Annotated in this window: 49 protein-coding genes and 1 other RNA gene (2 of these 50 only partly in view); 27 read left to right on the forward strand and 23 right to left on the reverse strand. The window is 69.0% G+C overall.

Annotated features, from left to right (window positions below; translation table 11 throughout):
* The 5 genes from ACQP2E_RS06865 to mctP form a co-directional block, all read left to right on the forward strand.
* Positions 1-489: the 3' portion of a zinc ribbon domain-containing protein gene (locus ACQP2E_RS06865; RefSeq protein WP_433829012.1), read on the forward strand. It extends 246 nt beyond the left edge of the window; the window shows 489 of its 735 coding nt (coding positions 247-735); its start codon lies beyond the left edge, outside the window; the stop codon is at positions 487-489.
* Positions 486-1598 (forward strand): bifunctional RNase H/acid phosphatase, encoded by a 1113-nt coding sequence (locus ACQP2E_RS06870; protein ID WP_433829013.1) that lies wholly within the window; start codon positions 486-488, stop codon positions 1596-1598. The genes ACQP2E_RS06865 and ACQP2E_RS06870 overlap by 4 nt, the downstream gene beginning before the upstream one ends.
* Before the next feature lie 80 nt (positions 1599-1678).
* The gene (locus ACQP2E_RS06875) at positions 1679-2968 is read left to right on the forward strand and encodes a glycoside hydrolase family 18 protein (RefSeq protein ID WP_433829014.1); all 1290 of its coding nucleotides are present in this window, start codon (positions 1679-1681) and stop codon (positions 2966-2968) included.
* A 123-nt stretch (positions 2969-3091) separates the two neighbouring features.
* Positions 3092-3307, forward strand: coding sequence for a DUF3311 domain-containing protein (locus ACQP2E_RS06880; protein ID WP_433829015.1), 216 nt, complete (start codon positions 3092-3094; stop codon positions 3305-3307).
* Positions 3304-4944: a monocarboxylate uptake permease MctP gene (gene mctP, locus ACQP2E_RS06885; RefSeq protein WP_433829016.1), complete on the forward strand. Its 1641-nt coding sequence runs from the start codon at positions 3304-3306 to the stop codon at positions 4942-4944. The genes ACQP2E_RS06880 and mctP overlap by 4 nt, the downstream gene beginning before the upstream one ends.
* On the opposite strand, the gene ACQP2E_RS06890 is transcribed toward mctP, so the two are convergent.
* On the reverse strand, positions 4941-5609 hold the full coding sequence (locus tag ACQP2E_RS06890) for a DUF6301 family protein (RefSeq protein ID WP_433829017.1): 669 nt from the start codon (positions 5607-5609) through the stop codon (positions 4941-4943). The genes mctP and ACQP2E_RS06890 overlap by 4 nt on opposite strands.
* 137 nt (positions 5610-5746) lie before the next feature.
* Between ACQP2E_RS06890 and ACQP2E_RS06895 the strand changes: the two genes are divergently transcribed.
* The gene (locus ACQP2E_RS06895) at positions 5747-6451 is read left to right on the forward strand and encodes a hypothetical protein (protein WP_433829018.1); all 705 of its coding nucleotides are present in this window, start codon (positions 5747-5749) and stop codon (positions 6449-6451) included.
* Between the two features lie 35 nt (positions 6452-6486).
* Here ACQP2E_RS06895 and rnpB read toward each other — a convergent pair.
* The 6 genes from rnpB to ACQP2E_RS06925 all read right to left on the reverse strand — a co-directional run bounded on the left by rnpB (position 6487) and on the right by ACQP2E_RS06925 (position 12121).
* Positions 6487-6893: RNase P RNA component class A (gene rnpB, locus ACQP2E_RS06900), an RNA gene on the reverse strand.
* Positions 6894-7658: 765 nt separating this feature from the next.
* Complete coding sequence (locus ACQP2E_RS06905) at positions 7659-8261, reverse strand: M15 family metallopeptidase (RefSeq protein WP_433829019.1); 603 nt, start codon at positions 8259-8261, stop codon at positions 7659-7661.
* 104 nt (positions 8262-8365) lie between these two features.
* Complete coding sequence (locus ACQP2E_RS06910; RefSeq protein WP_433829020.1) at positions 8366-8980, reverse strand: GTP cyclohydrolase II; 615 nt, start codon at positions 8978-8980, stop codon at positions 8366-8368.
* A 61-nt stretch (positions 8981-9041) separates the two neighbouring features.
* Complete coding sequence (locus ACQP2E_RS06915) at positions 9042-10112, reverse strand: hypothetical protein (RefSeq protein WP_433829021.1); 1071 nt, start codon at positions 10110-10112, stop codon at positions 9042-9044.
* A 31-nt stretch (positions 10113-10143) separates the two neighbouring features.
* Positions 10144-11052: a threonine/serine dehydratase gene (locus tag ACQP2E_RS06920; RefSeq protein ID WP_433829022.1), complete on the reverse strand. Its 909-nt coding sequence runs from the start codon at positions 11050-11052 to the stop codon at positions 10144-10146.
* A 10-nt stretch (positions 11053-11062) separates the two neighbouring features.
* Positions 11063-12121: a type I glyceraldehyde-3-phosphate dehydrogenase gene (locus ACQP2E_RS06925; RefSeq protein WP_433829023.1), complete on the reverse strand. Its 1059-nt coding sequence runs from the start codon at positions 12119-12121 to the stop codon at positions 11063-11065.
* A 204-nt stretch (positions 12122-12325) separates the two neighbouring features.
* On the opposite strand from ACQP2E_RS06925, the gene ACQP2E_RS06930 reads away from it, so the two are divergent.
* A complete protein-coding gene (locus tag ACQP2E_RS06930) occupies positions 12326-12685 on the forward strand; it encodes a toll/interleukin-1 receptor domain-containing protein (protein WP_433829024.1) in 360 nt (119 codons plus the stop codon).
* Between the two features lie 87 nt (positions 12686-12772).
* Here ACQP2E_RS06930 and ACQP2E_RS06935 read toward each other — a convergent pair whose 3' ends face one another.
* Positions 12773-13570, reverse strand: coding sequence for a class I SAM-dependent methyltransferase (locus ACQP2E_RS06935; RefSeq protein WP_433829025.1), 798 nt, complete (start codon positions 13568-13570; stop codon positions 12773-12775).
* Between the two features lie 102 nt (positions 13571-13672).
* On the opposite strand from ACQP2E_RS06935, the gene ACQP2E_RS06940 reads away from it, so the two are divergent.
* Complete coding sequence (locus ACQP2E_RS06940) at positions 13673-14698, forward strand: aspartate-semialdehyde dehydrogenase (protein ID WP_433829026.1); 1026 nt, start codon at positions 13673-13675, stop codon at positions 14696-14698.
* Between the two features lie 115 nt (positions 14699-14813).
* On the forward strand, positions 14814-15020 hold the full coding sequence (locus tag ACQP2E_RS06945) for a hypothetical protein (RefSeq protein ID WP_433829027.1): 207 nt from the start codon (positions 14814-14816) through the stop codon (positions 15018-15020).
* 34 nt (positions 15021-15054) lie between these two features.
* Here the strand turns inward: ACQP2E_RS06945 and ACQP2E_RS06950 are convergent, their stop codons facing one another.
* On the reverse strand, positions 15055-16170 hold the full coding sequence (locus ACQP2E_RS06950) for a hypothetical protein (protein ID WP_433829028.1): 1116 nt from the start codon (positions 16168-16170) through the stop codon (positions 15055-15057).
* On the opposite strand from ACQP2E_RS06950, the gene ACQP2E_RS06955 reads away from it, so the two are divergent.
* The gene (locus tag ACQP2E_RS06955; RefSeq protein WP_433829029.1) at positions 16133-18046 is read left to right on the forward strand and encodes a hypothetical protein; all 1914 of its coding nucleotides are present in this window, start codon (positions 16133-16135) and stop codon (positions 18044-18046) included. The two genes, ACQP2E_RS06950 and ACQP2E_RS06955, sit on opposite strands and share 38 nt — an antisense overlap.
* Before the next feature lie 73 nt (positions 18047-18119).
* Positions 18120-19550, forward strand: a complete 1431-nt coding sequence (locus tag ACQP2E_RS06960) for an RNB domain-containing ribonuclease (protein WP_433829030.1) — start codon at positions 18120-18122, stop codon at positions 19548-19550.
* Positions 19551-19565: 15 nt separating this feature from the next.
* On the opposite strand, the gene panB is transcribed toward ACQP2E_RS06960, so the two are convergent.
* Both panB and ACQP2E_RS06970 read right to left on the reverse strand, forming a co-directional pair.
* Positions 19566-20396 (reverse strand): 3-methyl-2-oxobutanoate hydroxymethyltransferase, encoded by an 831-nt coding sequence (gene panB / locus ACQP2E_RS06965; protein WP_433829031.1) that lies wholly within the window; start codon positions 20394-20396, stop codon positions 19566-19568.
* Between the two features lie 80 nt (positions 20397-20476).
* On the reverse strand, positions 20477-22270 hold the full coding sequence (locus tag ACQP2E_RS06970; RefSeq protein WP_433829032.1) for an NAD+ synthase: 1794 nt from the start codon (positions 22268-22270) through the stop codon (positions 20477-20479).
* A gap of 112 nt (positions 22271-22382) precedes the next feature.
* Between ACQP2E_RS06970 and glnA (ACQP2E_RS06975) the strand changes: the two genes are divergently transcribed.
* Positions 22383-23735, forward strand: a complete 1353-nt coding sequence (gene glnA, locus ACQP2E_RS06975; protein WP_433829033.1) for a type I glutamate--ammonia ligase — start codon at positions 22383-22385, stop codon at positions 23733-23735.
* Positions 23736-23901: 166 nt separating this feature from the next.
* Here the strand turns inward: glnA (ACQP2E_RS06975) and ACQP2E_RS06980 are convergent, their stop codons facing one another.
* Positions 23902-24582, reverse strand: coding sequence for a hypothetical protein (locus ACQP2E_RS06980; protein ID WP_433829035.1), 681 nt, complete (start codon positions 24580-24582; stop codon positions 23902-23904).
* A 23-nt stretch (positions 24583-24605) separates the two neighbouring features.
* A complete protein-coding gene (locus ACQP2E_RS06985) occupies positions 24606-25187 on the reverse strand; it encodes an RNA polymerase sigma factor (RefSeq protein WP_433829037.1) in 582 nt (193 codons plus the stop codon).
* A 189-nt stretch (positions 25188-25376) separates the two neighbouring features.
* Here ACQP2E_RS06985 and ACQP2E_RS06990 point away from each other — a divergent pair, with 189 nt between their 5' ends.
* Entirely contained in the window at positions 25377-25802 is a 426-nt protein-coding gene (locus ACQP2E_RS06990) for a DUF350 domain-containing protein (RefSeq protein ID WP_433829039.1), read from the forward strand.
* 93 nt (positions 25803-25895) lie between these two features.
* Here the strand turns inward: ACQP2E_RS06990 and ACQP2E_RS06995 are convergent, their stop codons facing one another.
* Both ACQP2E_RS06995 and ACQP2E_RS07000 read right to left on the reverse strand, forming a co-directional pair.
* Positions 25896-27059 (reverse strand): low temperature requirement protein A, encoded by a 1164-nt coding sequence (locus tag ACQP2E_RS06995; RefSeq protein WP_433829041.1) that lies wholly within the window; start codon positions 27057-27059, stop codon positions 25896-25898.
* Between the two features lie 888 nt (positions 27060-27947).
* A complete protein-coding gene (locus ACQP2E_RS07000) occupies positions 27948-28898 on the reverse strand; it encodes a quinone oxidoreductase family protein (RefSeq protein ID WP_433829043.1) in 951 nt (316 codons plus the stop codon).
* Positions 28899-28969: 71 nt separating this feature from the next.
* On the opposite strand from ACQP2E_RS07000, the gene ACQP2E_RS07005 reads away from it, so the two are divergent.
* From ACQP2E_RS07005 to ACQP2E_RS07015, 3 genes are read left to right on the forward strand one after another with little or no spacing between them, the layout of a single operon-like run.
* A complete protein-coding gene (locus tag ACQP2E_RS07005) occupies positions 28970-30055 on the forward strand; it encodes an acyltransferase family protein (protein ID WP_433829046.1) in 1086 nt (361 codons plus the stop codon).
* Entirely contained in the window at positions 30027-30854 is an 828-nt protein-coding gene (locus tag ACQP2E_RS07010) for a type 1 glutamine amidotransferase (protein WP_433829048.1), read from the forward strand. The genes ACQP2E_RS07005 and ACQP2E_RS07010 overlap by 29 nt, the downstream gene beginning before the upstream one ends.
* Positions 30854-33877, forward strand: a complete 3024-nt coding sequence (locus ACQP2E_RS07015; RefSeq protein ID WP_433829050.1) for a bifunctional [glutamine synthetase] adenylyltransferase/[glutamine synthetase]-adenylyl-L-tyrosine phosphorylase — start codon at positions 30854-30856, stop codon at positions 33875-33877. Before ACQP2E_RS07010 ends, ACQP2E_RS07015 begins: the two co-directional genes overlap by 1 nt.
* A gap of 6 nt (positions 33878-33883) precedes the next feature.
* Here ACQP2E_RS07015 and ACQP2E_RS07020 read toward each other — a convergent pair whose 3' ends face one another.
* Positions 33884-34387, reverse strand: a complete 504-nt coding sequence (locus ACQP2E_RS07020; protein ID WP_433829052.1) for a hypothetical protein — start codon at positions 34385-34387, stop codon at positions 33884-33886.
* Positions 34388-34787: 400 nt separating this feature from the next.
* On the opposite strand from ACQP2E_RS07020, the gene ACQP2E_RS07025 reads away from it, so the two are divergent.
* Entirely contained in the window at positions 34788-34937 is a 150-nt protein-coding gene (locus tag ACQP2E_RS07025) for a hypothetical protein (RefSeq protein WP_433829054.1), read from the forward strand.
* A gap of 97 nt (positions 34938-35034) precedes the next feature.
* On the opposite strand, the gene ACQP2E_RS07030 is transcribed toward ACQP2E_RS07025, so the two are convergent.
* Positions 35035-35421 carry a MarR family winged helix-turn-helix transcriptional regulator gene (locus ACQP2E_RS07030; RefSeq protein WP_433833802.1) on the reverse strand — a complete coding sequence of 129 codons (387 nt, stop codon included), beginning with the start codon at positions 35419-35421 and terminating at the stop codon, positions 35035-35037.
* Positions 35422-35527: 106 nt separating this feature from the next.
* Between ACQP2E_RS07030 and ACQP2E_RS07035 the strand changes: the two genes are divergently transcribed.
* Complete coding sequence (locus ACQP2E_RS07035; protein ID WP_433829056.1) at positions 35528-35761, forward strand: hypothetical protein; 234 nt, start codon at positions 35528-35530, stop codon at positions 35759-35761.
* Here ACQP2E_RS07035 and ACQP2E_RS07040 read toward each other — a convergent pair.
* Entirely contained in the window at positions 35758-37467 is a 1710-nt protein-coding gene (locus tag ACQP2E_RS07040) for a hypothetical protein (RefSeq protein ID WP_433829058.1), read from the reverse strand. The two genes, ACQP2E_RS07035 and ACQP2E_RS07040, sit on opposite strands and share 4 nt — an antisense overlap.
* A gap of 57 nt (positions 37468-37524) precedes the next feature.
* Between ACQP2E_RS07040 and mptB the strand changes: the two genes are divergently transcribed.
* The 4 genes from mptB to ACQP2E_RS07060 all read left to right on the forward strand — a co-directional run bounded on the left by mptB (position 37525) and on the right by ACQP2E_RS07060 (position 42866).
* Positions 37525-38934: a polyprenol phosphomannose-dependent alpha 1,6 mannosyltransferase MptB gene (gene mptB / locus ACQP2E_RS07045; protein WP_433829060.1), complete on the forward strand. Its 1410-nt coding sequence runs from the start codon at positions 37525-37527 to the stop codon at positions 38932-38934.
* The gene (locus ACQP2E_RS07050; protein ID WP_433829062.1) at positions 38861-39997 is read left to right on the forward strand and encodes a glycosyltransferase 87 family protein; all 1137 of its coding nucleotides are present in this window, start codon (positions 38861-38863) and stop codon (positions 39995-39997) included. The genes mptB and ACQP2E_RS07050 overlap by 74 nt, the downstream gene beginning before the upstream one ends.
* A gap of 9 nt (positions 39998-40006) precedes the next feature.
* Complete coding sequence (locus tag ACQP2E_RS07055; protein WP_433829064.1) at positions 40007-42154, forward strand: esterase-like activity of phytase family protein; 2148 nt, start codon at positions 40007-40009, stop codon at positions 42152-42154.
* A gap of 76 nt (positions 42155-42230) precedes the next feature.
* Positions 42231-42866: a YdcF family protein gene (locus ACQP2E_RS07060; protein WP_433829066.1), complete on the forward strand. Its 636-nt coding sequence runs from the start codon at positions 42231-42233 to the stop codon at positions 42864-42866.
* Positions 42867-43203: 337 nt separating this feature from the next.
* Here the strand turns inward: ACQP2E_RS07060 and glnA (ACQP2E_RS07065) are convergent, their stop codons facing one another.
* Positions 43204-44628: a type I glutamate--ammonia ligase gene (gene glnA / locus ACQP2E_RS07065; protein ID WP_111648905.1), complete on the reverse strand. Its 1425-nt coding sequence runs from the start codon at positions 44626-44628 to the stop codon at positions 43204-43206.
* A gap of 191 nt (positions 44629-44819) precedes the next feature.
* Between glnA (ACQP2E_RS07065) and ACQP2E_RS07070 the strand changes: the two genes are divergently transcribed.
* Entirely contained in the window at positions 44820-45215 is a 396-nt protein-coding gene (locus tag ACQP2E_RS07070; RefSeq protein ID WP_433829068.1) for an RDD family protein, read from the forward strand.
* 528 nt (positions 45216-45743) lie between these two features.
* Here ACQP2E_RS07070 and ACQP2E_RS07075 read toward each other — a convergent pair.
* Both ACQP2E_RS07075 and ACQP2E_RS07080 read right to left on the reverse strand, forming a co-directional pair.
* A complete protein-coding gene (locus ACQP2E_RS07075) occupies positions 45744-46379 on the reverse strand; it encodes a hypothetical protein (protein ID WP_433829070.1) in 636 nt (211 codons plus the stop codon).
* A 1579-nt stretch (positions 46380-47958) separates the two neighbouring features.
* Entirely contained in the window at positions 47959-48933 is a 975-nt protein-coding gene (locus ACQP2E_RS07080) for a hypothetical protein (RefSeq protein WP_433829072.1), read from the reverse strand.
* A gap of 154 nt (positions 48934-49087) precedes the next feature.
* On the opposite strand from ACQP2E_RS07080, the gene ACQP2E_RS07085 reads away from it, so the two are divergent.
* From ACQP2E_RS07085 to ACQP2E_RS07095, 3 genes are all read left to right on the forward strand, one after another.
* Positions 49088-49435 carry a WXG100 family type VII secretion target gene (locus ACQP2E_RS07085; RefSeq protein WP_111648900.1) on the forward strand — a complete coding sequence of 116 codons (348 nt, stop codon included), beginning with the start codon at positions 49088-49090 and terminating at the stop codon, positions 49433-49435.
* A 31-nt stretch (positions 49436-49466) separates the two neighbouring features.
* On the forward strand, positions 49467-49751 hold the full coding sequence (locus tag ACQP2E_RS07090) for a WXG100 family type VII secretion target (protein ID WP_111648899.1): 285 nt from the start codon (positions 49467-49469) through the stop codon (positions 49749-49751).
* Positions 49752-49909: 158 nt separating this feature from the next.
* On the forward strand, positions 49910-51262 hold the full coding sequence (locus ACQP2E_RS07095) for a S8 family serine peptidase (RefSeq protein WP_433829075.1): 1353 nt from the start codon (positions 49910-49912) through the stop codon (positions 51260-51262).
* A gap of 284 nt (positions 51263-51546) precedes the next feature.
* On the opposite strand, the gene eccB is transcribed toward ACQP2E_RS07095, so the two are convergent.
* Together eccB and eccD are read right to left on the reverse strand one after the other, a co-directional pair.
* Positions 51547-52911, reverse strand: a complete 1365-nt coding sequence (gene eccB, locus ACQP2E_RS07100; RefSeq protein ID WP_433829077.1) for a type VII secretion protein EccB — start codon at positions 52909-52911, stop codon at positions 51547-51549.
* A 4-nt stretch (positions 52912-52915) separates the two neighbouring features.
* A complete protein-coding gene (gene eccD / locus ACQP2E_RS07105) occupies positions 52916-54298 on the reverse strand; it encodes a type VII secretion integral membrane protein EccD (RefSeq protein WP_433829079.1) in 1383 nt (460 codons plus the stop codon).
* A 126-nt stretch (positions 54299-54424) separates the two neighbouring features.
* Between eccD and eccCa the strand changes: the two genes are divergently transcribed.
* Positions 54425-57466, forward strand: partial view of a type VII secretion protein EccCa gene (eccCa, locus tag ACQP2E_RS07110; protein ID WP_433829081.1) — the 5' portion only. The gene runs 897 nt beyond the window's last position; only the first 3042 of its 3939 coding nucleotides appear in the window; it begins with the start codon at positions 54425-54427; its stop codon lies off the right edge, out of view.

The following is a 57466-nucleotide window of genomic DNA, read 5'->3' on the forward strand; positions in this document are numbered from 1 at the left end:
AAGAAGCGGCTCGACGCCGGTGGCGCGCTGCGCGAGATCGAGGGTCTCCAGCACGAGCTGACCTCGCTGAACCGGCGCCAGTCCGAGCTTGAGGACGCCGAACTGGAGCTGATGGAACAGCGGGAGACCGCCGAGGCCACACTCACCGAGGTGCAGGGACGGATCTCGGCGGCGCTCGGCCGGCGTACCGAGGCTGAGCGCCGCCGCGACGAGGCCTTCGCGGAGATCACCAAGGAGCAGGAGTTCAAGACCGCCGCGCGGGTCCCTCTCGCCGCTGACCTCCCGGCCGACCTGGTCACCCTTTACGACAAGATTCGTACGGAATCCGGCCTGGGCGCGGCCCTGGTGTACGCGGGCCGCTGCGGCGGGTGCCGGATCGAGCTGTACGGCGCCGACCTGAACCGGGTGAAGACGGCCCCGGCCGACGAGGTGGTCCGCTGCGAGGAGTGCCGCCGGATCATGGTGCGGACGGCGGAGTCCGGCCTGTGACACTCCACGTCATCGTCGAGGCGGACGGCGGGTCCCGGGGCAATCCGGGGCCGGCCGGGTTCGGTGCCGTGGTCAAGGAAGCGGCGACCGGCGAGATCCTGCTGGAACGCTGGGACTCGGCCGGGATCACCACGAACAACGTGGCCGAGTACTCCGGGCTGATCGCGGGCCTGCGCGCCGCCGCCGAGCTGAACGCGACCCGGGTCGACGTGCGGATGGACTCCAAGCTGGTCGTCGAGCAGATGTCCGGCCGCTGGCAGATCAAGAACGCGGGTCTGCGCCCGCTCGCGGCCGAGGCGGCGACCCTGGTGAGCAAGTTCGCCGAGGTGACGTTCGACTGGATTCCGCGGGAGCGCAACAAGGACGCCGACGCCCTGGCGAACCGGGCCATGGACGAGGCGGCCGGCAAGACGCCCAAGACGCCGCAGCCGGTTGCCGCTGTTCCGGCCGCCGACACGACGCCGAAGTCCTGGGCGCCGCCGGCTTTGGAGAACGCCACCCGGATCGCGCTGGTCCGGCACGGCTCCACGCCGTTCACGTCGCAGGGCCGGTACTCCGGGCGCGGCGATGTGCCGCTCACCGACGAGGGTGAGGCGCAGGCGATGGCCGCGGCTGGTCGGGTGGCCGGGATCTACCGGGATGTGGCGGCTGTGCTCAGCTCGCCGTTGTCGCGGTGTGTGCGTACCGCTGAGTTGATCGCCGCCGAGGTTGGTGGTGTGCCGGTCACCGTGATGGAAGACCTGATCGAGTGCGACTTCGGCCTGTGGGAGGGCCGGACGTTCGCCGAGGTGCAGGAGCAGTGGCCGGCGGAGATGCAGGCGTGGCTCGGGTCGACAAGCGTTGCTCCGCCTGGTGGCGAGTCATTCCAGGCCGTCGCGAAACGGGTTCGTGGGGCGATGGCTACGGTGCTTTCCGCGTACCCAGGGAAAGCCATTGTGATCGTCTCGCATGTCTCACCGATCAAGCTGATTTTGAGGGACGCGCTCGCCGCAGGCGACGCGTTCCTGCATCGGCTCTTCCTGGACGCGGCTGGTGTGTCCACGATGGATGTCTGGCCGGATGGGAACATAGCGGTGCGAACCGTCAACGAGACTGCTCATCTTCGATAACTGGATATTGACCCTCCTGGGCGAGACGTTTAGCTTCCTCAATTAGGAAACTTTCTTCAACGTTTCGCCCTGGAGGGCTTATGCGCGGTTTATCCCGTCGCCTCGTTGCCGTGGCGGCCGTCGCCGCGTCCGTCGTGGCAGCGGCACCGTCCCCTGCACAGGCTCATTCTTCTTCCTCAAAACACGTCGCTGTCGCCTACTTCACCCAGTGGGGGATCTACGGCCGTGATTTCCAGCTCGCTGACGTCCAGACCTCCGGTGCGGCGGCGCGGCTGACCCATATCAACTACGCGTTCGGCCCGGTCACCGCCGATGGCGTCTGCGCGTCAGCCGACCCATGGGCGGACTGGCAGACGTCGTTCTCCGCCGAGAACAGCGTCGACGGCGTGGCCGACGTGGCCGGGCAGCCGATCGCCGGCAACCTGAACCAGCTTGCCGAGCTCAAGAAGAAGAACCCGAAGATCCGGCCGTTGATCTCGCTCGGTGGCTGGAGTGGCTCGGCCTATTTCTCGGACGCGGTGCTCACCGACGCGTCGCGGAAGAAGCTGGTCAGCTCCTGCATCGACCTGTGGATCAAGGGCAATCTGCCGGGGCTGGCACCGGGCGTCGCGGCCGGCATCTTCGACGGCATCGACCTGGACTGGGAGTGGCCCGCGTCATCGGGCAACGTCGGCAACGTGATCCGTCCCGAGGACAAGCAGAACTTCACGCTGTTGCTTGCGGAGTTCCGGTCCCAGTTGGACAAGCTGGGCCGCGCCAACCGCCGGCACTACGATCTGACGGCATTTGTCCCCGCCGCTCCGGCCAAGATCGACGCCGGGTTCGAGGTCAAGAAGATCTTCAAGTACCTCGACTTCGCGACCGTTCAGGGCTACGACTTCCACGGCACCTGGGAGCCGGTGACCAACCAGCAGTCGGCGCTGCGGGTGCCCGCGGGCGCCCCGGACAACCCCGACTTCTCGGTCGAGAACACGATCAACGCGTGGCTCGCCGGTGGGGCGCCGAAGAAGAAGCTGGTGCTCGGCGTGCCGTATTACGGCCAGGGCTGGACCGGGGTGACCGGTGGCGGCAACGGCCTCTTCAAGCCGGCCACCGGACCCGCGCCGAGCGTTTTCGGCGGTGGGACCGAGGACTGGAAGACCCTGAAGAACCTGCCGGCGCAGGGATACACCGTCCACCGTGACCTGCGGAACGGGCATGCCTGGCTGTTCGACGGTACGACGTTCTGGACGTACGACGACCCGGCTGTGCTGCTGCAGAAGTCGCTCTACATCCGGGCCAAGGGGCTTGGTGGAGCGATGATGTGGTCGCTCGACGGGGATGACTCGTCGGCGTCGCTGACGAAGGCCATCACCGCGGCCCTTCGTTGATCGTTTGAGGCGGTGTGTCCGTTGGGCGCACCGCCTCGCTCTTTCGGCGCATAGGGGATCGCCCGATCGTCCATTGTCTCGTTAGTGTGACCTCGCACACACCGTTGTAGACGGGAGATACACATGGCCGAGCCGGAACGTCCTCGTACCGATAAAAGCCCCTGGAACTGGCTGCTCCTGATCCCGATCGTGGTACCGCTGCTGACGGTTCTCTACAACCACGACGAGCCGCGCCTGGCCGGCTTCCCGATGTTCTACTGGCTCCAGTTCGCCTTCATCCTGCTCGGCGTCGGCACCACGACGCTGGTCTACCAGATGACCAAGCGGAGCAAGCGATGAGCGATCACATCACCGAGATCGTCATCTTCACGTTCCTGTTCCTGCTGGTCAGCGGGATGGGTTTCGTGGCGTCGAAGTGGCGCAGGCCGAAGGACATGGCACACCTCGACGAGTGGGGCCTGGGCGGCCGCAGCTTCGGCGGGTGGGTCACCTGGTTCCTGGTCGGCGGAGACCTCTACACCGCGTACACGTTCGTCGCGGTGCCCGCGCTGATTTTCGGGGCCGGCGCGGCCGGATTCTTCGCGGTGCCCTACACCGTGATCATCTACCCGCTCTTCTTTCTGATTCTGATCAGGCTCTGGTCGGTGTCGCACCGGCACGGTTTCGTCACGCCGGCCGACTTCGTGCGGAGCCGGTTCGAGTCGCCGACGCTGGCGCTGGTCATCGCGATCACCGGGATCGTGGCGACGATGCCGTACATCGCCCTGCAGTTGATCGGGATCGAAGCGGTGCTCAAGACGATGGGTGTGACCGGGGACAGCGTGATCGCCCGGCACCTGCCGATCATCATCGCGTTCGCGATTCTGGCGGCGTACACGTACCAGTCCGGGCTGCGGGCGCCGGCGCTCATCGCGTTCGTGAAGGACACGCTGATCTACATCGTCATCCTGGTTGCGGTGCTGTATCTGCCGTACAAATTGGGGGGTTGGGGTGCGATCTTCGACGCCGCCGACGCCAAGTTCCAGGCATCGCCGGCGCCGGGTGACGGGATCCTGCTGAACGCCAACAATCAGGTGCAGTACTTCACCCTGGCGCTCGGGTCGGCGCTCGCGCTCTTCCTGTACCCGCACAGCATCACGGGTGTGCTGGCCAGCAAGAACCGGGACGTCATCAAGCGGAACATGTCGGCGCTTCCGGCGTACAGTTTCCTGCTCGGTCTGATCGCCCTGCTGGGTTACATGGCCATCGCGGCAGGGGTGAAACCGCTGCCGGGCGCTCGCGAGGGCAGTCTCGACAACAACACCGTGGTGCCGCTGCTCTTCGACCAGCAGTTCCCGGCCTGGTTCACCGGCATCGCGTTCGCCGCGATCGGCATCGGCGCCCTGGTGCCCGCCGCGATCATGTCGATCGCCGCGGCCAATCTGTTCACCCGCAACATCTACAAGGAGTACCTGCGCAAGGACGCCACCCACGCGCAGGAGGCTTCGGTCGCCAAGATCACCTCGCTGGTCGTGAAGGTCGGCGCTGTTGCCTGCATCGTCTTCCTCGACCCGCAGTTCTCCATCGACCTGCAGCTCATCGGCGGTGTGATCATCCTGCAGACCGCGCCGGCCGTGGTTGTCGGCCTCTACACCCGCTGGCTGCACCGGGGCGCGTTGATCGCCGGATGGGCAGCCGGGATGGCGCTCGGTTTCTGGATGCTCTGGCAGATCCCGAACGCCGCGACCGGGCGGGCGCATTTCGGCGGGTCCGCGTTCCCGCTCTCCGAGTTCGGCTTCGACACCAAGAAGACGATCTACGTCGGGTTCGTGACCGTGCTGGTGAATCTGCTTGTCGCGGCGATCGTGACGCTGGTGCTGCGTGCCGCGAAGACGCCGGAGGGGGTGGATGCGACCTCGCCCGACGATTACCTGGCCGACGAGGGTGATCCGCGGGTCAGTCCCGTCTCGCCGGCGGACAAGATCTCGTCGACCTAGATCCGCTGGTAGGTGACGCCGGCCTCGTCGGGCAACCGCGCGACGAGGCCGGCCGCCAATTCCGCATAGTCCTTCCCGGTGGCCGGCCAGCCGATGATCGTCCGGTCGCCGGCCACGGTGATCGTGAGCCGGTCCGGTTCCTGCGTGAGCGTGATCTCCTGTCCGATCCTCATCACCGTGTCCACCGGCAGCGACGCGGCTGCGGCGGCCAGCGCCGCGCTGGTGATCGGGTTTCGCAACGGGCTGATCTGACGTGGCGCTGCTCGTCGGGGCGCGGGGCGCAGCCACACGTCCAGAGAGCCCGGCCGGTCCACCACATCGAGCACTCCGGCGGTCAGGTGCCATCCGACACTCGGGTCCGCTCCGGGCACCCTGCTCCGTGGCGCGCCCAGCGCCGTGGTCATCTCGGTGACGGCCGCGTGGAAGGCGTCGCGCCGGGCGAGGACGTCGGCATCGTCGTGCTCCACCAGGTTCTGGTAGACGGCGGTCACCTCGCCGCGGAACACAAAAGCCCCGGCGCTGCTGCCGAAGTCGCAGGTCACGGCACCCTCGGACGGCTCACGCCAGGTCCAGCCGGCGGCCTCGACCAGCCGCTCCAGCTCGTCGGCTGACCAGCCCCACTCGAACGTCGCGGCTGCCCGTGCCAACGAACTCTCCCTGCTCACGGCGGCCATTGTCGCTCACAATTGCTTCCGAATCGGAGTGCAGCTCACGTCCCTCCGGTAGCGTCTGTCCCAAGCGTCGCCTTTGGTCCTTATTTCTCGTATCGAGGCCTTATCTTTCGTTTCGAGGTCCTTACCCGATGATGACCCTGACCCAGGAGTTCGCCGCTGAGTACGCGAAGGGCGCCGTCCCCGGCATGCTCAGGGCCATCCGCACGATCAAGCGGGCCAACAACCTGATCCTGATAGGTGCCCTGGCCGCCAGTTACCTGCACCAGGCCCACTTCCTGGTCAGCCTCGGCGCCGGCATGTTCGCCTGGATCGTCCCGGCCGTCTTCGACCTGGCCATGCTCTCCATGCTCACGGTCAGCCAAACCGCAGGCATGGCCACCGACGCCAAACGCGCCGCCATGAAGATCCTCGCCGTGGTGGTGATCATCTCCGCGGCGGTGAACTTCGCCGCTCCCGGCCCACTGGGCCTGCGCGTAATCTTCGCCCTGGTGGTAGGCCTGGTAGCCGGCGTCGAATGGGTAGCCGCCAAGATCCGCCCCGACTTCGCCGCCATCGAGGCCCGCGAGGTGGAGGCAACACTCGACATGCGCCCCGCCCGCCGCCTTGATCCGGAGGTGGCGAAGGCACGCGCCGCGAAAGCCGCGGCCACTCGGCGCGCGAATCAGGCAGCGGCGGCCAAGGCCGCCAGGGTGGCAGAGGAAGGCGCAAGGTCCCGGGCGGCCAAGGCCGCAGAGAGAGCCCGGGTACGCACGGAGCAAACCGAGCTGGACCAGATGCTCAACCAGACAAGGGTGATGTACACCGAAGAGGTGGCAGCCCACCGAGCGTCCTGACGGGGGTTTCGTCGGGCCCTTCGGCTGTCAGGCGGCGGACGAGCCGACCTGTACGCCGGATTTTGTGGCCGGGATCGAGACCCCGGTGGCGGCCATCCATCTAGGCCTGCCGTTGCCGGCAGGCTCGAGCAGCCTACCCGCAGGCTCGGGCGAGCAGCCCTCGAACGCCTGCGCCGGTCGCCGCCTTGCGGCAGCGGCCTTGCTTGGCCTTGCTCCGGGTGGGGTTTACCGAGCCACCCCGGTCGCCCGGGGTGCTGGTGAGCTCTTACCTCACCGTTTCACCCTTACCGGCGCCGCACCTAGGTGCGTGCCGGCGGTCTGTTTTCTGTGGCACTTTCCCGCGGGTCGCCCCGGGTTGCCGTTAACAACCACCCTGCTCTGCGGAGTCCGGACGTTCCTCGGCGGTGCCCGAAGGCACCAACGCGACCGCCCAGCCGACTCGTCCGTCGCGCCCACCATGCTACGTGCCGTGACCCCCTGTCCCGCTCAACGGGGTGACCCAGCGAGCCCGGCCGGCCGCCACAGCTCTCTCAGCGCTGACCCTGCTGGCTAGGTCCGGCCGGCCCCTGCCGCAGATCGCAGGGTGGGTCACGTCGCACATAACGCCACCGTGTGCCCTGGTCCACGCCCTGGCCGTGATGAAGTCACACAGACCGTTACTGTGCGGCCTCACCTACGCCAAACCCAGCATCCGTGCGCTCCCATCCACACGCCATGTGGCTCTCCGAGCCCCGAAGTCCCGGCGGCGGCTTCCACGGGCACTGACGTCCGCAGCGGTGGCTGTCCGCGCTATCTGGCGAGGGGCGCCCAGGATGTATGCCACAAAAGCGATGAAACGGTCGGCGGAGCTACGCCAACGACTGGGTGGGCCCTGATCTTGTGAGTTTTGGGCCGGCCCGACGGCGCAACCTCACACTGTCGCCGAATCACTGAATTGACCATCAGGGGTAAGCGCCGTCAAAACGCGCACGAGACAGCAGTGACGGCCAGCCGAAGATGATCGCGAGCCCGGGGACCCTGAGCGACAACCCGCACAAACGGCGGCTGTACGGCGTGGTCGCCCTCGCGTGCAGCTGGCAGCCGTGAATGACAGCCGGCCTTTGGCTGTACCGGACGGTCGCCGTGCTGTGCAGCCGGGCGCCGTGCTGTGCAGCGGGTTGCCGCACTGGGCAGCGGGTCGCTGTGTTGTGCGGCCGGGGGTGGGGGCTCAGGCGGTTTTGGGGCGGAAGGCCCAGTGCCAGGACTCGCGGGGGACGTTTTCGGTGAAGCCGTAGTCCTTGGCGTGGGTGCGCATCCAGTTCAGGGCTTTGGCGTTCAGGTCCAGGTCGGTGGCCATGCCCCAGCCGTGCTCGCTGGTGCCGGGCTTGGCGGCCAGGCCGCCCTGTGAGTACAAACCCTTGCGGCGGGCCAGGTCCACCTGTTCCTCGAACGGGCGGTACGAGTCGGTGATGCCAATCTTCACGCCTTCGCGCTTGGCGTCCTCGATCATGCGGTTGAGGTTTTCGGCGGCTGGTGCCCACAGTTTGTGGCCGGTTTCGCCCACTTTGGTGAGGGCGTCGTCCGGGATCTTCCCGTTTCCGTACGCCACCAGCTCCTCGGGGACGCCCTTGCCGTTGAGTTTGTACGTCTTTTCCGCGGCGGCCGTGCCCTGCGTGGAAGCCACGGCCGACTGCAGCTGGCTGGCGAAGCTCGCGCCGCTGGCGTTCGACGTGGCCGACCGGGTTGCCGTGGTGGCGGCCTGCTGAGTTTGCATCGCGATCATCCGGCTCTGAATGTCGGCGATGCGCTGGTTCACTCCCTCGATACCCACGCCCTAACCGTTCGGCTCCCGGGCGGAAATCTGAGGCCTCCGCCCGGAAAAGCCAGAACCCGGAAAAGCCAGAACCCGGAAAAGCCAGAACCCGGAAACAGCGTCTAGGACGCGGGGGCCAGGTTCAGGTCGATCGTGTGCTGGGTGTGCGACACCTTCGCCTCCAGATAACGGACGTTCGCCGCCGAAGCGTGCACGCCGGTCGGGCGTACCGAACGGACCTCGACGCCGAGGTCGCGCAGCTGGCTGGATTTGTCGGGGTTGTTGGTGAGCAGGTCGATCGTCCGCGCACCGAGCGCGTCGAGCATCTGCGCCGCGGCCGTGTAGTCCCGCTCGTCGTCGCCGTGGCCGAGAGCCCGGTTCGCCTCGTAGGTGTCCATGCCGAGGTCCTGGAGGGCGTACGCGTCGAGCTTCGCGTAAAGGCCGATGCCGCGGCCCTCCTGGCGCAGGTAGAGCAGGTATCCGCCGGTCGTGGCGATCCGCTCGACGGCCTCGCGCAGCTGCGGGCCGCAGTCACAGCGCTGGGAGCCGAAGACATCACCGGTCATGCATTCCGAGTGCATCCGGACCAGCGGGACGTCCCCGGCAGCGCAGGAGCCGAGCGCGAGGGCGAGGTGCTCCTTGCCGTCGGCCAAACCGGTGAAGGTGATCACCTCGGCCGTGGTCTGGTAGCCATCGGCGAACTCGAGCGGAACGGTGACGCGCGTACGGACCGGCATGCTTTCTCCCCTGCACTTGATACTTCAAGTCAAGTACGGATCGACAGCGTGCTCCGGTTCATTAGGCTTTTTCGGACAGCCCTAGATCGATCTCGGAGGTACTGTCCCGCCGGTTCGGCAGGATGTTGGTGATCAGTACGACGAGACAGCCGATCACCGCGAACAGCGTGAGGACCAGCAGGTGGCTGCCGATCGGGGCATCCGGGAAATAGAGGTTGTCGCGGACGGCCTGTACACCGGCGCCGGTCGGCAGGTTCTCGCCGAGGCGGCGGCCGAACGTGGGCAGGAATTCCGGGAGGATGCTGGCCCCGGAGATCACCGTCCCGATCGTGAAGTAGAAGATGCCGACAAGCGCGCCGGCCGGACCGATCAGGGCCACCGCCCCGGCCGTCGACCCGGTGATCGCGAGCGAGATCAGCGAGAAGATCAGCAACATCTCCACCGCGTCGGCGCCCTCACCCACGTTGAACCAGCTCATCGACCAGAGCACCACGGCGGCTGAGCCGATCGCGTACAGGATCAGCAGGCCGAGGTGGGCGGCGCCGCGCTTCCACGACCGGCGGGCCTTCGGGATGAGCTGGCCGAGACCCATCGAGGCGATCGAGCCGCCCAGCGACAGGGCCTGGGTCAGGAAGCCGAGCGAGACGCCGTTCACGTCGTCGGCCGGCAGCGGAACCACATCGGTCACCGACGGGGGAGTGATCAGCACCTCGGCCTGGGCCACGGTGATCTCGGTGGAGTCCGCGGCTAGCGCGGTCAGCTGCTCCGCGGTCTGCTGCTGCATCACGCTGGTGTACGTGGTTCGCAGCAGGCTCGCGGCGGACGCTCCGGCGGCGCTCGCCAGGTAGAGCATCGGGGTGTCCTCGGTGAGGTCGACACCGCCGTACACCTCGCGCTCGCGGATCGCGGTGGTGAGCGCGTCCGCCGAGCCGAACTCGTTGACCTCGAACTTGTTCTCGGCCTCGAGCATCGTGGTGACCTGCTCGGCCTGCTCGCCGGTGGCGACCAGGCCGACCGGCAGGTGGTGCGGCGCGGCCTTGTGTCCCATGCCCAGGTAGTACGCGGTGAGCAGGAGCTGGACGAGCATTCCGATCACGCAGACCGCGAGCGCGAAGCGGCGAAAACTGGTCACGGGTCCGAGCTTTGCAGCTCAGCCGGACCTTTTAGACGAGATCGGACGGATTCGTGTTGGCTCCGCAGAGGAGCACGGCGACGTTCTCGCCCGGCGCCGGCTGATAAGAACCGGACAACAGGGCCGCCTGGGCCGCCGCGGTGCCGTGCTCGACGACGATCCGGTAGTCCTCCCAGAGCCGGCGGCGGGCCTCGACTATCGCGTCGTCGTCGACGAGTACCGACGTGATATTTGCGCTGATAGCCAGCTCGAACGCGATATTTCCGACTCGGCGCGCCCCGAGGGAGTCGGCCGCCACTCCGGAGACGGCGACGTCGACCGGTTCGCCTGCCTCCAGCGCCGCGTTCAGCGCCCGCGACGACGACGGCTCGACGGCCACGACGCGGACCTGATCACGCAGAGCGGCGATCACTCCGGCGATGAGCCCGCCGCCGCCCACCGCGACAAGCACTGTGTCGAGATTTTTCAGGTCATCAAGTAGTTCAAGCCCGATTGTCCCGTTACCTGCGACCATATTCGGATCGTCATAGGCATGGCAGAAGAGCGCGTCCGTGCGAGAAGTCGCCGCCGCATACGCCTCGGCGTACTCATTACCGACCTGGACCACCCGGGCGCCCAGTTTCCCGAGCTTCGCCACCTTCACCGCCGGGGCGGTGACCGGTACGAACACCTCGGCCGGAACGCCCAGCTCACGGGCCGCGTACGCGGCAGCAAGACCGGCATTGCCACCGGACGCCGCCACCACGCCGGCGGCGGGCAACGCGCCGCGCTCGGCACCGGCCAGGATCTGGTTGAACATGCCGCGGGTCTTGAACGACCCGGCATGCTGCAGGTGTTCGAGCTTGAACCACCGGTCCGGCCCGGCGTTGATCACCGGGGTGCGCCGGATCCGGCCGTCGATGCGCTTCGCTGCCGCTCGCACATCTTCCGAAGAGATCATGCCGACCACCCTAGGCGGCGCTCCAGCTCACATGACTCGACGGTACGGGTAACCGTTCGCCCACCAGCCGAGCCAGGTCGAGTAATCGGTTCGAGAAGCCCCACTCGTTGTCGAACCAGCCGCGTACCTTCACGCCGCCGTCCGCGGTGGTCTGCGTGCCGGAGGGGTCGAACAGGCACGAGGCCGGGTTGTTCTTCACGTCGATGGACACGGTCGGGTCCGGGTCGTACGCAAGGATCCCGCGCAGCGGCCCGGCGGCTGCCTCGGCCATCGCCCGGTTGACCTCCTCGGCCGAGACCGGCCGGTCGGTCATCCCGGAGACCTCGGCGAGCGATCCGATCGGCGTCGGCACGCAGTAGTAGCTGTAGCGCATCTCGCCGATCTCGGGCAGGGCCACGCGTACCAGGTCACCGACCACGTGGTTGTGCGGGATGATGCTGTCCGCGCTGGCCCGGCCGAGCCGGGGGTCGTCCCGGGACGTGCCGACGGACGCGTCCTGCACCCGCTGCCATCCCTGGGTCGCCAGCATGACCGACGTGTGCACCGATCGGAGGCCGAACCGGTCGAGGAGCACCTTCGCCATCACAGTGAGCGCGTTGACCCCGCAGGAGGCCGGTGAGACGACGTCGTGCACGGCGGGGTTGTAGCTGCCGTGGTTGGCGCCGAAGACCAGGAACGCGTCCGGGTCGTCGGCCGACGCGCTGATCACCACTTTGCGGACGCCGCCGTGGGTGATGTGCGAGCGTGCCGCGCCGCCGGCCCGGAAGCGGCCGGTGGCCTCGATGACGACGTCCACACCCTCCTCGGCCCACGGGATCCTCTCCGGACGCTCATGGTGAAAGGTCCTGATGAGGCGGTCGTTGACCACGAGGTATTCACCCCGGGCCGTCACCGTGCCGGGGAACGAGCCGCGGAGACTGTCCCGCCGTAGCCCGTACGCCAGCTTCTCGGTCGACGCGATGTCGTTCACCGCGGTGATCTCCACCCCGGTTTGTGGCATGGCGGCCACGATCCGGGTCAAGCTTCGCCCGATCCGTCCGAGCCCGTTGATCCCGATCGCGACAGTCATCGAGCGCTCCTCGATTGCGGATGCTTTGTCAGCATTTTTTCCGTGACCAGGTCGCCCTGTTCCTTCAAGGGTCCACCGCGCGTCACGACACCGACACTATGAGTGTGCAAGTTGCACGTCAACGGACGACATTCTCACACCACCCCAGCGACGGACATCAAAGCCAGGAAAGCAATGTGGACTCGCCTGCGTCATGCTGAGGACGTGCCTATCCTCGTCTCGTACGCAGTCGCTGACGGGCCATGGGCGCAGTGGATCACCCATGAACTACGGGCGGCAGGCTACGCCGTGGATGTGCACATCGCGCGCACCGATTTCGTGGAACGGCTACTCATCGCGCTCTCCGGCTCTGATCCGGTGCTCGTTCTGCTCTCCGCCGAGCACCCCGGCGCCGCCGCGGACTGGCAACGGATCACCGAGGCCGGCGGTGATCTCGTCCCGCTGTGTCTCGACGACTCGACACCCGCACTGACCTGCCGCAGTGTGCACGGCCTGGACGAGGAAGACGTTCTGGAACTGCTGCTCGGCCTGCTGGACCGGCCACGCCGTCAACCGATCAGGTAACGGTGTGCCCGGCGGCGGATCGCACCCCCGCCGCCGGGTCTGCTGCCGGTCTACCCGAGGGAGCCTGTGTGAAACAGGCCGTGACGCTCAGGCCCGGCAGATGATCTCGCCGTGCGGGATGGCGAAGAAACCGTCCGGGTCGTCCGCCCAGACGCGCCATCCGTCGGAGATCCGCCGCAGATCACTTTCGGTCGCGGCGCCCGTTCGCAGGGCGGTCTCCGCCATGTCCGACTTGAGGATGCGGTCCGCCCACATGCCGCCCCACCACTGACGGTCCTCGTCGGTGGCGAAGCCCCAGACGCTGGCGGTCGCGGTGACGTCGGTGAAGCCGGCCGCCCGGGCCCAGGCCAGCATCCGCCGGCCGGCGTCCGGCTCGCCGCCGTTGCCCCGGGCGACCCGCTGGTACAGCGCCAGCCACTGGTCCAGCTCGGGGACCAGCGGGTACCAGTGGAAGCCCGCGTAGTCGCTGTCCCGTGCCGCCACCACGCCACCCGGCCGGGTGACCCGGCGCATCTCGCGCAGCGCCGCCACCGGATCGGCGACGTGCTGCAGCACCTGGTGGGCGTGGACCACGTCGAAGGAGTCGTCCGGCAGGTCGAGCGCGTGGACGTCGCCGACCGCGAAGTCCACGTTCGTCAGCGACTGCCGGTTCACCTCGGCCCGGGCCAGGTCGAGCGCCTCGGCGGTGCGCTCCAGCGCGGTGACGCGACCGGGTGTGACGTGCGTCGCCAGGTCGGCCGTGATGGTGCCGGGGCCGCATCCGACGTCCAGCAGGGAGATTCCGGAGGAAAGATGCGGCAACAGGTAGGCCGCCGAATTCTCTGCGGTGCGCCAGCGGTGAGAGCGCAAGACCGACTCGTGGTGCCCGTGCGTGTACGTCGCCATGCCTTCGAAGCTAGACCTGTCATCCTTGAATGTGGGACATTGATCCCACATTTTGAACAACAAGATTTCTTTGTTCGCAGTTCAGGCCGTACTTTGGTGTCTATGAGGATCGGCATCGTGGGTGCGACGGGACAGGTCGGTGGCGTCATGCGCCGGATCCTGGCCGAGCGCTCCTTTCCTGTGGACCAGCTCCGTCTCTTCGCTTCCGCTCGCAGCGCGGGCCGCACCCTGCCGTGGGGCACCGGCGAGGTGACCGTGGAGGACGCCGCGACCGCTGACTACAGCGGGCTCGACATCGTGCTCTTCTCGGCGGGCAAGGGCGGCTCCAAGGAGTACGGCCCCCGCGTCGCCGAGGCCGGCGCGGTCGTCGTCGACAACTCCTCCGCCTGGCGGATGGACCCGGACGTGCCGCTCGTCGTCGCCGAGGTGAACCCGGACGCGGCCCGCAACCGGCCGAAGGGCATCATCGCCAACCCGAACTGCACCACGATGGCGGCCATGCCGGTGCTGCGGCCGCTGCACGACGAGGCCGGGCTGGTCTCGTTCGTCGCCACGACCTACCAGGCGGTCGGCGGTGCCGGCCTCGCCGGTGTCGCTGAGCTCGACGAGCAGATCAAGAAGGTGGCCGACCGGGCCACCGAGCTCACCCTTGACGGCTCCGCGGTCGAGTTCCCCGAGTCCCGAGTTTTCCCGAAGCCGATCGCGTTCAACGTGGTCCCGCAGGCCGGCTCGTTCGTGGACGACGGCAGCTTCGAGACCGACGAGGAGCAGAAGCTCCGCAACGAGAGCCGTAAGATTCTCGATCTCCCCGAGCTGCTGGTCTCCGGCACTTGCGTACGCGTACCGGTCTTCACCGGCCACTCGATTCAGGTGAACGCCCGCTTCGCCCGGCCGCTGTCGCCGGCCCGCGCGCAGGAGCTGCTCGCCTCGGCTCCCGGCGTGGAGCTGTCCGAGGTGCCGACACCGCTGCAGGCCGCCGGTCGCGACCCGTCCTACGTGGGCCGCTTCCGTGTCGACCCGACCGCGGAGAACGGCCTCGCCTTCTTCATCTCGAACGACAACCTGCGTAAGGGCGCCGCACTGAACGCGGTCCAGATCGCCGAGCTGGTCGCCGCCGAGCTGCGCTGACTTTTCTCCGAATTAGGCACTGCCCGGAAACGGGTGGTGCCTTTTTTCGATGGAAATTTAGGACTTTTTGCGCGAATCGGTAGCGCATGGCCGTTTTTGGCGGCACAGTGATGGAATGAACGACAGTGGGCTCGGCGGAGCAGGCTACTTCTGGTGCCTCCGCGACCACCGGGTTGAGAGCGGCGACCAGGTGTGTCCCGCCCAATACCGGCTCGGTCCCTACGCCACGGCGGATGAAGCTACGCGGGCACTCGACAAAGTCGAGAAGCGCAATGCCGACTGGGATGCCGAGGACGCCCGCTGGACGGGGGAAGCCAGCTAATCGCACGGATCGATCCGGTTCACGGCTCGTTGTCCTAACCGGAGTCGTGCCGTCTCCAGGCGCCGACGTGCCCGCAGTCATTCGCAAGGAGGAACACCTCGATGCCCGCTGCCAAAAAGGCAACGATGAGACCCGCTGTGTCCGCCGCGCCCGCCCGCAAGGGTGCGACGCCGGCCGGTAAGGCGGCGCCCGCCCGTTCGGCGCCCGCCGCACGCGCGGCCGCACCGACGAAAACAGGCAGAGCCGTAGCGGCCGTGTCCAAGGGTGCTGCCGCGAGAAATGGGTCCACAGTGGCAGGGGCCAAGACGGTTGCCGCCGCGCCGGGCCGCGGTAAGAACGTGACTGCCAGGGTGCCGGCCACGAAGCCGGCTGCCCGGTCCGCCGCGGGCAAGAGCGCATCCGCCAAGCCCGCCGCTGTGCGGCCTTCAACCACAAAGTCAAAGGCAGCGACGGTACGCTCCGCGGCTGCCAAGCCCACGACGGTACGGTCCGCGAGTGGCAGCAAGGTGATCGCTGCTTCCAAGGCTGCCGCCGGGAAGTCCGCTGTCGTCAAGGCGTCGGTGGGCAAGACCGCGGCGAAGCCGGTCGTGCAGAAGCCAGTTGCGAAGAAGCCGGTTGCGGCGAAGTCGGTGGCTGCCAAGGCGCCTGCGGCCAAGGTCTCGGCCGTGAAGAAGCCCGTTGCGAAGACGACTGCTGCCAAGGCTGTCGGGGGCCGGGCGGTTGCTCCGAAGCAGGTCGCCCGTGTGGTGGCTGGCGCCGGCGGTTCCTCTGCTGGAGGCAGGGCTGCTCGGGGCGTACCCCAGAGTGGCCGGACCACCGCGGCGCGCAAGCCGGCCGTGGTGAAGCAGAAGCAGGCGGCTGCGGCGAAGCCGGCGGCCGCCAAGGCCGTCGTGCCGAAGCCGGCCGCGCGGAAAGCCGCAGCGCAGAAAGTCGTCGCGCCGAAGGCCCCCGTTTCGAAGGCCCCCGTTTCGAAGGCCCCCGTTTCGAAGGCCCCTGTTTCGAAGGCTGTTGCTTCTAAGGCTGTTGCTTCTAAGGCTGTTGTTCCGGCGGCGCGTTCCGGCCGGGCCAAGGTTGGTGCCGCCCGGCCTGCCGGCCGGCGGGTTGCCGCGGCGATGAGCGGTTCGCCGAAGTCGCAGGTGACGGTCTCCACCGATGAGCTTCGTCAGCTCGACGAGGTGGACCCGAGCCAGGGGGATGACGTGCAGTACGCGGGTGGCTGGTTCCCGCGGCACTCCGGGCCGGCGACGCCGGATGCGGGTTCCGACCAGTGGGGTTCTGACCGTCCGGACCTCGAGGCGGTCGGTAACGGGCCGGACGCGGGCAACGGGGCGCGGGCCGGCGACGAGCCGCCGTCGGATGACGCCGAGGACGACGAGACGCCGGAGGCTCCGGGCGAGCCGGTCGCCGAGGACGACGACGATGACGACGACTGGGCGGCGAGCCGGCGGAGTACGTCGGCCGCGGTCTTCGTCGAGCCGGTGCTGCAGGAGGATGCGGCGCCGATCGCGCACGGCGACTTCGAGGTACGGCATGGCGCGACGCTTGCCTCGTCCGCCAGGTCGGCGGGTGCTCGGGTGGCGAAGGCCGGCCCGGCCCGGACCGCCGGCGCGAAGGTAGCCCGAGGAACAGCACCCGTCGCCGAACCGGCGGCGAGCGTTGCGGCGGCAGTGCCGGCTACCGGTGCCGCCGCGAGGAAGACCGTGCGCAAGGCCGCGGGTGCGAAGCCGCCGGGTGTGAAGCCGGGTGTGAAGCCGGCGGGTGCGAAAGCCGCGGGTGTGAAGCCGGCGGGTGCGAAAGCCGCGGGTGTGAAGTCGGCGGGTGCGAAAGCCGCGGGTGTGAAGTCGGCGGGTGTGAAGTCGGCGGGTGCGAAGGCGGCGCCTAGGACCACGGCAGCGAAGGCGGCCGGTGCGGGGGCGCGGACGACTGCGGCCAAGGCGACCGCGGTGAAGGCGACAGCGGTCAAAGCGACAGCGACCAAGACCGCCGGGGCCAAGGCGACCCCGACCAAGAGCACCGCTGCGAAGGCGACGGCCGCGAAGACGGCTGCGGTCAAGGCGACCGCAGCTGCGAACAAGGCTGCGGCCGCTGCGGCGAAGACGACCAAGGCCACCGGAACCAAGGCCACTGCGACCAAGGCCACTGCGACCAAGGCGACCGCGACCAAGGCCACCGGAACCAAGGCCACTGCGACCAAGGCGACCGCGGCCAGGGCGACCGCGACCAAGGCGACCGCGACCAAGGCGACCGCGGCCAGGGCTTCCGGTACCAAAACTGCTGGGACCAGGGTGGCTGCTGCCAAGGCCGCGCCGGTCGTTAAGGCGGCTGCTGGTGGCCGGGCTGCGAAGGCGGCTCCCGCCAAGGCAGTGAAGACGACCGCAGCCAAGGCCACCAAGGCGACCCCGACAAAGGCCACCAAAGCGACAGCGGTCAAGTCGACGGCAGCCAAGTCGACGGCTGCAAAGGCCTCCACCTCCAAGGCGACTGCGGCGAAGAAGGCCACTGCCGCTAAGGCGACCGCTGCCAAGACCACCGCGGCCAAGGCTACGAAGGCTCAAGCAGCGAAGACGGCCGGGACTCGGGCGAGCACGGCCAAGGTGACGGCGGCGAAGGCCACCAAGGTGACGGCGGCGAAGGCCACCAAGGTGACGGCGGCGAAGGCTGCCAAGGTGACGGCGGCGAAGGTGACGGCGGCGAAGGCTACGAAGGCGACCGCGGCCAAGGCTACGAAGGCGACCGCGGCCAAGGCTGCCAAGGTGACCCCGACGAAGGCCACTAAGTCGACGGCTGCCAAGGCCACCGGGACCAGGGCTTCTGCTGCCAAGGCGACCGCGACCAAGGCGACAACCGCCAAAGCCAAAGCCTCCAACGCCAAGACCGCGGCGCCCAAGGCCTCGACCGTCAAGAGCGCCCCCGGTCGGACCAGCTCCAACAAATCCGCCGCCGCCAGGGCTGGCAGCCCGGCCGGAAATGCGGCCAAGTCGGGCCGGGTCTCCCGTACCCCAGAAAAAGCGCAACGCAGGCGATAAAGCGCAACCAGAAAGCGGGCCGCGCCGTGAGGGGTGGCCCGCTTTGTTGTTCCCGGCCTGATAGGAATGTCGGGTGCCGATCAAGAAGGTCATTGCGCCGCAGATCGACTTCTCCGAGTTGCGGCGGGAGTTGCATTTGCCGGACGAGTTCCCGGCCGCCGTTCTCGCGGAGGCGGAGGCCGCTGCCCGGGCCGCGCGGCCGGCGGGTGCGGATCTGACGGATGTGCCATTCGTGACGATCGATCCGGCCACGTCGCGCGACCTCGACCAGGCGATGCATTTGAGCCGGCGAGAAGCTGGCGGTTACCGGGTTCGTTACGCCATCGCCGACGTTGCGACTTTTGTCCCGCCAGGCGGGACGGTTGCGGCGGAGAGCTGGGTACGCGGACAGACCATCTACCTGCCCGACGGACGTGTCCCTTTGCACCCGCCGGTTCTCAGCGAAGACTCGGTGAGCCTGCTCCCGGACGTGGAGCGGGCCGCGGTGGTCTGGACGATCGACCTGGACGCGGACGGTGAGACCGTCGGCGTCACGCTGGAGCGGGCGCGGATCCGCAGCCGCGCCAAGCTGGACTACGTGAGTGTGCAGCAGGAGATCGACACCGGCACGGCCGCGGAACCCTACGCGCTGCTGCCGGAGATCGGCACCCTGCTCGCGAAACGGGCGTCGGCCCGGGGCGCGGTGAACCTTCCGCTGCCGTCCCAGGAACTCGAACGTGACGGCGACGGCTGGACGCTGGTGCTGCGCGCGCCGCTGGCGGCCGAGGAGCACAACGCGCAGATCTCACTCCTCACCGGCATGGCCGGGGCGTCGATCATGCTGGACGGCGGGATCGGGCTGTTACGCACGATGCCGGCACCGAAACCGGAGGCGGTCGCCAAACTGCGCGCCGCGGCGGCCCCGCTGGGGATCCCGTGGCCGGACGGCACCTCGGTCGGCGGGGTGATCGCGGCGGTCGACCCGGGCACACCGCGAGGCGCGGCGTCCCTGAACCAGGCCGCTGATCTGCTGCGCGGCGCGGGTTACACCGCGTTCGGGGTGCCGGACCAGCAGGAGCGTCCGGCTGAGGCCGGCCACGGTGGCGTCGGCGCGCCCTATGCGCACGTCACGGCTCCGCTGCGGCGGCTCGCTGATCGTTACGCCACCGAGGTCTGCCTGGCGCTGCACGAGGGGCGCGACGTTCCGGACTGGGCCCGCGAAGCACTGCCCCAACTGCCGAAGGCCATGTCGAGCACCGACCGGATCGCCTCGGCCGCGGATCGGGGCGCGATCGATCTCGCCGAGGCGGTGCTGCTGGAGCATCGGGTGGGTGAGACGTTCGAGGCGGCGGTGCTGGACCGGGACGAGGCCGGTGCGAAACGGCCGGCGTCCGCGATGATCGCGATCGACGAGCCGGCCGTTCGGGCGCGGTGCACGGGTGACCTGCCGCTGGGTCGCCGGGTGCCGGTCCGCCTGGTGACGGCGGACCGGGCGACCCGAACGGTGCGATTCGAACAAGCCTGACCAGCCAAGCCTGATCTAGAAGGTGTGCTCCGCGGCCGGGAACTCGCCGTTCCTGACCTCGGCGGCGAACTGCCGGGTCGCCTCGGTGAGCGCGCCCGACAGGTCGGCGTAACGCTTCACGAAGCGCGGCGCCTTGCCGGTACGCAGCCCCGCCATGTCCTGCCAGACCAGCACCTGGGCGTCGGTGTCCGGACCGGCGCCGATGCCAACGGTCGGGATCTGCAGCTCCTTGGTGATCTGCTTGGAGACGTCACCGGGGACCATCTCCAGGACCACCGCGAAAGCGCCGGCGTCGGCCACCGCGCGGGCGTCCGAGATGACCTCGGCGCCCTCGTTCTCCCGGCCCTGTACGCGATATCCACCGATGGTGTGCTCACGCTGCGGCGTGAAGCCGATGTGCGCCATCACCGGGATGCCGGCGCCGGTGATCGCCTCGATCTGCGGGGCCACGCGCCGGCCGCCCTCGAGTTTGACCGCGTGGCAGCCGCCCTCCTTCATGAACCGTACGGCGGTGCGCAGGGCCTGGGTGGGGCCCTCCTCGTAGCTGCCGAACGGCAGGTCGCCGACGATGAGCGCGGTCTTGGTGGCCCGGACGACGGCCTTGACCAGCGGCAACATCTCGTCGACGGTGACCGGCAAAGTGGTTTCGTGGCCGTAGACGTTGTTCGCGGCCGAGTCGCCCACGAGCAGGACCGGCACACCGGACTCGTCGAAGATCGACGCGGTGTACATGTCGTACGACGTGAGCATCGGCCAGCGGTCGCCGCGGACCTTCGCGTTGATCAGGTCACGGGTGCGGACGCGTCGGGTGGGCGGGCCGCCGTACAGCGTGGCAATTTCCGACATTTCGTAAATCTCCTTCCCTCGAGGCCGCGCGGATGCGGTCCCCGGGTGCGCAAATAGTCGCACCGGAGACCGCCCGCCGGTCAGAGGTCAGTGGAGGTTTTCACACCTTCTCGAAACAGGTTGGTAATCGGGAGGCGACGATCACGACCGAAAGCCTTGCCGGAGATCTTGGTACCCGGCGCGGACTGCCGCCGCTTGTACTCAGCGAGGTCGATCATGCGAAGCACCCGGTCGACCAGGGCCGGGTCGTTGCCGGCCTCGACGAGCGAAGCCCGGCCCATGTCGTGATCGACATAGCCCTTGATGATCGGGTCGAGGACCTCGTAATCCGGCAGCGAATCCGAATCCTTCTGGTCCGGGCGCAGCTCGGCACTCGGGGCCTTCGTGATCGAGTTCTCCGGGATCGGGGCGTTCGCCTGGGTGTTCCGCCAGCGGGCCAGCTTCCACACCATGGTCTTCGGCACGTCCTTGAGCGGATTGAATCCGCCGACCGAGTCGCCGTAGAGCGTGGAGTAACCGACGGCCAGCTCGCTCTTGTTGCCGGTGGTCAGCACCAGGTGGCCCTCCTGGTTCGACAGCGCCATCAGGATCACGCCGCGGACCCGCGCCTGCAGGTTCTCCACGGCGAGGCCGGAGAGCGACATGTTCGCCAGGAACCCGTCGACCATCGGCTGGATCGGCTCGGTCCGGTAGTCGATGCCGGTGCGCTTGGCCATCTCGGCGGCGTCGTCCTTCGAGTGCTCGGACGAGTACCCGCTCGGCATCGACACAGCGAAGACGCGTGAAGGGCCGAGGGCGTCCACCGCGATGGCGGCTACGACCGCCGAGTCGATGCCGCCGGAGAGCCCGAGGATCACCGAGCGGAAGCGGTTCTTGTCGACGTAGTCACGCAGCCCGAGGGTGAGCGCCGCCCAGATCTCGGCCTCGTCGGAGATCCGCTCGGCGATGCCGCCGTCCTTGGAGGCGCCGGAAACCGCGAAGTCGGAAAGGACCGAAACCCGCTTGATCGCCATCTCGTCCGGGATCGACTGCTCGACCAGTGGCTTCGCCGCATCGGTCGAGCCCTCCGCGTTCGGCGCCGCGTCCGCAGCCGGCAGCTCCAGGTCGTGGACGAGCAGCCCTTCGCTGAACTGTCCGGCCCGGGCGAGCAACTCCCCGTCCCGCGAGACGATCATCGAGTCGCCGTCGAAGACCAGCTCGTCCTGCCCGCCGACCGCGTTCACGTAGGCGACAGTCGCACCGGCCTCGGCGGCTCGCCGCTGCACCAGGGGAAGGCGTACGTCGTCCTTGTTCAACTCGTACGGTGAGGCGTTGATGTTGACGACCAAGCCGGCGCCGGCTCGCCGGGCCGCGGTGAACGGGCCTCCGGCCTGCCAGATGTCCTCGCAGACGGTCAGCGCGACGTCCACGCCGCCGAGGCGCACGACGGTCAGCTCAGAGCCCGGCTCGAAGTACCGGTCCTCGTCGAACACGCCGTAGTTCGGCAGGTGGTGCTTGAAGTACGTGGCGACGACCTGGCCGCCGTAGAGCAGCGCGGACGCGTCACGCCGGCCCCTGCCGGAAACCGCGTCGGAGCTGGTGTGTGCCGGGCCGTCGGCGTCGACGTATCCCACCACCACGGCCAGTTCGCCGAGTCCGTCACCGACCAGGGAGACCGCCAGGTCGTCGAGGGCCTGCCGGGATGCCGCGACGAACGAGTTGCGGAAGACGAGGTCCTCGATGGGGTACCCGGTCAGCATCATCTCGGGGAAGGCCACCAGGTGCGCTCCGGCGCCGGCCGCTTCGCGGGACCAGCGGCGCACCGCCTCGGTGTTGCCGTGAATGTCACCGACTGTCGAGTTCACTTGGGCAAGGGCGATGCGCAGCGTGGGCATGGCCCTTATTGTTCCCCCAGACCGGGCCTTTCGTTCCCGACCCAGGAGCACGTCACAGGCGGTGGTCAGCGTAGTCTCGGCATGAGAATCGATAACGGCACTAGGGGTGGAAGTGGACCGACAGCAGGAGTTCGTGCTTCGCACACTCGAGGAGCGCGACATCCGTTTTGTCCGTCTCTGGTTCACCGATGTGCTGGGCACGCTCAAGAGCGTCTCGGTCGCCCCGGCGGAGCTGGAGTCGGCTTTCGAAGAGGGCATCGGCATCGACGGCTCGGCGATCGAGGGCTTCGCCCGGGTCTACGAGTCGGACATGGTCGCCATGCCCGACCCGACCACCTTCCAGGTCTTCCCGTTCGAGGGCGGCGTCAGCGGCGAGAGCGCCCGGATGTTCTGCGACATCCTGCTGCCCGACGGCAGCGCCGCCTGGGCCGACCCGCGCCACGTGCTGCGCCGGTCCCTCGCCAAGGCCGCGGAGAAGGGCTTCACCTTCTACACGCACCCCGAGGTCGAGTTCTTCCTGATCCAGGACGGGGTGAACGACGGCTCGGTGCCGATCCCGGTGGACACCGGCGGTTACTTCGATCACACCACCCACGCCGTGGCGCGCGACTTCCGCCGCCAGGCCGTGCTGGCCCTGGAGCGGATCGGCATCTCGGTGGAGTTCAGCCACCACGAGGTCGCGCCCGGCCAGCAGGAGATCGACCTGCGGTACGCGGACGCACTCACCACCGCCGACAACATCATGACGTTCCGGCACGTGGTCAAGGAGGTGGCGCTCTCCCAGGGGGTGAAGGCGACCTTCATGCCGAAGCCGTACACCGACCAGCCCGGCTCCGGCATGCACACCCACCTGTCGCTGTTCGAGGGCGAGCGCAACGTCTTCTACGACAGCGAGGACCCGCAGAAGCTGTCCAAGACGGCCCGGTCGTTCATCGCCGGTCTGCTGGTGCACGCCCGGGAGTACACAGCCGTCACGAACCAGTGGGTCAACTCGTACAAGCGGCTCTTCCCGCTGCAGCTGCCGGACCGGATCACCGAGTCGCCGGCGTTCGTGAGCTGGGGCCACCTGAACCGGTCGGCGCTGGTCCGCGTTCCCGCGTTCGGCAAGCCGAACTCGGCACGCGTCGAGGTCCGCTCGATCGACTCGGCCGCGAACCCGTACCTGGCGTTCGCCGTCATGCTGGGTGCCGGTCTGAAGGGCATCGAGGAAGGTTACGAGCTTCCTCCGGGCGCCGAGGACGACGTGTGGTCGCTCTCCCCGGCCGAGCGCAAGGCCGCCGGTTACGAGGCGCTGCCGGAAAACCTGGCCGAGGCGATCGACGTGATGGCCGGCTCGGAGCTGATCGCCGAGGTGCTCGGCGAGCACGTCTTCGACTTCTTCCTCCGCAACAAGCGGGCCGAGTGGGAGCAGTTCCGCCGCGAGGTCACGCCGTACGAGCGTCAGCGTTACCTGGGCGCCCTCTAGAACGACGCCAGGCGGCGGTGATCCTCCCCGTGGAGAGTGAGGACCACCGCCGCCTGACTGGTTCGGCTGCCTACGCTGGGGTGGGGGCGACCCCGTTGTCAGCCGACCTTAAAAGACACCCGATGGACCGCCCGTTCCCCTGATCCGATCCACCGGGTGCCAGCTTTTATCTGCCCTCGTTGTCCCAGTCGCCGCCGGGATAACCGCCCGGGTTGCCACCCGGCCGCGCGCTGACGCTGACCTGAGGCTTCCCAGAAAAGCTGCCGCTGGGCCGCGGCTTGCCGAAGTCGAAGCAGAAGCGCTCGACCCGGTCCTTCCTGCCGGCCTTCTTCACCAGATCACCGAAGTGATCGTCGTCGAGAGCCTCCCGCCGGCCGTCGGAGTCCCGCCCGTCGAACTCCTTGCAGAGATCAGCGAGGCGCTTCGGCGACGGAGAACCCGATGCCGGCCCCGACGCCGATCCGGACGGCCGCGGGTACGCGGACGACGGCTTCGGGTGAGGCGACACGCTCGGCGACGCTTTCGAGTGCGACGGCTTGGCCGAGGACGACGCGAAGATCGGGTTCGGGATCGTTCCGGTGGATGCGGCGAGGGCCACGCCGCCGACGGTCGCGGTGGTGGCGAAGGCGGCCGCCGCGACCTTGAGGCTCAAAAGTTTGAGCATGGGATTTCTCCGGGTGATAACCGTGTCGGGGGAGTGAGCGGCAACCCGGAACGCGGCCATGGCGGCTGCTTCCCCGGCCAGTTCCCGGTCCGTGGCGGGCGCCTTCGCCGCGGACAGGACGTCAGCCAGTGGGTGCCCGGGGACGCTGCCGCGCAGCAAATTCTCCGCTGTCTTCCGGTCCATCGGGCCTCCTCTCTCAGGGCTGCTCATCTCATCTCCTTCAGCGCCGGTACCGGAAAATGTGTCACCGCGGCGCGCTGGGCGAGCAGACGCAGGCCTCGATAGGCGGCGGTCCGTACCGCTCCGGGACGGCGGCCGAGGATCTTTCCGGTGCTCTTGGCGTCCAGGCCGACCACCACTCGCAGCATCACGGCCTCGGCCATCTCCTGCGGCAGCGTCGCGATGAGCGCCAGCGCGGCATCGGTGGTGACGAGTTCCAGCGCGCGGTCGGCGGTGTCGTCGTCCGCGCGTATCTCTTTCAGGTACTCGTCGGCGGGACCGGCTGACTGCGGACGGCGGCGCTGGGCACGCAGCAGATCCATGGCCCGATGCCGGGCGATCGTGGCGGTCCAGCCGCGAAACCCGTCGCCGTCACCGCGAAACGAGTGCAGGTCGCGGGCGATCTGCAGCCAGGCCTCCGACGCCACATCCTCGGCGTCCTCACCGACCAGCACGCGCAGATAGCGGAGCAGAGCCGGTTGCTGCAGGCGGTAGAGCTGCCGGAACGCGTTCTCGTCGCCGGTCTGCGCAGCGCGCACGACCGCGTCGAGCTCCTCCGGTGCCAGCATGCGACCTCCGCGCCTCTCCCCGTTACAGCACTGCGGGCGACGCCAAACAGGCGACCTCCCGTAGTTACAGCGCCGCGACGCGAGAATCTGTCACAGAACTGGGGCGACAACAATTCGGACGCGCTTGAGGACGCGGTAGATCGTCTCCGATACGGTCGGGTGCTGACATCGTGCGACAAGGGAGAGGCCGTGCTGGAAGACCTGCTTGAGGGCGCCGGGCGCAGCATCGTTTTCGGGCTGGTCGGGATCGGCCTCATGGCCGTCGGCTATCTGTTGATCGATCTGCTGACCCCCGGCAAGCTGCGGGACCTGATCTGGGTGGAACGCAACCCGAACGCATCGTTGCTGCTGGCGGCGAACCAGCTCGGCATCGCGGCGATCGTTTTCACCGCCATCTTCACCAGTTACGACTCATTCGGGCAGGGCCTGGCCTCGACGGTCATTTTCGGTCTGCTGGGGATCGGCATCATGGGCCTGGCATTCCTGGTCCTCGACTGGATGACTCCCGGCAAGCTCGGCGAGGTCATCTGCACCCCGGATCGCCACGGCGGCGCACTCGTCAGCGCGGCCTCGCACTTCGGCGCCGCCTTGATCGTCTGCGCCTGCATCTCCTGAAATCTTTTTCAGTACGCCCTAAGCCTCACGCACAAGAGCAACAACGGCCGGGGCCCCGCATGCAAAGGCATTGCGGGACCCTGGCCGGTGGCTTCACTCCGGGACACTTTCGGTCCGCCCGAAATCCCCGATAGCGGCCACCATCCCGAGCCGCCGCACCCGAGGCAGGTCCTCGGCGATCGCGCCGGCCGACATGATGATCGGAATCGCCGCCAGCTGCGCCACCGCCACCCAGTGCCCGAGCGGGATCACGGCGAGCACCGAGGCAGCGACCACGAGCCGGTAACCGATGCCCGGCAGCCCGAGCATCCGCAGGTAACCGGCGTGCCCGACGAGATAGAGCGCCACGCCACCACTGAGCGCCAGCGCCGTTCCCCAGTGCATCGGCTCGAACGCGTACCCGACGGTCTTCTTGATCCCGACCGCGGTCACCACGATGCCGAGCAGCATCGGCACGTGTCCCCAGCCCCATGCGTTCAGCGCGAGCCGGCCCCGGCGGCGCGGGTCGACGCACCCGGCGAGCACCCGCTCGGAGCGCCGATCGTCACCGGCGAAGTAACACCACCACAGGTAGTACGCGATGCAGAGCCCGAGCACCGCGACCAGGATCGCCCCGCCGTCCAGCGGCACCTCACGGAACCCCAGCCCGATCGCGATGATCGACTCGCCGATCGCGATGATCATGACGAGGCTGTGCCGCTCGACGAAGTGCCCGCCCGCGAGCGAGTGCATCTCCAGCCGGTGCGCGTACCCGGTGGCGATCTGCACGAGCGGCGCCGCGATCCAGCAGGCCAGCCGGTACGGCTCCGGCAGCAGACCGCCGACCAGCACCAGCAGGGCGGCGAGCAGGTTCATCGGGGCGAGGAGCCGCAGCATGCGTACGGCGTTCGGGCCGGCCCGCAGGAACAGGACCGAGTGCACGCCGGTCACCACGACGTAGGCGATCCCGAAGATCCAGCCGTACTCGCCGAACGTCTCCGGGATGGCGATCGCCATCACCAGGAAGCCGGACATCCCGGCGAGCAGCAGCGTCCGCCGGGTCGTGGTGATCGGGCCGACCGCGTTGGTGAGCCACGCGTACCCGGAGTACATCCACCAGAGCACGGCCAAAATCAACAGGACGCGGAGCAGCCCGTGCGGTGTCAAATCGTCGGCAAGAGTCTCGCTCAGCTGCATGACGGTGAAGACGAACACCAGGTCGAAGAAGAGTTCGAGCGTGGACACCCGAATACCGGGCGTCTCCTGCTGCACTGTCATGGCGGGGAGCTTAAAACAGCAGTTTTTCAGCCAGTTTTCAGCACGTCCGCTGGTTGTGTGCTGTCTCGGGGGCCGTGTGACGCGCACAGTCGATGCGCACAGTCGACGCGGACAGTCGACGCGGACAGTGTGACAGCACTGGGAGCCAGCCGGATGACGCGAACTGGCTCGCAGCGCTGTCCCGCAGCCGACTTCACAGCGCTGAGGACCGGCCGGGCCGGCTGGCGCCCAGCGCGCACCCTCTCGCCGAACCACGGCCGTGACCACGGGGTTTGTGGCCACGGCGCCCTCAAGTTCGCCATGTCAGCATGCCGATGCGGCGCGCTGAGCCGCCTGATCACCTGGTGGCGCGGAGAAGCGAGATGAAGGCCCACCGTGTGCTCGGAGCTACGTGGGGCGTGGCGCGTGGGGCGTGGCGCGTGGCGCGTGGGGCGTGGGCGTGGCGCGGGGACGCGACGGGACGGGGACGCGACGGGGACGGGGGCGCACGGATGTTCGGTGGGGCGTAGATGGGGTCGCACGGTTGCAGTCGGTGTGACTTCATCACGGCCAGGGCGTGGACTCGGGCACACGGTGGCGTTAGGTGCGACCTGATCCACCCCCGTGCAGGATCGCTCGAGATCTGGTGATTGGCGGCTCGTCCTGTCGTCCTGTCGCGCGGTTGTCGATCTTGTTGACTTGGGTGGCCCCGGCGACGGCGAATTCCACAAGATCGAGCGCAAGTCGGCTCGGGCTGGCGGCTCGGGCTGGCGGCTCGTGCTGGCGGGCACGCGGGCTGGCGGCTTGGGCGGGCTGGCGGCTCGGGCTGGCGGCTCGTGCTGGCGGGCACGCGGGCTGGCGGCTTGGGCGGCCGGCTGGCGATCACGTGCCCCCGCCTGAGCGCGTCTCTCAGTGCAGTTTGCGTACGTCGATGACCAGCTTGCCGGTGGTGGTGCGGCTCTCCAGGTCGGCGTGGGCGCGGGACACCGCGGTGAGCGGGTACCGGCCGCCGATCCGGGCCCGCAGCAGGCCCCGCCCGGCCAGGTGGAACAGCCGGGCCGCGCCGGAACGGTAGAGCTCCTCGTCGTCGAGCACCCGCTGCAGCCGGAACCCGAGGACCCCGGTCGACGCGGTCATCAGGTCGTCCACCGCGACCACGGCGCCGCTGCCGCCCTCGCCGTAGGTCACCACCCGGCCGAACGGCGCGAGGGCCGTCCGCAGCTGCTCGAAGGTCCGGCCGCCCACACCGTCCAGCACCAGTGTCGGCGCCTCGCCCAGCGCCTGCCGTACGGCCGTACCCAGGTCCGGGTGATTGGAGTCGACGGCGGCGTGCGCGCCCAGCTCGACGGCGTACGCCCGTTTCGCCGGTGACGAGGCGAGGGCGACCACCCGGGCGCCGGCCCAGCGTGCCAGCTGTACCGCGAGGTGGCCCACCCCGCCGGCACCGGCGGTCACCACGACCAGGTCGTCCCCGCTGACCCGTCCCAGGGTCTGCAGGCTGTGCCAGGCGGTCAGCCCCTGCTCCAGCACGGCCAAGGCCTGCTCGTCGGTGACACCGGGCGGGACGTCCACGGCGTACCGCCTCAGGGGGGCCGCGACCTGCGCGTACCCGCCGCCGGAGCGCAGCAGGGCGGCGACGCGGCGGCCGTCGGAGCGGAGGTGGCCCACGACGTCGGCGCCGAGGATCGCCGGGAGCTGTGGTTTCTCGTAAAGGCCTCGTCGGCGGGCGACGTCGGCGTAGTTCACCCCGGCCAGCGTCACGTCGACGATCGCCGCGTCCGGGCCGGGCACCGGCTCGTGCACCTCGTCCAGGGCGAACACATGCGGGCCGCCGAATGAGGTGATCGTCGCGGCGAGCATGCCCCATTGAATCAAGGTCGACCGAAAGGTTGTGTACAGGACAACCACAGGTTGCGGCTATAGTGGCGCCGGTGATTGGCTCCCCCCGGCCGCCCCGATCCGCTGCCCTCGATGCGATCCGGGTGCTCGCCATCCTCGCTGTCCTGGCAGGACATCTGCCGTACCGTCCGCCGTGGCTCCCGCCCACCGTGTACGCCTGGCACGTCCCGGTCTTCTTCCTGCTGACCGGGTACCTGTGGCGTTACGGGCGTCCGGCCGGCGACGAGATCAACCGGCGCTGGCTCAGCATCGGCCGGCCGTACGTCACCTGGCTGGCGCTGCTCGGCGTGCCGTTCCTGGTGATCGGCTGCCTGATCCTGAACGAGTACGAACTCGTCGACCAGGTACGCCGCACACTGACCCTGGTCGGCGCGAACCGTCTCTTCACCACGTTCTGGTTCCTGGCCGCGCTCTTCTTCGCCGCGATTCTGGCCCGGCTGCTGGAACCCGCGCCGCGCGCCGCCGCCTGGGCGCTCGCCCTGCTCGGCCTGGTCGCCGGCTATCTGAACGGCAAGTCGCTGTCCTCGCTGCCGCTCTGGATCGGCCTGGCCCTGCCGTCGCTGTTCTTCATCCTGGTCGGCCAGGAGCTCAAGCGTTTCCGCGAGCGCATCCCGATGCCGCTGGTGACCGGCCTGCTCGCGATCGCGGCCGGCGCCGCCCTGGTGGCCACCGGGCTCGCCGAGACCGTCGACATGAAGTACGCCCGGCTCGGCACACCGGTGCTCGGCGTGCTGGTGGCGGTGCTGATCGGCGCCGGCCTGGTGCTGGTCGCCGAGGTGCTGACGCCGGCCGTGCCGGCCGCGATCCAGCGGGTCGTGATCGCGGTGGCGCAGAGCGGCCTGGTCGTTGTGCTGATTCACCCGGCGATCATCTGGGGACTGTCCACCTGGACCGACCTGCGGATGCCGTTCTTCTACACCGCACTTGTGGTCCTGTCCTGGTCGATCGCGTACACGCTGAGCCGCGTTCCGGGCCTGTCCGGCTGGCTCGTCGGGGTGGACCGCCCGCGTGGTGGCACCACCACGACCGTGCCTGCCGCCCGGACAAGGCCGGCTGTCGAAATCGCACCGGACACCGCACCTGCCGCTGATGCGGTCCTGGCCCGCCGGAGCGACTAGCCTCGACGGCGTGGGGACTGCTGCGCTCGTCATCGAAAACGATCCGTCCGACGGCCTCGGCCGGCTGGGTGACTGGCTGACCGAGGCCGGTCTGCCGCTCACCGTGCTGCGCCCGCACGCCGGCGACGAGCTGCCCGGGACACTCGACGGATTCGCGGCGCTGGTCGTGCTGGGTGGCGACCAGAACGCGTACCCGGATGAGGCGGGCGTGCCCGGCGCGCCCTGGTTCCCGGCGCTGGAAGGGCTGTTGCGCAAAGCGGTGCGCTATCGGGTGCCCACCCTCGCGATCTGCCTCGGCGGCCAGTTGCTTGCTGCCGCGCACGGCGGCCGGGTGGAACGCAGCACCTCCGGCCCCGAGATCGGTCCCGGCCTGATCGGCAAACGCGATGCGGCCGACACCGATCCGCTGTTCAAGTGGGTGCCGCTGCTGCCCGACGTGACCCAGTGGCACCGGGACGAGATCACCGAGCTGCCGCTGACAGCGGTGCTGCTCGCCGCCTCCAGCCGGTTCCCGATCCAGGCGTTCCGGATCGGCGACCGGGCCTGGGGCACCCAGTTCCACATCGAGTGTGACGTGCCGATGATCGAAAACTGGGCCCGCGACGACGCTGCCACCCTGGACGAGCTGGGTTACGACCCGGAGTCGGTGGTGCTGGCCACGGCCGAGTCGCTGCCCGATGTCGAGGAGGTCTGGCAGCCGTTCGCCCAGCGGTTCGCCTCGCTGGCGCTGGGCACCCTGCCGGACGCCGACATACCGAACCTCGGAACCGGCCGGACCCTGCCACTTCTGGGTCAGTGATGACCAGGCCCAGCCGGCTCGCCCGGTACGGCTTCGCCGACAACGGCGCCCGTGCCACCGACCTGCTCGGTGCGGACGGGCTCCGGCTGTGGGACACCACGACCCAGGGCCCGGTCGACGCGGCCGCCGCCGACCTGCTCGACGCGCTCTCCAAGACCGCCGACCCGAACCTCGCTCTGCGCCAGCTGCACCGCCTCGCCGAGTCGGTGAGCCGGGCCGCCGAGCGCAGCAACGGCGCCCGGGCAACCGGTCCGGGCAGCGTTTTCGTGCACAACGCGGCCACCGCGGAGCTGCTCGGCGAGCTATCCGGCGACCAGGGCCTGAAACGCCGGCTGCTGGCCGTGCTCGGCGCCTCGTCGGCGCTCGGCGACCACCTGGTGGCCAACCCCGACGAGTGGCGCACCCTCGCGACCGGCAAGAGCGGGCTTCCCCCGGACGCGGAGGGACGCCTTGCCCTTGAGGACTCGATGGGCGATCGACCTCCCACTGTTCCGGCGCTTCGGACCGCGTACCGAATCTCGCTCTTGCGCATCGCGGCCGCGGACCTGACCGGGGGTCGCGGTCTTGAACCGACGATGGCCGCGCTGTCCCGCCTGGCTGATGAGACGCTGGCCGCGGCCTATGCGATAGCGGTGGCCGGCTTGCCGGCCGGGACGCCGGAGCCGCGGCTTGCGGTGATCGCGATGGGCAAATGCGGTGGCAACGAGCTGAATTACGTCTCGGACGTCGACGTGATCTTCGTGGCCGCCGGTGACGAGGACCTGGCGGCCGGCACCACCGTCGCGGCCCGGCTCATCGAGATCGGCGGCCTGGTCGCCTGGCCGGTGGACGCCGCGTTGCGCCCGGAGGGCAGTCGTGGCCCGCTGGTACGCACCCTCGCCAGCCACCAGGCCTATTACCGCAGGTGGGCGCGGACCTGGGAGTTCCAGGCGCTGCTCAAGGCGCGGCCGGCCGCCGGCGATCTGGCTCTCGCGCAGGACTGGCTGGCCGATCTTGCACCGCTGGTGTGGCACGCGGCCGAGCGTCCGGAAGCGGTCGCCGACGTCCGCGACATGCGTCGCAAGATCATCGACAACGTGCCGCCGAAAGAACTCGAACGCGAGATCAAGCGTGGTCCGGGCGGGCTGCGCGACATCGAGTTCGCGGTGCAGCTGCTCCAGCTGGTGCACGGGCGCATCGACGAGACGCTGCGCGCTCCCGGCACGCTCCCGGCGCTGCGCGCCCTGGTGACCGGCGGTTACGTCGGCCGGCAGGACGGCGAGACGTTGCTCCGCGGGTACCGGTTCCTGCGCGGTGTCGAACACCGGCTGCAACTTCAAAACCTCAAGCGTACGCACACCGTGCCCGACGATCCGGCCGGTCTGCGCTGGCTGGCGGCAGCTCTGGGATACACCGCACTGCCCGGGCGCGACGCGGTCCAGGCGTTCCGGTCCGACTGGGTCGGCCACGCCGCCAACGTCCGCCGCCTGCACGTGAAACTGCTCTACCAGCCGCTGCTCGAAGCCGTCGCCCGGGTGCCCACCGAAGAGCTGCGGATGACCCCGGAATCGGCCCGCAAACGCCTGGAGATCCTCGGTTTCGCCGACCCGGCCGGCGCCGTGCGGCACCTGGAGGCGCTCACCGGCGGCGTGACCAGGACCGCAGCGATCCAGCGGACCCTGCTGCCGATGCTGCTCCAGGACTTCGCCGACGCCCCGGAACCCGACCGTGGCCTGCTCAGTTACCGCCAGGTCTCCGACAAGCTGGGCAGCACACCCTGGTATTTGCGCCTGCTGCGCGACGGCGGCCCGGTTGCCCGGCGCCTGGCCCGGGTGCTCAGCCTCTCCCGGTACGCCTCCGACCTGCTCACCCGTGATCCGGAAGCGCTCCGGCTGCTCGCCGACGACGACGAGCTGCTGCCCCGGCCACGGCAGGCGCTGCTCGACGGGTTCGCCGCGGCCGGCGATCGGCACGCCACCGACCCGGTCCAGGCGATCAGCGCGGTCCGCGCCCTGCGCCGCCGGGAACTGTTCCGGATCGCCTGCGCCGACATCCTCAGCCAGGACGAGGAGCTCGCCCCGGAACGCCCGCTCGACGTCGACACCATCGGGATGGCCCTCTCCGACGTCACCGATGCCACGCTCGGCGCCGCGTTGCGGATCGTCCGGCGTACCAAACCGGGCCCGGCCGGCTTCCGTTTCGCGATCATCGGGATGGGCCGGCTCGGCGGGTACGAGATGAGCTACCCCTCCGACGCCGACGTGCTCTTCGTGCACACCGCGCCGCCCGGCACCCCGGAGGGCGAGTCCAGCACGGCGGCCCGGGGCATCGCCGAGGAGCTGCGCCGGTTGCTGCAGACGCCGGCGCCCGACCCGGCCCTCGGCGTCGACGCGGACCTGCGCCCCGAAGGCCGTCAGGGTCCACTGGTTCGCAGCCTTCAGGCGTACGAGCAGTACTACGCCCGCTGGTCGAAGGTCTGGGAGGCCCAGGCGCTGCTGCGGGCCCGCTTCGTCTGCGGCGACACGTCGCTCGGCGCTGAGTTCGAGCAGCTCGCCGACGGGGTTCGCTACCCGTCCGGCGGCCTCAGCCGTGAGCAGGTCATCGAGATCCGCCGGATCAAGGCGCGGGTCGAGACCGAGCGGATGCCGCGCGGCGCCGACCCGAACACGCACACGAAACTGGGCCGGGGCGGCCTCGCCGACGTCGAATGGGCCGTCCAGCTGCTCCAGCTGCGGCACGCGCACGCCGAACCGGAACTGCGCAAGACCCGGACCATGGAGGCGCTGGACGCGGAGTGCCGGGCCGGTCTGGTCGACTCGTCGGACGCGTCCGCGATGACGGCCGGGTGGACCCTCGCGGCCCAGGTGCGTAACGCGCTCACGCTGGTCCGCGGCCGGCCCACCGACCAGTTGCCCCGGCACGGGGTCGAGCTGGCGGGCGCGGTGCTCCTTCTGGGCGGCGGCGATCCGGGTGAGTTCGTCGACAGATATCTGCGGCTGACCAGGCGGTCCCGGGCGGCGATGGAGCGGGTGCTGGAGTCCTGAGCCTCGTCAACAAGGGCTCGACGTGCCCTCGCCGTTGAAGATCCGGTAAGCATCCTTCTTGGTGATCGTGTAGCTCACTCGCCAGTCGGTGCATGTCTCGTCCAGGCGGTCGTCCGGGCCGTCGCCGGGGTCCTGCTCGCTGGTGAAGGTCACGTCCGCGCCCAGCCGCCCGGGACCCAGGTCGGTCAGTTCGCGCAGCACCACGTCCGAGTCCTTCGCGGTGGCCGTGCCGTCGGTGAACCGGGCCATCTGTTCGGGGTCGTCCGGGTCGAGTTCGCCGGCCGGGTCCAGGACTTCGGCCACCTTGGCGTAATCCTTCGCGTTGATGCCGGTGAAATAGGTTTCCAGCATCGCGGCGACCTCGGGGGCGCGTTCGTGTGCCACGTCGTCGGCTACCGTGACCAGCCTTTTCGGCTCGATGACCTTTTCTTCGCGGGCCGGCGGCGGCGGTGCGGTCTGCGGCGGTGCGTTGCTGCTCGTTCTCTTGTCCTGCTTGTCGGTGGAATCCATCAGGCGAGGTCCACCGAGGATCGCGGCGGCCGCGAGGGCCGCGACGAGGACGACGATCGGTACGGCGGGGACCAGCCGGCGGCTCGACGGCTCGTCGTCGTCGGCGGGGTCGGCGGGTTCCGGGATCCACGTGGTCCTCGGTGTTCCGGGTGCCTGCTTTTCATGGGTTTCATGGGTTTCGCGGGCTTCGCGGTTTTCTGGGGCCTCTCGGCCTTCGCGGGCTTCAGGCGGCAGCGTTTCGGGTGGCGGCGGCCAGGTCCGGCCGGCTACCGAAGGGGGCGCATTGCGGGCGTTTCTCGGCTCCCAGCGCTCCGGGAGCTCGTTCCTTTTGGTCGGCTCCGCATGCCGGGGTTCCGTTCGTTGCGGCCTCGGCGGTAACGCGTCCCATCGGGTTGGCTCGGTGCTCCGGGACGGTCGGCCGCACGCCTGGCACGCGCTCGGATCGCCGTCGTTCGTCTCGCCACAGCTGCCGCAGATCCACATCGGCTGGTCGACTCCCGTCATCCTCGCCGGATCCCAGGACAACGGGAATTTTCCGGGAATTCAGTGAATCGCGCCGCAGAGGATGGCGATAGGCCGCTAAGGGTGACGTTTCCACCGATCAACCGATACGGGTGACGGATTAGTAGCCGATTCGCGAGACGGTCTCAGTGCGTGGCGGCAGCGATTACCCGAGTCAGTGCGGCGTGAACACTTCTCAATTCTTCGAGTGGCATGCCGAGCCGTTCCACCACGGCCGGCGGAATGCGCTCCGCGTCGGATCGCAGCGCCCGACCCCGCTCGGTCAGCGTGATCGCGAGACTGCGCTCGTCGGCGGGATCCCGCTCGCGCCGCAGATAACCGATCGCCTCGAGCCGTTTCAGCAATGGCGACAGCGTGCCCGGGTCGAGTTGCAGCAGCTCGCTGAGCCGGCGCACGGAGAGCGGAGCGTGCTGCCAGAGGGCGAGCATCACCAAGTACTGAGGGTGGGTCAGGCCCATCGGCTCCAGGAGCGGGCGGTAGATCGCCACAACACTGCGGGCGGCCACCGACATGGCGAAACAGACCTGCTGCTCAAGAGCCAGCGGGTCGGTCTCGGAGTGGTCTGGATCACTCACAGTTCGTGTCTCCTCAGGTCAGCCGTTAGTCTACCAATAGTTGGTGTACCAACCATTGGCCCGCAAAGCATCGGAGGCGATCACCATGTCGAAGTTCTCGAACTGGTTCCACCAGACGTTCGACGACTGGGTGTTCCGGTCCCTGATCGGCCCGGCGCAGACCAAGGGCGCCGTGCAGGGCTGCGACGAGCATGCCCGCGAGCAGTGGAAACGCGACCTGGAAAACCGCAAGCGCTTCACCAGGGAGCAGCGCGAAAGGCGTAAGGCCGCTCGTTAGCGCAGGCTGCTGGTGAGTGTGTAGCGGCCGGGGGCCGGGACGTTCACCCGGGTCCAGTCGCCGGCGGCGCTCACCGTTGCGCCGTCAGAAACGGTCAGCCAGCGGTGGTAACGGACGCGCACGTCCACCCGGCCCGCGCTTGAGGCGTCGAAGATCACCGATGCCGCGTCCTGGTGGACCAGGTTGGGGGCGATCGGGCGGGGGTTCGTTACGGCGTACAGATGCCAGTGGGAATGCGACCAGATCAGGGTGAGGTAAGGCAATCCGCTGGTCACCAGCTGGGCTTCGGATCTTCCAGGCCAGGCGAGCGTGACGTCGGGCACCGCGACGAATTGGACGGCCTGTTCGTCGAGCCAGGCGCGGTAGCTGTCGGCGGTCAGCTCGACGCCGGTGCCGGATGCGCCGGGCACTGTCGTGAAGAAGAGCGGGTTCCGATCAATATCGGCCTGCCGCAGCCAGCCGCGCGCCAGCGGGACGTCGCCCATCGAGGCCGCTTCCCAGTAGGCACGGGTCGGCGGGATCTCGACGCGCCCGGTCAGTTTCTCGGCGGCGAGCCGGTCGCGAAGCGGTTGAAAATAGGCCGGATCGGACGCTGGGTTGCCGATGTCGCGCACGTCGTCGATCACCACTGGCGGCTGCCACCAGATCAAAACCGCGAGCAGCGCGATCCCGGCGATCCGGTCCCGCTTTTTGTTGGTACGCGGGAACGACGCACCGTAAGCCGCCAAGATCGGCAGTCCGAACATCACGGCGAGCCTGGTCGCGTTGAGCCCGACCGGAGTGTGGATCAACGCGGCCGCGAGCACCCCCGCCGATGACATCAGCGCTCCGGCACGCACCGCGCGAATCGGCACGAAAACGGCCACGACCAGGCCGGTCACGACCGCACGTACGGTGTCCGTCCGGCTGATGTTCATCCAGCCGCCGTCGCCGAAGAGCAGCGCGGTCAAAGCGAGCGGCACGGCAGCCGGGACGGCGAGAAGAAGCCCGTCCCACCGGCGCAGGCCCGGCGCTCCTTCGGCCGGCGCCGGCGAGTTTCCGGCTGGCGCCGGTGAGCTTCCGACCGGCGCCGGTGAGTTTTCGGCTGGCGTTGGCCGGTTGCCGGTCAGCAGAAGGGCCGCGCCGGCGAGGCCGGTGAAGAGGCCGGCGACCGGGCTGGTCGCGGACGCGAGGAAGGCGGCGGCCGCGGCGAGGTTGCGCCACCGCGGCACGGTGAGCAGGACCAGTGCGGCGATGCCGAAACAAACACCGAGACCGTACGTGACACGGCCGCTGATCAGGTTGCCGGCGAACGCGACCGTGCCGAAGACCGCGCCGAGCCAGGGCCGAGCTGCTCCCGTTCGGGCTTTTTCGGCCCGGGCTGCTGCGGTCGGGGCTGCTGCGGTCGGGGCTGCTGAGGTTCCGGCTGCTGCGGTCCGGCGGAAGAGCACCGCGAGCAGCACGGATCCGGCGACGAGGGAAAGCACGCCGGTGACGCGTACGCCGAGCAGCGCCATCACGGGCTGCGACACGAGGCTGTAGCCGAACTGTTCGACGCCGGCGTACCAGCTCAGGTCGACCGGGGTGAGGCCGTGCCCGGCGAAGAAGTCCGCGCGGGCCACCTGAGCGGCGAGGTCGGAGCCCATCCGGGGCAGCAGAAGGTAGATGCCGCCGAGGATCGCCGCTCCCAGCGCGGTGATCCATTCCAGCCGGTGCCGGGCCCACATCCCGCCGACCCTACCGGTTTCCCGGAGGTAGCAGCCTGTCACGGTAGGGTCGTCGCCATGCCCCGTCCGTCCCTCGTCCGATACACGGGGCTGGCAGGCAGTCTGCTGCTGGCGGTGGCCGCCTGGCTCGGCGGCGCCTCCAGCCCGTGGAAACCCAACGTGACACCGGGCACGATCTTCTCCGGTGACAACGGTGTGCTGCTCCCGGTCAGCTGGCTGGTCGGCACCGTGCTGCTGATCGGCGCGTGGTGGTCGGGCCGGCGGGATGTGCCGTCGTTGCGCTGGGCCTATCTGACGGCTGCGCTCTGGGCGGTGCCGCTGCTGCCGGTCCTTCCGCTGGCCAGTTACGACGTCTACTCGTACGCATGTCAGGGTTGGCAGCAGGCGGCGGGCCTCGACCCGTACTCCGGCGGGGTTGATCTTTTGGGGTGTCCCTGGGCCGACGCCGTCTCGCCTACCTGGAGTGACGCCCCGGCGCCTTACGGTCCGGTGTTCCTGGTGCTGGCGGCGTTTGCCGCCTCGGTGGGCGGCTCGCTCGGCGGGACCGTCGCGATGCTGCGGCTGATCGCGGTCCTGAGTGTCGTGGTGATCGGCTGGTGCCTGCCGATGCTGGCGCGGCGCGCCGGTGTGCCGCCGCAACGGGCGGTGTGGCTGTTCCTCGCATGTCCGCTCGTGCCCATTCACCTGGTTTCCGGCGCGCACAATGACGCGGTCATGGTCGCCCTGCTGGTGGCCGGTCTGGCGGTGGCCCAAGCCGCCGTCACCTGGCCGCGAATGATCGCGGCAGGTGTGCTGCTCGGCCTGGCCGTCGGTGTGAAGGCGACCGCCGTGGTGGTGCTGCCGTTCGCTCTGCTGCTCCTGCCGAAGCCCTGGTGGCGTGCGACTGTGCTATTCGGTTTCGCGGCGCTGGGCACACTGGCGACTGTCTCGCTCGGTGCCGGTCTCGGGCTCGGCTGGGTGACCGGCCTGTCCGGAAGCGGCATCTCGGTGCAGTGGACCGCGCTGCCGACCGCGGTGGGCCTGACCCTGGAAGTGCTCGGGGTGCCGAGCGCCGTGCCGGTCACCCGGGTGCTGGGAATGATCACCCTGGCCGTGGTGCTGGTGGTCCTCTGGGTGCGCGCTTTTGCGCGTTTCGAGCAAGCTGTGCACTATGCGGGCCTTGCCCTGGCCGCCACCGTGCTGCTCGCTCCGGTTTTTCATCCGTGGTACGCCCTCTGGCCCCTGGCCGTGCTCGCCGCGACCGTGCGTAAGGAGACCCTGTGGCTGGTCGCCCCGTTCGCGGTGGCCGCGGCGCTCTGCCTGCCGGACGGATACAACCTGGCCCTCGTCACGAAGACGCAGGGTGCCGTCGGCATGACCGTGCTCGCCGGCTGTCTAGCGTGGAAAGTCCTGCATGAAGCGAATCAGCACACTCGTCGGCCTGGCGCTGCTCACGATGGGGGCGATCGTCCTCACCGGTCTCCGTAACGAGTACTTCGACTCGAAGGTCTATTACGGGGCGGTTCAGTACTGGTTCCGTGACGGCGGGATGGTCTACGACTTCCTGCGACCGGGTACGCCGTACGGATTCACCTATCCGCCGTTCGCCGGTCTGGTGATGTCGCCGATGGCATATCTGCCGTTGTGGCTGGTGGCGGCGGTCGCGAGCGTGGCGACGATGGCGACGACGGCGGCGTTGGTGTGGTGGCTGGCCGGCCCGTACATCCGGCGTCGGCGCTGGCCGTTCCGCTACGCGTTGGTGGTCGCCGTGTTGCTGGCGCTCCTCTTCGAACCGGTCCGCGAGACGATCACCTTCGGTCAGGTCAACACCCTGCTGCTCGCCCTCGTCACCGCGGACATGCTCTTCGGCGTGGCCCGCGGCCGGAAGTGGGCCGGTGTCGGTATCGGACTGGCGGTGGCGATCAAGCTGACGCCCGGCGTCTTCATCCTCTATCTGCTGGTCACCCGGCGCTGGCGTGCTCTCGCCACGTCGATCGGCTCGGCGGCGGCAGCGACGCTGCTGGCCGGGGCGCTCTTCCCGGATCAGTCCCGGGAGTTCTGGACGTCGGCGCTCTGGGACACCAACCGGGTCGGGCTGCTGTATTACCTGTCGAACCAGTCCGAACGGGGTCTGCTCGCGCGTCTGCCGATCGAGACGGTGGAGTCCCGGGTCTGGCTGGTCTGCGTCGTGGCGACGCTGGCGGCCTGGGGATGGCGGGTCTTCCGCGCGCCGGACGATGTCGTGGGCGGGCTCGCCCTGACTGGTGTCCTGGGGTGCCTGATCAGCCCGGTCACCTGGATCCACCACTGTGTCTGGTTGATTCCGGCGTTGGTGCGATGTGTGGAGATGGGACGCCCGTACCTCGGTATTTCGGGGTATGTGCTGATGACCTCGCACCTGACCTGGCTCTGGGAGAAACGGCCCCGGCCACCCCTGGAGCTGCTCGGCGGAAACATTTATGTCTGGTTCAGCCTGGCTCTGCTCTTCTGGACACCCCTGCGCACCCACAGTTCGCCTGAAGTCCATGCGACGGACAAGATCATCGCGTAGTCAGAGGCCATGTCCATTCGCCGTACCACCTCGGCGGTTGTCTCCGTCGTGGCCTTGGCTGCCGTCGGCAGCGTGCCCACCGCGGCGGCCGCGCACGGTTATGCCAACACATTCCAGCGCCTTTCCACGTTCCCCGCATACCTGAACTCGTCGATCGACGACACGGCGGCTGCCGAGATCTCGACCGTCACCGAGGACGGCCGCACGGTCGTCTACACCGACAGCCCCGGCAAGCGCCTCGGCTTCGTCGACATCAGCAACCCGTCGCGCCCGGTCCCGGCGGGCACGCTTGCCGTCGGCGGCGAGCCCACCTCGGTCGCCCACCTGGGCCGTCTGCTGCTGGCCGGTGTCAACACCCGGACCAGCTTCACCGACCCGTCCGGCAAGCTCGTGGTGATCGACTCGTCGTCCCGGGCCGTGGTCCGGGAAATCGACCTGGGCGGACAGCCCGACTCGGTCGCCGTCGCCCCGAGCGGCCGGTACATCGCCGTCGCGATCGAGAACGAGCGCGACGAGGACGTCAACGACGGCGCGATCCCGCAGGCGCCGGCCGGCTGGCTCTCCGTGATCGACGTGGCGACCTGGAAGGTCACCAAGGTCTCGCTGGAAGGTCTCTCGGCGGTTGCGCCGACCGACCCGGAGCCCGAGTACGTCAGCATCAACTCGCGTGACGAGGCCGTCGTGTCTCTGCAGGAGAACAACCATCTCGCGGTGGTCTCCCTGCGTACCAAAAAGGTCGTTTCTGATTTTTCCGCGGGAACCGTCACGGTTGACGGTGTCGATGTTCTGGACGACGACAACATCTCGCTCGACGGCTCGATCACCGCGAAGCGGGAGCCGGACGGCGTCGCCTGGATCAACGACGACCTCTTCGCCACCGCGAACGAGGGCGACTACGAGGGCGGCTCGCGCGGCTGGACGATCTTCAGCAAGAAGACCGGCACTGTCGTCTGGGATGCCGGCAACACGCTGGAGCACATCGCCGTCGAGCACGGCCAGTACCCGGACAAGCGCTCGGACGCCAAGGGTATCGAGGTGGAGAATGTGGCGTTCGCCCGGATGGGCGGCGTTCCGTACATCTTCGTGAACTCGGAGCGGGGCAACTTCACCGCGGCGTACGACGTCTCCAAGCCGTCCGCCCCGAAGTTCAAGCAGCTGATGCCGACCACGAACGCCCCCGAGGGTGTCGTCGCCGTGCCGTCCCGCGGCCTGGTCGTCGTCTCCAGCGAGGAGGAGGACCCGTCGATCGGCATCCGCGGCGGCATCCAGATCTTCAAGCTGGGCGTGCCGGGATCGGACACGCAGGTGTCGTCGGTTTCTTCAGGTGCTTCCCGGAATCCGATTCCGTGGGGTGCGCTTTCCGCGCTCTCCCCGGTGCCGGGCAGCCGTGACAAGCTCGTGTCGGTGACCGACTCGGTCTACACCCCGACCCGGATCCTGACGCTGTCGACCGACGGCGTCATCTCCAAGCAGCTCACCGTCACCAAGGACGGCGCGCCCGTCGGATATGACGCCGAGGGCATCGTCGCTCGCAAGCAGGGCGGTTACTGGCTCTCCGTCGAGGGTTCGTCTTCCGGGCCGAACTTGATCGTCCGGCTGAACAAGCTCGGACAGGTGCAGGAGGAGATTCCGCTCTCCGCCGACGTGGCCGCCGCGATCACCAGCAACGGCCTCGAAGGTGTTGCCGAGGTGGGCAAATACGTCTGGGTGGCCGTCCAGCGCGCCATCAAGGGCGACCCGGCGAACACGGCCCGGATCGGCCGATACGACACAGTGACCAAGACCTGGTCGTGGCTGCTGTACCCGCTCGACACCGCCCCGACGGGTTGGGTCGGCCTGTCCGAGCTGGTGGCTGTCGACGCGAACACGTTCGCAGTGATCGAGCGCGACAACCAGCGGGGCACGCTGGCCGCGGTCAAGAAGATCTACACGTTCGACGTCCCGGCGGCGTGGACGGGTACGGATGTCCCGGTTGTCGCCAAGAAGCTGCGCAAGGACCTGCTGCCGCTGCTGCAGGCCGGTGGCGGCTGGGTTCAGGACAAGGTCGAGGGCTTGGCGGTGGCCGGCGACGGTCGCACCTACGCCGTGACCGACAACGACGGCCTCGACGACTCGACGGGCGAGACGGTTCTCTTGAACCTGGGTCGCCTGCTCTGAGGTCCGTCCGATAGTTCTGCTGCTTTTCTGACCCGGTGCTGATCTTCTGATCAGCACCGGGTCGCATGCTGTACGGGTGACGTTGGAAGTGTTGCCGGGGACGCCGAGGCTGGAGCTTGCCCAGGTGAGGCACGTGCTGGTGCCCGGACGGGGCCGCAATTACGACGGCACCGGGCTGAACCCGGAAGGCGAGGCCCGCTGCCGCCTCGCCGTAGAGTTGGCCGTGCCCGGCCGGATCGTCTGCTCCGGATACAAGTCCCCGATCGACCACAAGGGCCCGGCCTGGACTTCTCCGGAGGGCGAGGTCTTCCAAGGCATCCCCGAGGCTGATCTGATGCGGTCATGGCTTGTGGAGGCCGGGGTGCCGCCAGAGGCCATCGGCGTTGAACGCCACTCGGTCGACACTGTCTCCAATCTGCTCCGCTCCGAGCACGAGGGCCACTTCGGCGACGGCCAGCCGGTTGCCATCGTCGCCCAGCGCGGCCACCTGCGCCGGATTCTGTCGGTGATCGCCCCGCGCGTCCTGCGGCGGCCGTACCTCGGGGTGGTGGTGCCGGGTGAGCCTCGGGAAAGTCCGCTGGCCGCACCGGTGAGCTGGCTGGTCGGGGCGGCCTTACCGGGAGACCCCGCAGCCGCGATAGCCAAAGCCGAGCGCCGGTCCAGGCTCCTGTGGCGCACAGCCGAACGCCTCGGTAAGCGGGACTATTACTGAGCCGCGCCGGTCAGCCCTGTTCCACGGTGAGAGTGACGGCGCCGTCGGGTTCATCGATCCAGCCGACAACGATGCCGGTGGAGAACATGTGGCCGCCCATCGGGTACCGAAACGGCGCGCCGACAACCTGCTCGCGGGTGTACTCACGCGCGAATTCCGGCTTCTTGCGAATTCCGGCTTCATGCGAATTCCGGCTTCATGCGCATTTCTTAGCGGAGCAGGTTCGCCTTCGTCATGCCGGATAGGTACTGCCGCATCCGCGGAGATTCGGTAATAGCGAACGGCGGTCACTCCCGGCCGAAGCCGGGGGTGACCGCCGTTTACCGCGATTCGCGGATCAGACGTTGTAGTACATCTCGAACTCGTGCGGGGTCGGGCGCAGGCGGACCGGGTCGATCTCGTTGGCGCGCTTGTAGTCGATCCACGTCGAGATCAGGTCGTCGGTGAAGACGCCACCGGCGGTCAGGTACTCGTGGTCGGACTCGAGCGACGTGAGCACGCCGTCGAGGGAGCCCGGCACCTGCTTGACGGTGCCCCACTCCTCCGGCGGGAGGTCGTAGAGGTCCTTGTCGATCGGAGCCGGCGGCTCGATCTTGTTCTTGATGCCATCCAGGCCGGCCATCATCTGCGCCGAGAAGGACAGGTACGGGTTGCCCGACGGGTCCGGCACGCGGAACTCGACACGCTTCGCCTTCGGGTTGCTGCCCGTCACCGGGATGCGGGTGCAGGCGGAGCGGTTGCGCTGCGAGTAGACCAGGTTGACCGGGGCCTCGTAGCCCGGCACGAGGCGCCGGTACGAGTTGACGGTCGGGTTGGTGAACGCGAGCAGCGACGGCGCGTGGTGCAGCAGGCCACCGATGTACCAGCGGGCCATGTCGGACAGGCCGGCGTAACCGGTCTCGTCGTAGAACAGCGGCTCGCCGCCGAGCCAGAGGCTCTGGTGGGTGTGCATGCCGGAGCCGTTGTCACCGAAGAGCGGCTTCGGCATGAACGTCGCCGTCTTGCCGTGCTCCCAGGCGGTGTTCTTGATGATGTACTTGAAGAGCTGCATCTGGTCGCCGGCGTGCAGCAGGGTCGAGAACTTGTAGTTGATCTCGGCCTGGCCCGCGGTGCCGACCTCGTGGTGCGAACGCTCGACGGTGAAGCCGGTGTCGATCAGGCGACGAACCATGGCGTCACGCAGGTCGGAGTAGTGGTCGACCGGGGAGACCGGGAAGTAGCCGCCCTTGAACGCGGTCTTGTAACCGCGGTTGCCGCCCTCTTCCTCACGGCCGGAGTTCCACGCGCCCTCGATCGAGTCGATGTAGTAGAACGCCTGGTGCGCGGAGGTCTCGTGCCGGATCGAGTCGAAGATGTAGAACTCGGCCTCAGCGCCGAAGAAGGCGGTGTCGGCGATTCCACTGGCGGCGAGGTACGCCTCGGCCTTCTTGGCCACGTTCCGCGGGTCACGCGAGTAGGCCTCGCGGGTGAACGGGTCGTGGATGAAGAAGTTCAGCGCCAGAGTCTTCTGGATGCGGAACGGGTCGATGAACGCGGTCGCGACGTCCGGCAGAAGCATCATGTCGGACTCGTGGATGGCCTGGAAGCCGCGGATCGAGGATCCGTCGAAGGCGAGGCCGTCGGTTACAACACTGTCGTCGAACGACTCCACCGGGATGTTGAAGTGCTGCATAACACCCGGCAGGTCACAGAAACGTACGTCGACGAACTTGACGTCCTCGTCTTTGAGGTATCGCAGGAGTTCCTCGGGATTGGCGAACACACGTCCTCCTGGCACAGTTTTCCGATACCGGGCGGCATGGGCCGCCACCTGGCAAGGCTGGTCGCGACGTTATGGGTACGCGGTTGCCCCGGCGTATCCCTATTGTTTCTGCCGTGTTACGGACTGAGTCGGCAAGGCACGGCAAGAGCGCGCGCTGATCATCCGGACACTATCGCGTACGCTCGGAAGACGTGGCTGCTTCCGTCAACGAATCCCCCGTGACACCTGCTGGCCTGGCGCCTGCCGGCCTGGGCCCGCGACTGGCGGCGATCGTCGTCGACTGGGTGCTCTGCCTGTTGATCGCGAGCATCTTTGCCAGCCCGGCCGAGGTGGCCTGGCCGCCGGTTCTGATCCTGGTCGTGGCGAACACCTTCTTCCTCGGACTTTTCGGCCAGACGCCGGGAATGCGGCTCGCCCGCATCCGCTGCGCGTCGTATCCAGATGGGGGTGTGATCGGCCTGCGCCGCGGGCTGATCCGCGGCGTGCTGCTCGGCCTCTTCATCCCCGCGATGATCATGGATGGTCAAGGTCGCGGCCTGCACGATCGTGCCGCGGGTTCCATCGTGGCAGGAGTTCCACGGGGCTGACAATCCGCGGGCCATGACAATGATTGATGGCGGCCACAAGCAAAATTTATTGGCCGTCGCGATCGTCCTCGGGCAACGCTGGGGCGGACGAATTCCCGACCACGCCGCCACCCGGCGTCCGCACCCCGAAGGCTTGCTCATGCGTGACCAGATCACCGGTCTCCCGCACCGGCACAGGCTCCCCTCCGAATCGTCGCCTGCCCAGCTCAGGAGCGACAGCCCTGTCCGGCCGCGTGACCGCCGGGCTGCGCAGTCCCCGCGGTCCCTCCTCCGGACGCGCCCGCTCGGGCGCACCGATGACACCGGGCCGCGCCTGAGCCCGAGTCTCCTCGTCGAGCCAGTCCGACCAGGCCGAGTTCCGCTCCCGCCCTGAGGCAGGAGCCGTTTGAGCATCCGGCGCGGCAGGCGAGACCGGCCGGTTGAGCACCGGAGGGGCAGTCCCGGGCCGGTTTCCCACGCCACGGGCTGCGCCCGGGCGCGTCTCCTCCGCACTGCCGGGCTGCCACTCACGCTCCCCGGCGGGATTCCTCAGAACGGGCGAGGTGGCCGCCGGCCGACCTGCGTCGCCCACTCCAGGCCGTCCACCTTGAGGAGCTTGCGAGGGTACGGACGAAGCACCGCGCTGCCCACTCCGGCCACCCGGGGGCGGAACCGGTCCAGCAGGCGCCCCGCCAGATCGGCCAGGTCCCCCGGGCGGCGCACCGTGTCCACCAGGTCCGCGGGCCCCACCAGGTTCGGCAGGTCCACCAGGTCCGACGGTCCCGCTACGACCCTGGCCGATTCCACCGGGCGGGAGCCCTCCGCCGGGCAGCCCAGGCCGCCCGGCAGATCCGCCTGACGGGAGTCCAGGCCGACCGGCAGATCCGCCCGGCGGGAGTCCAGGCCGACCGGCACCGGGCGTGCCCGGAGTGCCGGGGCGTCCGCTGCCCGGCGTGCCCGGCGTGCCTGGCGTGCCGGGCTGCCCAATGCCCGCAGCTCCGGTGCGTCCGGCGCCGGGCGGGGTTCCGGGGCGGCTGCCGCTGGGTGAGCCGGGACGGCCGGTGCCGGGGGCTCCTGGAACGACGACGGGACGGCCGGTGCCAGGCGTGCCTGGCGTGGTGCCGGGGCGTCCGATTCCGGGGGTGCCGGGGCGGGCCGGCTGGGGTTGGACTGGAGTGGTGGCACGAGTGCCGGGGCGGGCGGTCGGTGGCGTGACCGGCAAGGGCGGCTGGTTGGGGCGTCGGATCTCGCGGCCGGTCGGAGGCAGGGGCGTGGGTGTGGGTCCTCCAGTTGGGCGGCGGAGGGATCGGCCGGGCGGCGGTGCGCTGCCGGGCGGAGGCAAGGTGCCGGGCGTCGGCAGGGCGCCAGGGGCACGGCCGGGGCGGCCGAATTGGCCGGGTAGCGGCGGGCGGAACGTCCCGGGCGGCAGCGTCCCTGGCGGGAAGGCGCCCGGGGGAGCGACTTGACCTGGGGGGAGAACGTTCGGCGGGACGGTTCCGGGTGTGGCGCCGGGCGGCAGCGTCCCAGGCGGAAATGTCCCGGGAGGTGTGACGCCGGGCGGCGGGATCGGGGTTCCCGGGGGAAGTCCCCCAGGACTCGGGAACTGGCCGCCGGGCGGGAGATTGCCAGGTCCGGGCAGGCCGCCGGGAGGGAGCGTGCCAGGGGGAACTACGCCGGGCGGCACTACTCCGGGCGGTACTACGCCGGGCGGAGTGACACCCGGCGGGGTGAGGCCAGGCGGGGATACGCCCGGGGGGTTGAGACCCGGCGGGGTCACGCCGGGCGGGGTCAGCCCTGGGGGCGTGAGTCCTGGCGGGACCAGGCCTGGGGGCGTGAGGCCGGGGGGCGTCACTCCCGGGGGGTTCAGGCCGGGCGGGTTCAGGCCCGGGGGATTGAGGTTGGGCGGGTTCAGGCCCGGCTGATTCTGGCCCGGCTGATTCTGGCCCGGTTGATTCTGGCCGGGCTGGTTGTTGGAGACCGGGTCGGTGATGAAACCCGGGTTGTTCTGGCCGATGCCGGGCAGGCCGCCCGGCGTGCCGGCAGGAGGGAGGGCAGAGGGTTGGCTGAGTACGGCGTTCATCGGCTGGACCGGGGGTCCGACGCCGCTGGAGACCACGGCGATGTAATCGAAGAACTGGTTGCCATAACGCTGGGCCAGGGTCTGTGCCTCGCGACGGTACCTTTCGCGGATCTCGGTCTGGTCCTCTTCGATCTCCTCGGCGCGGGCTGCGTTCCAGCTCACGCCGCTGGTGAGGAAAGAGCCCAGGTTCTCGCCGAAGCTGACGTTCTGCGCCTCGCGCAGCTCGCGCTCATACCGGAGGAGGAGCTGGTCCAGGTCGCGGCGGGCGTCCAGCGAGACGTTGACCAAGTGGCGCAGGGCGGTGATGTTGTTCTGGGCAGCGTCCATCCAGACGTCCAGATAGGTCAGAGCCTCGCCGGGACCACGACGCAGGAATGCGTCACGGGCAGCCGGCGACTTCCAGTGCTCGTCCTGGAGCACGGTGCTTTGCTGCACCACGAAATTCCGTACGTCGGCCATGAACGACCAGGCGTTCTGCCACTGGTCGGCCAGCGCCGCCATCTGTTCCGGGTGCAGGTTCCGGATCTTGACAGAGACCGCCTCGACGGTGAGCGGGTTGCCCGCTCCGGGCGGCGACGTGAACGGGATCCGCGACGGCGGATGCGTGCCGTAATGCAACTGCCCGCTGTAGGGGCTGTACCCGTAATTCGGATCGGCGGTGGCTCCCCAGTACTCGCCCATGACTCAGCCGTTCACGTGTGGGCCGGATGTACGCGTGCCGGTCGACACCCGGTTCGTCTCCTCGAGCAGGCCACTCTCATCGGGCCGGTACGTGCTCGTGGTGCTCTCCCGTGTCACCGGATCAACCTTTTCCGTGGTCAGGCTTGTGGTTCGGCCCTCGGCGTCGACTGTTTCGGTGGACTGCTCGGTGACGCTCGTTCCGTCGTACCGTGTCTTTGTCTCGGTGGTGGCAGTGAGCTTGCCGTCCGCGGCGAAGGTCTCCACCGTCGTGGTCCGGACCGGGCCGTCGACGCGGGCCGATGTGCGTGTGCTGGAGGCGGAGACCGTCTCGCCGTTACGGTCGACGATCGTGGTGGTGGCCGTCGTGACGCCGCCCGGAGCGGTCACTGTGGACACCTCGCGACGTTCGCCGTTCGGGCCGGTCGACGTCTGGTTGGTCTGATACGCCGAGACCGGGGTGATCGGGCCCTGTTGCCAGAGCGCGCTGTCCGCGGGCGGAGGTGCGGCGGTGCCCGCCATCTGCTGTTCGAGATACGTGGCGCCGAGGTTCTCCGGCAGGCCGGCAGGGCGGGGCACGCTCTTGTCGCCGAAGGCGAAGAGCACGTCGTTCAACGAGGCCGCGGACACCGCGTCGCCGGATCGATAGCTTTCGGCGATCGTTTGCGCGGCGTTCGCCACGTTGCCCAGCGACTCGGCGAGCTTGCTCAGGTACGACCCGAGTTCTGCGGCGTTCGCCTGCAGACCGGCACGGACCGCGTCCGCCTCACCCAGCACGTCGCCGTTGAAGGCGGTGGCCGGCATGTCGGTCAGCGGGGTGAGATATCCGGAACGTGCTGCCATGTCGGCTTGCTGACTCGAGAGGAGCCGCGCGTACTCACGGAGGCCGTCGAGATCGACGTCCACGGCAGGACCGCCGCGCAGCCACGGCGCCGTTGCGTTCGCCGAGGTCTGCTCCGGATAGGGGTTCTCGGTACCCATCACGCCTCCCCGTATTAATCATGATCACTGTCGCTTGCCGTGATCGGGTGACGCTGGAGAGTACGCACTCTTCCGGGAACCGGTTCGAACCGAGTCAGTCCGGAAGGCGTACGGGAGGGCATAACCCACTTTCGAGAGGCTGGGGAGAAAGGCAATGGCAGGTATCGGGCAGGTCCACGCCACACAGGAACAGCTCACCGCGATGGCGAACCGGTGCGGTGACACCGGACAGAACATCTCGCAGGGCATGAACAGGGTGATGGGTCAGATCCAGGCCCTGAGCGGCGGTGCCTTCGCCGGCACCGCGAACAACGCGCTCCAGGACGTCTCCGTGCAGCTCAACGACGGACTGTCGAAGATCATGAGCGCTCTCGACGAACTGGCGGGCAAGATGTCCGCCGCGTCCACTACGTACGGCGTGAACGACGAAGAGGCCGCGCAGGCAATCCGCGGGGCCGCCGCCGGCACCGACAGTTCCGTCGTCAGCATCCTTCGCGGCTGAGTGCACGCGACCGAGACCGGGGAGATCAACAATGAACATCACCTACAACTTCGGCCAGATCACCGAGACGTCGTCGTCGATCAACGCTTTCCAGAACCAGATGGACCAGCAGCTGAACGACCTGTACACGGCGTTCACCCAGCTCTTCGCCGCGGACTGGACCGGCTCGGCCGGCACCGCCTGCGACGAGGCCCGGCAGAAGTGGAACCAGGGCGCCACCGAGATCAAGGCCGCGCTGGCCGGCGTCGGCGTCCGACTGGGCACGTCGGCCGAGCGGATGCAGCAGGTCGATCAGCAGATCGCCGCCAACATGTGATTTCCGTGCAGACGGATGACCGGCCGCCGGTGCCGAGCCGGCGGCCGGTCCGTCTCAAGAGCCTTCCGGCCGGTTGCTACCGCGAGGATCGGCTCGGAACTGGATGAGACAGCAGTGGTGGCCAGCCGGTTCTGGACAGCGTTTCGGAGGGAGTCGTCATGAGGCACGTGGCATTTGTTGCCGTCGCCGTTCTGGTGGGTGTGCTCGCGCCTGCTCCTGCCTTCGCGGCTCCTGGCGTGAACTGCGCGGAACCTGGTGAGAACGAGATCGTCGCTTCCTGGGCACGCTCGGCGTTGCGGGCCACCACGATCGGCACTGTCGCTGATGGGACCGGGGCGCGGGTTGCGATTCTGTCCACCGGCGTGGACGCGGGGCAGCCGCAGCTGCGGCAACGCGTCTTCAATGGAGTGGACACCGTGGACGGCGGCTTGGCGAACCAGGACTGCACCGGGACCGGAACCCAGGTCGCGGGCGTGGTCGCCGGCCGGGCAGGCGGCGGCGCTGCGGACCACAGCGGCGCGGACAACAGCGGTGCGGACGGCGGCGGTGCTGCAGGTAACAGCGGTGCGGGCAACAGCGGCGCAGGCGGCGGCGGGGTGAGTGACGGCGGCGGGGACAGTGGCGCGGGTGGGTTGGCGCCTAATTCACGCATCCTGCCAATCCGGGTGCAACTCGACGATCCTGCCGGTTCTGAGCCCGACCCGGACGCTATCGCTGTCGGTTTGAATCAGGCGGTCAGCAACGGGGCTGACGTCGCGGTTGTCGTCAGTCCTGTCTACGAGGACGATCCGGATCTCGAGGCGGCCGTTGCTGCCGCGATCGACCAGGGCGTTGTCGTTGTCGCGGCCGTCGGTGATCTGGGTGGTGCTGACGAGGGGAATCCGACTCCGTACCCGGCGGCGTACCGGGACGTGATCGGTGTCGGCGCGATCGACCAGAACGGTCGGATCTGGCCTGACTCGCAGCGCGGTGACTTCGTGGATCTCGTCGCGCCGGGTGTTGCCGTTCCGGTGTTGCAGACCGGGCGGGGTTTCGTCGAGGTGAGTGGGACCGGTGTGGCGGCCGGGTTCGTCGGTGCTGCCGCAGCACTGCTTCACGACCGGAAACCGGACCTCAGTGCCCGGGCCGTGGGACGGCTGCTTGCCGGAACAGCCGCGCCGGCGCCGTCGGGGCCTGCTTTCGGAGCAGGAGTGGTCGACCCGTATGCCGCGATCACCGGTCAACTGGCGCCGGCGAAAGATCGCGCGCTGCCGGCGGTCGAGCCCGCGCCGCTGCCGGACACCACAGCTGAAAAACAGCGGAGGACGTACGCGCTGGTCGGGGCACTGTTCGCGGGAATCCTCGCGGTGGCGGTCGCCGTCGCGGCAGCAGCGATGCGACGTAGCCGCCGACAGCAGTGGCGCCCAGCGATGGCGTCACCCCCGCCGGCGCGCGACGAGCCCCTGGAACCCGGCCCACCGGTAATGCTTCTCGACGAACGCATCCAACCCGCCGAAGCGGGACGCCGCTAGCCCAACTCCAGCCGCCTATGCCTGGCGCCGCTGTCCTGCCTGAGCACGGCGTTGTTGTCGTGGCCAAGCCTGGGGTCGCTCGCCGACGGTTAGCCCGTCGGAGCATGGCATGGCGACTGGCCTGGAGTGCAACCGCCACCAAGGACGGGCGGCGGTGAAACACCAAGGACGGGCGGCGGTGAAAACACCAAGGACGGGCGGCGGTGAAAAGGCCGGCGGGCGATGCCTGCGGGAGCGGTTGGTTGACCTGGGTTGGGCTCTGAGGACGGCCGCTGTGGGGCTGGTCAGTTGGCGCTTGGGGGTGCTGGAATCAGGGCCTTGGCCGGATCCAGGGTCACCCCCTCCGGGATTGTGTTGAGCAGCTGGGTCGGGATGCTGGTCGCGTCCTCTGGGCGATAACCCAGTAGTGCTGCGACATCCGGGTCCGACAAGGCGTGGCGTACCCCGGAATCGGTTATCAGCTGGAGGCCGCCTGCGGCCTTGACCAGCTCGAAGCGTCCGGCGGGGACCTGGACCGCGTCGGCGAGGGTGCGTCCGTCCTGGCTGGCGCTGCCTGTCGGCACGGCTGCTGACAGGGCAGCCACCGGCACCGCCGTCGTCACCTCCGGGGGCGCGGCGGCGTCTCGGGTTATCGCGCATGCTGCCTGGTTCTGGCCGATGGCGGCCAGAGTGGGTACCGCAGCCGGACCCGCGGCGGCAGGGTCGGTGGCTTGGTCCAGGTTTTGCACCGGGAAGCCGGACAGGTCGTTGACCGAGATCTCCTGCGGGTCGCCCGGTGATGCGGCTTCCAGGACTGCCTGCTGCAGGGCGGTGATCGGGGCCAGCCGGTCGTTCAGCACCAGGTAGAACTGGCGGCCGCTGGCTGTTTCGGTGAAGAGCACGTCGCCGTTGTCGAAGCCTTCGACGGCGTCCGAATTGTCGCCTCGGCCGTTGACGTCGACGGGTGCGATGTCGGCGCCGGCCGGCATGGTGTTCAGCCATGAAACCGGCACCGGGGTGGGCTGGGCCGCGCCGAACAGCGCCGGGACGGTGACCCGGGCGTTGCGGATCAGGTGTTTGCGGCCTTGCCAGATCAGGTTGACGCCGCCCGCCGGATCGCCGGCGACCAGCAACGCACGGTCGCCGAGCGGGTCACCGGCGGGCCCGGCGGACGCGACAAGCAGCACCGACGCGGCCTCCGCCCCAGGTGCGGCGCACATCGTCCACGGCAGACGGACCTGTTGTTTCGGGTCCGGCAGCGAGGCCGGGGCGCCGGCTATCCCGATCGTCACGCCGCGCGGCACATCGGTAAGTGACTTCGCGGAAACCCGGTAGACGCGAGGATTCGGCCGGCCCGCTGCGAGTTTCGCCGAGGTGAAGTTCAGTGTCGGGTTCAGCCGGTTGTTCAAGTAGACGAAGCTGGCGCCGGTCTCCCGCTCGACCACCACGGAGCCGTCGGTCTGCCACTGGTCCGGGCCGGTGCGGGTGAGCACGCCGTAGATGCCGAAACCCGCTGCGATCAGGACGGCGACCATCAGCCCGCCGAAGAGCGCGCCGATGCCCCGCCGCAGCGGTGACTGGGCCGGATCGGTCTCGCGCATCACGAACGCCGAGATCACTCGCTGGTTCATGAACTGGTACGACTGGAGTTGATCGCGACGGGACGTCACGGCCTCACCCGCCGATCGAGGCGAACAGCCCCCGGATGCCGTCGAAGACCCCGATCACCGCGAAGGCCAGCGGGATCAACGCCATGATCGCCACGACGTCGAGGATGTCGGCGGCGCGGCCGAGGTAGGGCGACGGCGGGCGGCGGCTGTAGATGAGGGCCGCCGGCAGTGCGATCGCCGCGACCGCGAGAGCACCGGCGAGCAGCACCAGACCAGGAACGGCGCCGGTGAGCACCGGCCCGGCTCCGAGACCGGCCAGGCCGGCGAAACCGGCGACCAGCAGCGGCACCCGCTGTGTCGGGGTGGGCAGCAGCCGGGCCCGCAGCAGCAGGGCGGACACGGCGGCGACCATGAGGAGCACCGCCGAGATGCCGGGGTCGTTCAGCGCCAGGTACGTCATCGCCACGAAGCTGGACAGGGCCGCTGCGAGCAGCAGGCCGCTGAGCACCTCACCGGACCGGACCACTGCGGTGAAGACGTCCTCGCGGCGGGGGACCGGCTTGTCCTTGAGGATCTCCTCGGCCCGGTTCGGCAACTCGGGGAAGGGCAGCCGGCCGAGCCAGCCGGCCAGCACCGGGTACGCCGGAAGCAGCCCGATAGCCGCCGTCAAAGCCACCGCAGCCGAGCCGTCGGCGGAGACACCGGCCAACGCGAGTGCAGCCGCGATCAGGCCGGTCAGCCCGGCCGCCGTGCCCGCCACGAAGAGCCGGGTCAGCCCGGCGACCCCGACATGGCCGAGGACGCTGAGCACCAGGAGGACAGATGAGCCGAGCAGCAGACCGGGCGCGTCGATCGACGGGGCGGACAGCAGCCAGGCGCCGCCGAGAAACGCGTACGGAAGGCCGGAAGCCGCAACGATCGCGCCCGCGCCGGCGTCGCTGAACGCGCGGGAGAGCAGGATGCCGGAGACCGTCAGGGCCAGTGCCACGCCGAGAGCCACGACCGCGGTGACCACCCACGGTGGACCGTCCAGGGCGAGGCCGGCGACGCCGAGCAGCAGTGCGCCAGCGGTGACGGCCAGCCCGCATCGGCGGGTGGCGCGCTCGCTCCAGGTCCGCCCGGCGCGACGGGAACCGCTGGCGATCACTTCGACCACGTCGTCGTACGCCAGCTCGGGCCAGTCCTCCCGGGCCGGGCTCAGATGCAGGAGCTCGCCGTCACGCACGCCCTGAGCAGCGAGATTGCGGCCCGGCTCAAGAACGGTCCCGGTGGCCCGGCGCAGCACCCAGCCACCGGCGAAATCGGCCGGCTCGCCGGGTGAGGCGTGCCGCAGCAGGTGGGGCAGCAACTCGGCGACGAGCATGTTGTCCGGCAGCGCCAGATCCATGCGGCGGGTCGGTGCGGCGATGGTCACCCGGGCGAGGCTCGGCCCTCCCGGAGCGGTCATGATCACCTCCTGCGTTCCTGCGCGCACTCAACGTAGCAGGATCCACCGACACGAATGAGGGAGGAGCGCGGCGATCACAGAGGACGGATAGGATTGATGCGATCCGTTACCAACGGGGAGCCCAGTGTGACCGTCACGATCATCAAGCGCCCGCCGCGCAGACCCGCGCCCGCCATGCCCGCAGGTGAGGTCCTGCTGGATCCGCCGCCCGAGGTTCCGCAGCCCACCGGCAAGGCGTGGACCAGGATGATGATGATCCTGCCGATGGGTGCCGGCGCTGCCGCGATGGCCCTGATGATGGGCGCGCAGCGCGGTGGTCCGATCACCTACGTGGCCGGCGCGATGTACGGCGTCTCGATGCTCGGCATGATGGCGATGATGGCCACCAACACGGGCGGCCCGGGCAAACGCGAGATGATCGAGGCCCGCCGGCAGTACCTGCGGCACCTCTCCCAGCTGCGGGCCCAGCTGCGCGACACCATCCGGCAGCAGCGTGAGGCGTTGTATTACCGCAATCCCGACCCGGACACGCTGTGGAGCCTCCCGGACAGCGGCCGGCTCTGGGAACGCCGGCGTGCTGATGCCGACTTCACCGTGATCCGGGTAGCGGTCGGCCCGCAGGAGGTGGCGACCCGTCTGGTGCCGCCGGCGACCCGGCCGGTCGACGAGCTGGAGCCGCTCTGCGCGACGGCGTTGCGGCGGTTCGTCAACGCGTACTCGGTGGTCCCCGACCTGCCGGTCTCGGTGTCGCTGCGCGACTTCTCGCACATCTACCTGCGAGGGGATGGCCCCGGAAAGAACGATCTCGCCCGCGCGCTGATCGCCCAGATGGCCGTCTTCCACGCACCTGACGACCTCCGGATCGGCGTCTGCGTGCCGGACGACCGGCGGGCCGGCTGGGAGTGGGCGAAATGGCTGCCGCACTCGCAGCACCCGGGCAAGACCGACGCGGTCGGCCCGGTACGCCTGGTCGCCCCGAGCATCCCGGCCCTGGAGGCGATGCTCGACGACGTGCTGGTCAACCGTCCTCGCTTCGACCCGGGTGTGACACCCGGCGGCGCACACGTCGTGGTGGTCATCGACGGTGGCTCGACCGCCGGATCCGACCATCTGATGACCGAGGGCGGCGTTGCCGGGGTGACCCTGATCGACCTGTCCGTGCCGCCGCCCCGGTTGCTCGACGACAGCTCGGTGGTCCTCGAGATCGCACCCGACGGCACGATCACCGGGACCACCATGGACGGTCCGGCCGAGGTGGGCCGGGCCGACGCGCTCGGCGCCGAGCAGGCCGAGGTTCTGGCCCGCGAGCTGGCCCCGCTCCGGCTGTCCGCCGCGTCGTTCGCCGACCAGCCCGCGGTGAACCAGGACATGGGTCTCGCGGAGCTGCTGGAGGTCGGTGATCCGTACGCCATCGATCTTTCTGATCTGTGGGCGAGCCGGCCGAACCGGGACCGGCTGCGGGTGCCGATCGGCGTCGGGCTGGACGGCCGGGCGATCGAGCTCGACCTGAAGGAATCGGCGCAGGACGGGATGGGTCCGCACGGCCTGCTGGTCGGCGCGACCGGCTCCGGCAAGTCCGAGCTGCTGCGCACGCTGGTGATCGCGCTCGGCCTGACGCACAGCCCGGAGATCCTCAACTTCGTGCTTGTCGACTTCAAGGGCGGCGCCACGTTCGCCTCGCTGGACCGGCTGCCGCACACCGCCGCGATGATCACGAACCTGGAAGGTGAGCTGTCACTTGTCGACCGGATGCTCGGCGCGATCTCCGGCGAGCTGACCCGGCGGCAGGAGCTGCTGCGCAAGGCCGGCAACTACGCCTCGCAGCGTGATTACGAGCGGGCCCGCTCGGCCGGTGTGCCGCTCGCGCCGCTGCCCAGCCTGCTCTTCATCGTCGACGAGTTCTCCGAGCTGCTCAGCGCGCGGCCCGACTTCATCGACATGTTCGTCCAGATCGGACGGGTCGGCCGCTCGCTCGGCATCCATCTGCTGCTCGCCTCACAGAAGCTGGAGGAGGGTCGGCTGCGCGGGCTGGAGTCGCACCTCTCTTATCGGATCGGGCTTCGGACTTTCTCGTCGATGGAGAGCCGGGCGGTCCTCGGCGCGCCCGATGCCTATGAGCTGCCCCGCTCGCCCGGCCACGGATATCTGCGCACCGGCACCGAAGGGCTGATCAGGCTCAAGGCGGCGTATGTCTCCGGCCCGGTCCGCCGGGACGGCGCCCCTGTCGCCGGCGGAGTCAGAGCAGGAAACCCGATCCGGGATTTCTCCACGTTCTACACCGCACCGCTGCAAAAGCCTGCGGAAGAGGAACAACCCGAGCAAGAAGACGAAACGATGACCGGCGACACCCTGCTCGAAGTGCTCGTCCGGCAGATGGAAGGCAACGGCACCCCGGCGCATGAGGTGTGGCTGCCACCGCTCGACGTGGCGCCCACCCTCGGCCAGATGCTGCCGCCCACGATCACCCTGCCGGAGCGAGGGCTGGCCGTCGACGTGGCCGACCGGTTCGGATCACTGCACGCGCTCGGCGGGGTCGTCGACAAGCCGTTCGAGCAGCGCCGCGACCCACTCTGGCTGGACCTCTCCGGCGCGGCCGGCAACGTGGTCGTGGTCGGTTCCGCACAGTCCGGGAAATCCAACCTCCTGCGTACGCTCATCGTCTCTCTTGCCTTGACCCACACCCCGCGTGAGGTGCAGTTCTACGGTCTTGACTTCGGTGGCGGGCCGCTCGGCGCGCTCACCGATCTGCCGCACGTCGGCGGGGTGGCGACCCGGCGCGACGTGGATCGGGTACGCCGGACGATCGCCGAACTGCACGGCCTGATGCGGGCCCGCGAGGAGCTGTTCGCCCGGGAGAACGTGGAGGGCGCGGCGGCGTACCGGCGGGCCAAGGTGCAGGGCGGGTTCGCCGAGGATCCGTTCGGTGACGTCTTCCTCGTGGTCGACGGGTGGTCGACGCTGCGCGGCGAGTTCGAGGACCTGGAGCCGATGGTTCACGAGATCGCCAACCGCGGTCTCGGTTTCGGGATACACATCCTGGCCGCGACGAACCGCTGGATGGACGTCCGGCCGCAGATCCGCGATGTCTTCGGCACCCGGATCGAGCTGCGGCTCGGCGAACCCAGCGACTCGGCGATCAACCGGCGTGAAGCAGTGAACGTGCCGGAG

Origin of the sequence: Actinoplanes sp. CA-015351 (genome assembly GCF_050955685.1) — a bacterium.
In the GTDB taxonomy this organism is placed as follows: domain Bacteria; phylum Actinomycetota; class Actinomycetes; order Mycobacteriales; family Micromonosporaceae; genus Actinoplanes.

Coding starts and splice junctions, on each gene's coding strand:
- ACQP2E_RS07020 (WP_433829052.1), bottom strand. CDS start 34,387: ATGGATTCCACCGACAAGCAGGACAAGAGAACGAGCAGCAACGCACCG.
- ACQP2E_RS06945 (WP_433829027.1), top strand. CDS start 14,814: ATGAACGACAGTGGGCTCGGCGGAGCAGGCTACTTCTGGTGCCTCCGC.
- ACQP2E_RS07050 (WP_433829062.1), top strand. CDS start 38,861: ATGAAGCGAATCAGCACACTCGTCGGCCTGGCGCTGCTCACGATGGGG.
- ACQP2E_RS07080 (WP_433829072.1), bottom strand. CDS start 48,933: ATGGGTACCGAGAACCCCTATCCGGAGCAGACCTCGGCGAACGCAACG.
- ACQP2E_RS06910 (WP_433829020.1), bottom strand. CDS start 8,980: ATGCCGGTCCGTACGCGCGTCACCGTTCCGCTCGAGTTCGCCGATGGC.
- ACQP2E_RS07000 (WP_433829043.1), bottom strand. CDS start 28,898: ATGCTCGCCGCGACGATCACCTCATTCGGCGGCCCGCATGTGTTCGCC.
- ACQP2E_RS07095 (WP_433829075.1), top strand. CDS start 49,910: ATGAGGCACGTGGCATTTGTTGCCGTCGCCGTTCTGGTGGGTGTGCTC.
- ACQP2E_RS07040 (WP_433829058.1), bottom strand. CDS start 37,467: ATGTGGGCCCGGCACCGGCTGGAATGGATCACCGCGCTGGGAGCGGCG.
- ACQP2E_RS06970 (WP_433829032.1), bottom strand. CDS start 22,270: ATGCCCACGCTGCGCATCGCCCTTGCCCAAGTGAACTCGACAGTCGGT.
- ACQP2E_RS07015 (WP_433829050.1), top strand. CDS start 30,854: ATGACCAGGCCCAGCCGGCTCGCCCGGTACGGCTTCGCCGACAACGGC.
- ACQP2E_RS06880 (WP_433829015.1), top strand. CDS start 3,092: ATGGCCGAGCCGGAACGTCCTCGTACCGATAAAAGCCCCTGGAACTGG.
- ACQP2E_RS06895 (WP_433829018.1), top strand. CDS start 5,747: ATGATGACCCTGACCCAGGAGTTCGCCGCTGAGTACGCGAAGGGCGCC.
- ACQP2E_RS07030 (WP_433833802.1), bottom strand. CDS start 35,421: ATGTCGGTGGCCGCCCGCAGTGTTGTGGCGATCTACCGCCCGCTCCTG.
- mctP (WP_433829016.1), top strand. CDS start 3,304: ATGAGCGATCACATCACCGAGATCGTCATCTTCACGTTCCTGTTCCTG.
- ACQP2E_RS06875 (WP_433829014.1), top strand. CDS start 1,679: ATGCGCGGTTTATCCCGTCGCCTCGTTGCCGTGGCGGCCGTCGCCGCG.
- ACQP2E_RS06985 (WP_433829037.1), bottom strand. CDS start 25,187: ATGCTGGCACCGGAGGAGCTCGACGCGGTCGTGCGCGCTGCGCAGACC.
- ACQP2E_RS07090 (WP_111648899.1), top strand. CDS start 49,467: ATGAACATCACCTACAACTTCGGCCAGATCACCGAGACGTCGTCGTCG.
- mptB (WP_433829060.1), top strand. CDS start 37,525: ATGCCCCGTCCGTCCCTCGTCCGATACACGGGGCTGGCAGGCAGTCTG.
- ACQP2E_RS06925 (WP_433829023.1), bottom strand. CDS start 12,121: ATGACTGTCGCGATCGGGATCAACGGGCTCGGACGGATCGGGCGAAGC.
- ACQP2E_RS06995 (WP_433829041.1), bottom strand. CDS start 27,059: ATGACAGTGCAGCAGGAGACGCCCGGTATTCGGGTGTCCACGCTCGAA.
- ACQP2E_RS06980 (WP_433829035.1), bottom strand. CDS start 24,582: ATGGACCGGAAGACAGCGGAGAATTTGCTGCGCGGCAGCGTCCCCGGG.
- ACQP2E_RS06935 (WP_433829025.1), bottom strand. CDS start 13,570: ATGGCGACGTACACGCACGGGCACCACGAGTCGGTCTTGCGCTCTCAC.
- ACQP2E_RS07085 (WP_111648900.1), top strand. CDS start 49,088: ATGGCAGGTATCGGGCAGGTCCACGCCACACAGGAACAGCTCACCGCG.
- eccD (WP_433829079.1), bottom strand. CDS start 54,298: ATGACCGCTCCGGGAGGGCCGAGCCTCGCCCGGGTGACCATCGCCGCA.
- ACQP2E_RS06955 (WP_433829029.1), top strand. CDS start 16,133: ATGAGCGGTTCGCCGAAGTCGCAGGTGACGGTCTCCACCGATGAGCTT.
- ACQP2E_RS07010 (WP_433829048.1), top strand. CDS start 30,027: ATGCGGTCCTGGCCCGCCGGAGCGACTAGCCTCGACGGCGTGGGGACT.
- ACQP2E_RS06920 (WP_433829022.1), bottom strand. CDS start 11,052: ATGATCTCTTCGGAAGATGTGCGAGCGGCAGCGAAGCGCATCGACGGC.
- ACQP2E_RS07055 (WP_433829064.1), top strand. CDS start 40,007: ATGTCCATTCGCCGTACCACCTCGGCGGTTGTCTCCGTCGTGGCCTTG.
- ACQP2E_RS06940 (WP_433829026.1), top strand. CDS start 13,673: ATGAGGATCGGCATCGTGGGTGCGACGGGACAGGTCGGTGGCGTCATG.
- panB (WP_433829031.1), bottom strand. CDS start 20,396: ATGTCGGAAATTGCCACGCTGTACGGCGGCCCGCCCACCCGACGCGTC.